The organism is Phenylobacterium sp. (assembly GCF_004799515.1).
In the GTDB taxonomy this organism is placed as follows: Bacteria; Pseudomonadota; Alphaproteobacteria; order Caulobacterales; family Caulobacteraceae; genus Phenylobacterium.
In genome coordinates, this window is sequence record NZ_SSMX01000017.1 from 1 (window position 1) to 53,744 (window position 53,744).

General features: G+C 68.7%; 48 protein-coding genes, 3 tRNA genes and 1 pseudogene. 18 read left to right on the forward strand and 34 right to left on the reverse strand.

Features of this window, described 5'->3' with window-relative positions; translation table 11 throughout:
• Nucleotides 1-1,063: HAMP domain-containing protein (locus tag E8A49_RS06925; RefSeq protein ID WP_293378107.1), on the reverse strand; the 1,063-nt coding region annotated here is incomplete at its 3' end.
• A 299-nt stretch (nucleotides 1,064-1,362) separates the two neighbouring features.
• Here E8A49_RS06925 and E8A49_RS06930 point away from each other — a divergent pair.
• Entirely contained in the window at nucleotides 1,363-1,908 is a 546-nt protein-coding gene (locus tag E8A49_RS06930) for a DUF4142 domain-containing protein (protein ID WP_293378110.1), read from the forward strand.
• Between the two features lie 13 nt (nucleotides 1,909-1,921).
• Here the strand turns inward: E8A49_RS06930 and E8A49_RS06935 are convergent, their stop codons facing one another.
• From E8A49_RS06935 to E8A49_RS06980, 10 genes are all read right to left on the reverse strand, one after another.
• Complete coding sequence (locus E8A49_RS06935) at nucleotides 1,922-3,373, reverse strand: glutamate synthase subunit beta (protein ID WP_293378113.1); 1,452 nt, start codon at nucleotides 3,371-3,373, stop codon at nucleotides 1,922-1,924.
• A 26-nt stretch (nucleotides 3,374-3,399) separates the two neighbouring features.
• On the reverse strand, nucleotides 3,400-8,082 hold the full coding sequence (gene gltB, locus E8A49_RS06940) for a glutamate synthase large subunit (protein ID WP_293378116.1): 4,683 nt from the start codon (nucleotides 8,080-8,082) through the stop codon (nucleotides 3,400-3,402).
• 167 nt (nucleotides 8,083-8,249) lie between these two features.
• Nucleotides 8,250-9,779, reverse strand: a complete 1,530-nt coding sequence (locus E8A49_RS06945; RefSeq protein WP_293378118.1) for a hypothetical protein — start codon at nucleotides 9,777-9,779, stop codon at nucleotides 8,250-8,252.
• A 3-nt stretch (nucleotides 9,780-9,782) separates the two neighbouring features.
• Nucleotides 9,783-11,222, reverse strand: coding sequence for an MBOAT family protein (locus E8A49_RS06950; RefSeq protein ID WP_293378121.1), 1,440 nt, complete (start codon nucleotides 11,220-11,222; stop codon nucleotides 9,783-9,785).
• 32 nt (nucleotides 11,223-11,254) lie between these two features.
• Complete coding sequence (locus tag E8A49_RS06955; protein WP_293378123.1) at nucleotides 11,255-11,965, reverse strand: hypothetical protein; 711 nt, start codon at nucleotides 11,963-11,965, stop codon at nucleotides 11,255-11,257.
• A gap of 169 nt (nucleotides 11,966-12,134) precedes the next feature.
• Nucleotides 12,135-12,211: transfer RNA gene (locus tag E8A49_RS06960), tRNA-His, on the reverse strand.
• 53 nt (nucleotides 12,212-12,264) lie between these two features.
• A complete protein-coding gene (locus E8A49_RS06965; protein WP_293378126.1) occupies nucleotides 12,265-13,113 on the reverse strand; it encodes a LytTR family DNA-binding domain-containing protein in 849 nt (282 codons plus the stop codon).
• A 113-nt stretch (nucleotides 13,114-13,226) separates the two neighbouring features.
• Nucleotides 13,227-13,952: an energy transducer TonB gene (locus E8A49_RS06970; protein ID WP_293378129.1), complete on the reverse strand. Its 726-nt coding sequence runs from the start codon at nucleotides 13,950-13,952 to the stop codon at nucleotides 13,227-13,229.
• A gap of 11 nt (nucleotides 13,953-13,963) precedes the next feature.
• Nucleotides 13,964-14,401: a biopolymer transporter ExbD gene (locus E8A49_RS06975; RefSeq protein WP_293378132.1), complete on the reverse strand. Its 438-nt coding sequence runs from the start codon at nucleotides 14,399-14,401 to the stop codon at nucleotides 13,964-13,966.
• Nucleotides 14,402-14,406: 5 nt separating this feature from the next.
• Complete coding sequence (locus tag E8A49_RS06980) at nucleotides 14,407-15,306, reverse strand: MotA/TolQ/ExbB proton channel family protein (RefSeq protein ID WP_293378135.1); 900 nt, start codon at nucleotides 15,304-15,306, stop codon at nucleotides 14,407-14,409.
• A gap of 982 nt (nucleotides 15,307-16,288) precedes the next feature.
• Between E8A49_RS06980 and E8A49_RS06985 the strand changes: the two genes are divergently transcribed.
• A complete protein-coding gene (locus tag E8A49_RS06985; protein ID WP_293378138.1) occupies nucleotides 16,289-16,678 on the forward strand; it encodes a DUF2442 domain-containing protein in 390 nt (129 codons plus the stop codon).
• Nucleotides 16,679-17,261: 583 nt separating this feature from the next.
• Here E8A49_RS06985 and E8A49_RS06990 read toward each other — a convergent pair.
• From E8A49_RS06990 to murA, 11 genes are all read right to left on the reverse strand, one after another.
• A tRNA-Phe gene (locus tag E8A49_RS06990) sits at nucleotides 17,262-17,337 on the reverse strand.
• 66 nt (nucleotides 17,338-17,403) lie between these two features.
• Nucleotides 17,404-17,574, reverse strand: coding sequence for a DNA gyrase inhibitor YacG (yacG, locus tag E8A49_RS06995; protein WP_293378141.1), 171 nt, complete (start codon nucleotides 17,572-17,574; stop codon nucleotides 17,404-17,406).
• A complete protein-coding gene (locus E8A49_RS07000) occupies nucleotides 17,571-18,611 on the reverse strand; it encodes a ribonuclease E/G (protein ID WP_293378144.1) in 1,041 nt (346 codons plus the stop codon). Before E8A49_RS07000 ends, yacG begins: the two co-directional genes overlap by 4 nt.
• Entirely contained in the window at nucleotides 18,608-19,195 is a 588-nt protein-coding gene (locus tag E8A49_RS07005; RefSeq protein ID WP_293378147.1) for a Maf family nucleotide pyrophosphatase, read from the reverse strand. Before E8A49_RS07005 ends, E8A49_RS07000 begins: the two co-directional genes overlap by 4 nt.
• Before the next feature lie 14 nt (nucleotides 19,196-19,209).
• The gene (gene infA, locus E8A49_RS07010; protein WP_111458197.1) at nucleotides 19,210-19,428 is read right to left on the reverse strand and encodes a translation initiation factor IF-1; all 219 of its coding nucleotides are present in this window, start codon (nucleotides 19,426-19,428) and stop codon (nucleotides 19,210-19,212) included.
• Between the two features lie 115 nt (nucleotides 19,429-19,543).
• On the reverse strand, nucleotides 19,544-20,029 hold the full coding sequence (locus E8A49_RS07015; RefSeq protein ID WP_293378150.1) for a low molecular weight phosphatase family protein: 486 nt from the start codon (nucleotides 20,027-20,029) through the stop codon (nucleotides 19,544-19,546).
• 6 nt (nucleotides 20,030-20,035) lie between these two features.
• Complete coding sequence (locus E8A49_RS07020; protein WP_293378153.1) at nucleotides 20,036-20,515, reverse strand: UPF0262 family protein; 480 nt, start codon at nucleotides 20,513-20,515, stop codon at nucleotides 20,036-20,038.
• A gap of 75 nt (nucleotides 20,516-20,590) precedes the next feature.
• The gene (locus E8A49_RS07025) at nucleotides 20,591-21,616 is read right to left on the reverse strand and encodes a fatty acid desaturase (protein ID WP_293378156.1); all 1,026 of its coding nucleotides are present in this window, start codon (nucleotides 21,614-21,616) and stop codon (nucleotides 20,591-20,593) included.
• The gene (gene hisD, locus E8A49_RS07030; protein WP_293378159.1) at nucleotides 21,613-22,896 is read right to left on the reverse strand and encodes a histidinol dehydrogenase; all 1,284 of its coding nucleotides are present in this window, start codon (nucleotides 22,894-22,896) and stop codon (nucleotides 21,613-21,615) included. Before hisD ends, E8A49_RS07025 begins: the two co-directional genes overlap by 4 nt.
• Before the next feature lie 50 nt (nucleotides 22,897-22,946).
• Complete coding sequence (locus E8A49_RS07035) at nucleotides 22,947-23,372, reverse strand: DUF2948 family protein (RefSeq protein ID WP_293378162.1); 426 nt, start codon at nucleotides 23,370-23,372, stop codon at nucleotides 22,947-22,949.
• 4 nt (nucleotides 23,373-23,376) lie between these two features.
• Nucleotides 23,377-24,669 (reverse strand): UDP-N-acetylglucosamine 1-carboxyvinyltransferase, encoded by a 1,293-nt coding sequence (gene murA, locus E8A49_RS07040; RefSeq protein ID WP_293378165.1) that lies wholly within the window; start codon nucleotides 24,667-24,669, stop codon nucleotides 23,377-23,379.
• Between the two features lie 349 nt (nucleotides 24,670-25,018).
• On the opposite strand from murA, the gene E8A49_RS07045 reads away from it, so the two are divergent.
• Nucleotides 25,019-25,093, forward strand: a tRNA-Thr gene (locus tag E8A49_RS07045).
• Nucleotides 25,094-25,331: 238 nt separating this feature from the next.
• On the opposite strand, the gene E8A49_RS07050 is transcribed toward E8A49_RS07045, so the two are convergent.
• Both E8A49_RS07050 and E8A49_RS07055 read right to left on the reverse strand, forming a co-directional pair.
• Nucleotides 25,332-26,132 carry a phosphatase PAP2 family protein gene (locus E8A49_RS07050; protein ID WP_293378168.1) on the reverse strand — a complete coding sequence of 267 codons (801 nt, stop codon included), beginning with the start codon at nucleotides 26,130-26,132 and terminating at the stop codon, nucleotides 25,332-25,334.
• A gap of 67 nt (nucleotides 26,133-26,199) precedes the next feature.
• Nucleotides 26,200-27,960, reverse strand: a complete 1,761-nt coding sequence (locus E8A49_RS07055; protein WP_293378171.1) for an ATP-binding protein — start codon at nucleotides 27,958-27,960, stop codon at nucleotides 26,200-26,202.
• 232 nt (nucleotides 27,961-28,192) lie between these two features.
• Between E8A49_RS07055 and E8A49_RS07060 the strand changes: the two genes are divergently transcribed.
• From E8A49_RS07060 to E8A49_RS07070, 3 genes are all read left to right on the forward strand, one after another.
• A complete protein-coding gene (locus E8A49_RS07060; protein WP_293378174.1) occupies nucleotides 28,193-29,713 on the forward strand; it encodes a carboxylesterase family protein in 1,521 nt (506 codons plus the stop codon).
• A gap of 345 nt (nucleotides 29,714-30,058) precedes the next feature.
• Nucleotides 30,059-31,015 carry a PEPxxWA-CTERM sorting domain-containing protein gene (locus E8A49_RS07065; RefSeq protein WP_293378177.1) on the forward strand — a complete coding sequence of 319 codons (957 nt, stop codon included), beginning with the start codon at nucleotides 30,059-30,061 and terminating at the stop codon, nucleotides 31,013-31,015.
• Nucleotides 31,016-31,205: 190 nt separating this feature from the next.
• The gene (locus E8A49_RS07070) at nucleotides 31,206-31,946 is read left to right on the forward strand and encodes a PEPxxWA-CTERM sorting domain-containing protein (protein WP_293378179.1); all 741 of its coding nucleotides are present in this window, start codon (nucleotides 31,206-31,208) and stop codon (nucleotides 31,944-31,946) included.
• 12 nt (nucleotides 31,947-31,958) lie between these two features.
• Here E8A49_RS07070 and E8A49_RS07075 read toward each other — a convergent pair whose 3' ends face one another.
• From E8A49_RS07075 to E8A49_RS07085, 3 genes are all read right to left on the reverse strand, one after another.
• Nucleotides 31,959-32,147 carry a hypothetical protein gene (locus E8A49_RS07075; RefSeq protein WP_293378182.1) on the reverse strand — a complete coding sequence of 63 codons (189 nt, stop codon included), beginning with the start codon at nucleotides 32,145-32,147 and terminating at the stop codon, nucleotides 31,959-31,961.
• 139 nt (nucleotides 32,148-32,286) lie between these two features.
• A complete protein-coding gene (locus E8A49_RS07080; RefSeq protein WP_293378184.1) occupies nucleotides 32,287-33,888 on the reverse strand; it encodes an inorganic phosphate transporter in 1,602 nt (533 codons plus the stop codon).
• Nucleotides 33,889-34,030: 142 nt separating this feature from the next.
• Entirely contained in the window at nucleotides 34,031-34,642 is a 612-nt protein-coding gene (locus E8A49_RS07085; RefSeq protein WP_293378187.1) for a TetR/AcrR family transcriptional regulator, read from the reverse strand.
• 37 nt (nucleotides 34,643-34,679) lie between these two features.
• Here E8A49_RS07085 and E8A49_RS07090 point away from each other — a divergent pair, with 37 nt between their 5' ends.
• From E8A49_RS07090 to E8A49_RS07100, 3 genes are all read left to right on the forward strand, one after another.
• A complete protein-coding gene (locus E8A49_RS07090) occupies nucleotides 34,680-36,638 on the forward strand; it encodes a serine hydrolase (protein ID WP_293378190.1) in 1,959 nt (652 codons plus the stop codon).
• A gap of 214 nt (nucleotides 36,639-36,852) precedes the next feature.
• Nucleotides 36,853-37,119, forward strand: a complete 267-nt coding sequence (locus E8A49_RS07095; protein WP_293378193.1) for a hypothetical protein — start codon at nucleotides 36,853-36,855, stop codon at nucleotides 37,117-37,119.
• 112 nt (nucleotides 37,120-37,231) lie between these two features.
• On the forward strand, nucleotides 37,232-37,786 hold the full coding sequence (locus tag E8A49_RS07100) for an SOS response-associated peptidase family protein (protein ID WP_293378196.1): 555 nt from the start codon (nucleotides 37,232-37,234) through the stop codon (nucleotides 37,784-37,786).
• A gap of 13 nt (nucleotides 37,787-37,799) precedes the next feature.
• Here E8A49_RS07100 and E8A49_RS07105 read toward each other — a convergent pair whose 3' ends face one another.
• The 3 genes from E8A49_RS07105 to E8A49_RS07115 all read right to left on the reverse strand — a co-directional run bounded on the left by E8A49_RS07105 (nucleotide 37,800) and on the right by E8A49_RS07115 (nucleotide 39,558).
• Entirely contained in the window at nucleotides 37,800-38,006 is a 207-nt protein-coding gene (locus E8A49_RS07105; RefSeq protein WP_293378241.1) for a DUF3126 family protein, read from the reverse strand.
• 77 nt (nucleotides 38,007-38,083) lie between these two features.
• Nucleotides 38,084-38,914 carry a serine O-acetyltransferase gene (cysE, locus tag E8A49_RS07110; protein ID WP_293378199.1) on the reverse strand — a complete coding sequence of 277 codons (831 nt, stop codon included), beginning with the start codon at nucleotides 38,912-38,914 and terminating at the stop codon, nucleotides 38,084-38,086.
• A 29-nt stretch (nucleotides 38,915-38,943) separates the two neighbouring features.
• Nucleotides 38,944-39,558: an NUDIX hydrolase gene (locus tag E8A49_RS07115; protein ID WP_293378202.1), complete on the reverse strand. Its 615-nt coding sequence runs from the start codon at nucleotides 39,556-39,558 to the stop codon at nucleotides 38,944-38,946.
• 82 nt (nucleotides 39,559-39,640) lie between these two features.
• Here E8A49_RS07115 and E8A49_RS07120 point away from each other — a divergent pair, with 82 nt between their 5' ends.
• The gene (locus E8A49_RS07120) at nucleotides 39,641-40,258 is read left to right on the forward strand and encodes a nitroreductase (RefSeq protein ID WP_293378205.1); all 618 of its coding nucleotides are present in this window, start codon (nucleotides 39,641-39,643) and stop codon (nucleotides 40,256-40,258) included.
• Nucleotides 40,259-40,562: 304 nt separating this feature from the next.
• Here E8A49_RS07120 and queF read toward each other — a convergent pair whose 3' ends face one another.
• Nucleotides 40,563-41,018: a preQ(1) synthase gene (gene queF / locus E8A49_RS07125; protein WP_293378208.1), complete on the reverse strand. Its 456-nt coding sequence runs from the start codon at nucleotides 41,016-41,018 to the stop codon at nucleotides 40,563-40,565.
• A gap of 111 nt (nucleotides 41,019-41,129) precedes the next feature.
• Here queF and E8A49_RS07130 point away from each other — a divergent pair, with 111 nt between their 5' ends.
• From E8A49_RS07130 to E8A49_RS07140, 3 genes are all read left to right on the forward strand, one after another.
• Nucleotides 41,130-41,927, forward strand: a complete 798-nt coding sequence (locus E8A49_RS07130) for an SDR family NAD(P)-dependent oxidoreductase (protein ID WP_293378211.1) — start codon at nucleotides 41,130-41,132, stop codon at nucleotides 41,925-41,927.
• 216 nt (nucleotides 41,928-42,143) lie between these two features.
• Nucleotides 42,144-43,328 (forward strand): outer membrane beta-barrel protein, encoded by a 1,185-nt coding sequence (locus E8A49_RS07135; RefSeq protein WP_293378214.1) that lies wholly within the window; start codon nucleotides 42,144-42,146, stop codon nucleotides 43,326-43,328.
• A 314-nt stretch (nucleotides 43,329-43,642) separates the two neighbouring features.
• Nucleotides 43,643-45,562, forward strand: coding sequence for a nucleoside-diphosphate sugar epimerase/dehydratase (locus tag E8A49_RS07140; protein WP_293378217.1), 1,920 nt, complete (start codon nucleotides 43,643-43,645; stop codon nucleotides 45,560-45,562).
• Nucleotides 45,563-45,664: 102 nt separating this feature from the next.
• On the opposite strand, the gene E8A49_RS07145 is transcribed toward E8A49_RS07140, so the two are convergent.
• Both E8A49_RS07145 and E8A49_RS07150 read right to left on the reverse strand, forming a co-directional pair.
• Complete coding sequence (locus E8A49_RS07145) at nucleotides 45,665-47,509, reverse strand: phosphoenolpyruvate carboxykinase (GTP) (protein ID WP_293378220.1); 1,845 nt, start codon at nucleotides 47,507-47,509, stop codon at nucleotides 45,665-45,667.
• Nucleotides 47,510-47,681: 172 nt separating this feature from the next.
• Nucleotides 47,682-49,817, reverse strand: a complete 2,136-nt coding sequence (locus tag E8A49_RS07150; RefSeq protein ID WP_293378223.1) for a S9 family peptidase — start codon at nucleotides 49,815-49,817, stop codon at nucleotides 47,682-47,684.
• 147 nt (nucleotides 49,818-49,964) lie between these two features.
• On the opposite strand from E8A49_RS07150, the gene E8A49_RS07155 reads away from it, so the two are divergent.
• On the forward strand, nucleotides 49,965-50,975 hold the full coding sequence (locus E8A49_RS07155; RefSeq protein WP_293378226.1) for an NAD-dependent epimerase: 1,011 nt from the start codon (nucleotides 49,965-49,967) through the stop codon (nucleotides 50,973-50,975).
• Here the strand turns inward: E8A49_RS07155 and E8A49_RS07160 are convergent.
• Entirely contained in the window at nucleotides 50,972-51,973 is a 1,002-nt protein-coding gene (locus E8A49_RS07160) for an alpha/beta hydrolase (protein WP_293378229.1), read from the reverse strand. The genes E8A49_RS07155 and E8A49_RS07160 overlap by 4 nt on opposite strands.
• A gap of 192 nt (nucleotides 51,974-52,165) precedes the next feature.
• On the opposite strand from E8A49_RS07160, the gene E8A49_RS07165 reads away from it, so the two are divergent.
• From E8A49_RS07165 to E8A49_RS07180, 4 genes and pseudogenes are all read left to right on the forward strand, one after another.
• Entirely contained in the window at nucleotides 52,166-52,768 is a 603-nt protein-coding gene (locus E8A49_RS07165) for a lytic transglycosylase domain-containing protein (protein ID WP_293378232.1), read from the forward strand.
• 2 nt (nucleotides 52,769-52,770) lie between these two features.
• The gene (locus tag E8A49_RS07170; protein WP_293378235.1) at nucleotides 52,771-53,085 is read left to right on the forward strand and encodes a TrbC/VirB2 family protein; all 315 of its coding nucleotides are present in this window, start codon (nucleotides 52,771-52,773) and stop codon (nucleotides 53,083-53,085) included.
• Nucleotides 53,086-53,089: 4 nt separating this feature from the next.
• Complete coding sequence (locus E8A49_RS07175) at nucleotides 53,090-53,374, forward strand: type IV secretion system protein VirB3 (RefSeq protein WP_293378238.1); 285 nt, start codon at nucleotides 53,090-53,092, stop codon at nucleotides 53,372-53,374.
• Nucleotides 53,371-53,744, forward strand: a pseudogene (locus E8A49_RS07180) (VirB4 family type IV secretion/conjugal transfer ATPase); the annotation flags it as partial. The gene E8A49_RS07175 and the pseudogene E8A49_RS07180, both read left to right, overlap by 4 nt.

The following is a 53,744-nucleotide window of genomic DNA, read 5'->3' on the forward strand; positions in this document are numbered from 1 at the left end:
CTTCCGAGGCGAAGGCGTTCAGCTGGTCCACCATGATGTTGATGGTGTTCTTCAGCTCCAGGATTTCGCCGCGCACCTCCACGGTGATCTTCTTGGAGAGGTCGCCGCGGGCCACGGCGGTGGTCACGTCGGCGATGTTCCGCACCTGGCCGGTGAGGTTGTTGGCCATCAGGTTCACGTTGTCGGTCAGGTCCTTCCAGGCGCCGGTCACGCCCTTCACCTGGGCCTGGCCGCCGAGCTTGCCCTCGGTGCCCACCTCACGCGCCACGCGCGTCACTTCCGAGGCGAAGGCGTTCAGCTGGTCCACCATGGTGTTGATGGTGTCCTTCAGCTCCAGCACCTCGCCCTTCACGTCCACGGTGATCTTGCGCGAGAGGTCGCCGTTGGCCACGGCGGTGGTCACCTCGGCGATGTTCCGCACCTGGCCAGTGAGGTTGTTGGCCATCAGGTTCACGTTGTCGGTGAGGTCCTTCCAGGCGCCGGTCACGCCCTTCACCTGGGCCTGGCCGCCCAGCTTGCCCTCGGTGCCGACCTCACGCGCCACGCGGGTCACTTCCGAGGAGAAGGAGCCGAGCTGGCCCACCATGGTGTTCACCACCTTGCCGATCCGCAGGAACTCCCCGCGCAGCGGCCGCTCCTCGTTCTCCAGGTCCATGGTCTGCGCCAGGTCGCCCTTGGCCACGGCGCCGATCACCCGGGCCATTTCGGCGGTGGGGTGCACCATGTCGGCGATGAGGGTGTTGACCGCGTCGACGCTGGCGGCCCAGGAGCCCTGGGCGGACGGCAGGCGGGCGCGTTGGTTGATCTTGCCCTGGCGGCCCACGGTCTCGCCGAGCCGCTCGAATTCCTTGGTCATGCGGTCGTTCAGCTCGACCACGTCGTTGAAGGCCTCAGCGATCTCCCCGGCCATGCCGCGCCCGCGCGGGAGACGCACCGAGAAGTCGCCCCGCCGGAACGCCCGGAGCGCCGCCAGCAGTTCAGCGGCCTCGACATGGCCGTCATCGGCCTTGGCGGCGCGGCTGCGCACAGCGGTCTTCTTGGCGACGGTGGCGGATGCGGTCATGGGTTCCCCCGGGAGCGAGCGTTGGCCTGGCGCCGGGGCTATGCGAGCCGCCGACCTCAACGCTCCCTCTGCGTCAGGCCAGGAACCAGGCACACACCCCGCCGTTCCGTCGAACGGATAAAACCGGCGTGGAGTTCCCTTAGCGGGAAGATTTCGGGGGGATTGCCCTGAGGCTTCCGAAAGATAGCGCAATTCGTCTGGCACGGCAGCCCCCTTCTAAGGGGCGCGGGGCTGACGGAACCGCGGTCGCTTGCGGGTGTTGAGCGGCATTATCCGGTCTTTGCTCGAAAGATGTCCCTATGCGCCCGATCTGGATTTCCGCCGCCGCCCTGGCCGCCGCCCTTGGTTTTGCCTGTGCCGCTTACGCTGGGCCCGGCTATGACGACCACGCCGTCGAGGCCAACGCCATCGCCTCGATGACCGCCGCGGACTATCTCGCCGCCGCCGGCCGCGACGACGTCTACGAGATTCGCGCCGCCCAGCTGGCCCAGACCCACGCCAACTCACCGGAGGTGCGCTCGGCTGCGAGCCGCCTGCTTGCCGGACAGAAGACTGAAGAGGCCGCGATGAAGCGGGACCTGGAGCTGGCCGGGATGGGCGACATCCCGCCGCCGCCGCTGGACGACCGGCGCATCGTCATGCTGGGCGAACTGCAGGCCGCGTCCGGCCCCGACTTCGACCGCATCTTCATCGAGCAGCAGCGCTCGGCCGGTGAAGAGGCTCTGGCGCTGCACCGGGGCTACGCCCGCCACGGCCAGGATGGCGTGCTGAAGAGCGCGGCCCATCACGCCGAGCTGATGGCCGCCAAGCGCCTGTCGCTGCTGGACGACCTGCCGGGCGCCTGAGCGCGCCCAGGCCTCAGCGCGGCAGCTTCGACATCCCCATCAGGGCCTCGTCGACGGCGCGCGCGCACTGGCGGCCCTCGCGGATCGCCCAGACCACCAAGGACTGGCCGCGCCGCATGTCGCCACAGGCGAAGATGTTGCGGACCGAGGTCTGGTAGCCGGTGGTGTCGGCCGCCACGTTGCTGCGCGCGTCCAGCTCGACGCCGGCGTTCTCCAACAGGCCGGAGTGACGCGGGCCGGTGAAGCCCATGGCCAGGAGGACGAGGTCGGCCTTCAGAGTGAATTCCGAGGCCTCGACCTCACGCATCTGCAGGCGGCCGTCGTCGCCGACCACCCACTCCAGGCGCACGCACTCCAGCGCGACAATACGGCCGTCCTCGCCGATGGCGCGCTTGGTGGCCACGGCGAAGTCGCGCTCGCAGCCTTCCTCCTGGCTGGAGGAGGTGCGCAGCTTCAGCGGCCAGTCGGGCCAGGTCAGCGCCTTGTTCTCCCGCTCCGGCGGCAAGGGCATGATCTCCAGCTGGGTCACCGAAGCCGCGCCCTGGCGGTTGGAGGTGCCGATGCAGTCGCTTCCGGTGTCGCCGCCGCCAATCACCACCACATGCTTACCCGCCGCCGAGAGGGTCCCGTGCGGCGCGGCCACGGCCTCGCTGTCGCCGGCGTTGCGCCGGTTCTGCTGGGTCAGGAACTCCATGGCGTAGTGGACGCCGCTGTGCTCACGGCCCGGGATCTCCAGGTCGCGGCCGGCCTCAGCGCCGCCGGCCATCACCAGCACGTCGTAGTCGTCCAGCAGGCGCTGCACCGAGACGGTGACGCCGACCTCGAAGTTGGTCCGGAAGATCACGCCCTCGGCTTCCATCTGCCGGATGCGCCGGTCGATGAGGAACTTCTCCATCTTGAAGTCGGGGATGCCGTAGCGCAGCAGGCCGCCGATCCGGTCGGACTTCTCGAACACCGTCGGCGCGTGGCCGGCGCGGGCGAGCTGCTGAGCGCAGGCCAGGCCGGCGGGGCCGGAGCCCACGATGGCGATCCGCTTGCCCGTGCCGCGCGGCGACATCTGCGGGACGATCCAGCCTTCCTCCCAGCCGCGGTCGACGATCTGGCATTCGATCGTCTTGATGGTCACCGGCGTGTCCGGGATGTTCAGCGTGCAGGACGCTTCGCAGGGCGCGGGGCAGACGCGGCCGGTGAACTCCGGGAAGTTGTTGGTCGACTGCAGGTTATCCAGCGCCGCCTTCCACTGGTCGCGGTAGACCAGGTTATTGAAGTCGGGGATCTGATTGTTGACCGGGCAGCCCTGGTGGCAGAACGGGATGCCGCAATCCATGCAGCGTGACGCCTGCCGCGAGACCTCGGTCAGCGGCAACGGCTGGACGAATTCCTTCCAGGTTTTCAGGCGCTCAGCGACCTTGTCGTAGCTGCGGTCGAGGCGCTCGATCTCGAGGAAGCCGGTGGGCTTGCCCATCGGTGGGGACTCCGGAACTTGAAGGGCTATTCCGCGGCGACGGCGGCGGCCGTCTCGCGGGCGGAGGCAAGCTCCTGGAGGGCGCGCCGGTAGTCGGCCGGCATCACCTTGACGAAGGAACCCAGGGCGCGGTCCCAGTTGGCCAGGATCTCGGCGGCGCGGGCGCTGCCGGTGTGCTCGCGGTGGCGCTCGATCAGGATGCGCAGGCGCTCGGCGTCGAAGCGCAGCATGTCGCCCATGCCGTTATCCTCGACCGAGGGGGCTTTGGGCTGCGGCCGGCGCGGCTCGTCGGCGCTGTTGGCGGCGACCGGCGCGGCGGGCGCGATCTTCTCCAACTCGACCATGGCCGGGTTGCACAGGGTCTCAAAGCGTCCGGCCGGGTCGTAGACATAGGCCACGCCGCCGCTCATCCCCGCTGCGAAGTTGCGGCCGGTGTCGCCCAGGACCACGACGACGCCGCCGGTCATGTACTCGCAGCCGTGGTCGCCCAGGCCCTCGACCACCGCCACGGCGCCGGAGTTGCGCACCGCGAAGCGTTCGCCGGCCACGCCCTCGAAGTAGGCCTCGCCGGCAATGGCGCCGTAGAGGACGGTATTGCCCACGATGATGTTGCGGGTGGGCTCGCGCCGGGCTTCCGGCGGTTGGCGCACCACCACCCGGCCGCCGGACAGGCCCTTGCCGACGTAGTCGTTGGCGTCGCCGATCAGCTCCAGCGACACCCCGCGCGCGGCGAAGGCGCCAAAGCTCTGCCCGGCGTTGCCCTTGAAGGTGAGCGAGATCGTCCCGTCGGGCAGGCCAGCGTGGCCATAGCGCCGGGCCACCTCACCCGAGAGCATGGCGCCCACCGTGCGGTTGACGTTGCGCACCGTATGCTCGGCCCGGACGGCCCTGCCCTCTTCCAGCGCCGCCTTGGCCTGCTCGATCAGGGTGTTGTCGAGCGCCTTGCCGAGTCCGTGGTCCTGGCGGTCCTGATTCCAGAGGCCCTTGGCGGCCTCGGCGGGGACGGCGTGCAGGATGCGGCTGATGTCGACGCCCTGCGCCTTCCAGTGTTCCAGGGCCGGGTTGAGATCCAGGCGGTCGACGCGGCCGATCATCTCGTTGACCGTGGCGAAGCCCATCTGCGCCATGATCTCGCGCAGCTCCTCGGCCACGAAGAAGAAGTAGTTGATCACGTGCTCGGGCTGGCCGGTGAAGCGCGCGCGCAGCACCGGATCCTGCGTCGCCACGCCCACCGGGCAGGTGTTGAGGTGGCACTTGCGCATCATGATGCAACCCGCCGCGATCAGCGGCGCGGTGGCGAAGCCGAATTCGTCGGCGCCGAGCAGCGCGCCGATGGCCACGTCGCGGCCGGTGCGCAGGCCGCCGTCGACCTGCACGGCGATGCGGGTGCGAAGGCCATTGAGCAGCAGGGTCTGCTGGGTCTCGGCCAGGCCGATCTCCCAGGGCGAGCCCGCGTGGGTCAGCGAGGTGAGCGGCGAGGCGCCGGTGCCGCCCTCGAAGCCGGAGATTGTCACATGGTCGGCGCGCGCCTTGGCGACGCCGGCGGCGACGGTGCCCACGCCAACCTCGGAGACCAGTTTCACCGAAATCCTGGCGCGTTGGTTGACGTTCTTAAGGTCGTGGATGAGCTGCGCCAGGTCTTCGATCGAATAGATGTCGTGGTGCGGCGGCGGGCTGATCAGGCCGACGCCCGGGGTCGAGTGGCGGACCTTGGCGATGTTCTTGTCGACCTTGTGCCCGGGCAGCTGGCCGCCCTCGCCGGGCTTGGCGCCCTGGGCCATCTTGATCTGGATGTCGTCGGCGTTGACCAGGTACTCGGCAGTCACCCCGAAGCGGCCCGAGGCCACCTGCTTGATGGCCGAGCGCATGGAATCGCCGTTCGGCAGGGTCACGAACCGGTCGCTCTCCTCGCCGCCCTCGCCGGTGTTTGACCGCGCGCCGATGCGGTTCATGGCGATGGCGAGCGTGGTGTGCGCCTCGCGGCTGATCGAGCCGAAGCTCATGGCGCCGGTGGCGAAGCGCTTGACGATCTCGCTGGCCGGCTCAACCGCCTCAATGGGAATCGGGCCGCCCTCAGCGGGCTTCAGCCGCATCAGGCCGCGCAGGGTGAGCAGGCGCTCCGACTGCTCGTTGATGCTGCGCGCAAAGGTCCGGTAGGCGTCCGGCAGGTTGCCGCGCACGGCGTGCTGCAGATTGCCGATGGTCTCCGGCGTCCAGGCGTGCGCCTCGCCGCGCAGGCGCCAGGCGTACTGGCCGCCCACGTCGAGCATGGTCTGGTAGATCGGGTTGTCGCCATAGGCGTCGCGGTGGCGGCGCACCGCCTCGCCGGCGATCTCCGCCATGCCCACGCCCTCGATGGTCGAGGCGGTGCCGGTGAAGTATTTTTCGATCACGGCCGACGACAGGCCGACCGCGTCGAAGATCTGCGCCCCACAATAGGACTGGTAGGTGGAGATCCCCATCTTGGACATCACCTTCAGCACGCCCTTGCCGATGGCCTTGATGTAGTTCTTGCGGACCTCATAGGCCGATTGGGTCAACCCGTTCTGGGTGCGCAGCGCCTCCAGGGTCTGGAAGGCCAGGTAGGGGTTCACCGCCTCCGCGCCATAACCGGCCAGCACGCAGAAATGGTGCACCTCGCGCGCCTCGCCGGTCTCGATGACGAGGCCGGTCTGCATGCGCAGGCCCTGGCGGATCAGGTGGTGGTGCACGGCCGCTGTGGCCAGCGCCGCGGGGATCGGCGCCCGGTCCGGCCCAACCGCGCGGTCGGACAGGATCAGGATGTTCATGTCCGCCAGCACCGCATCGGTGGCCTCGCGGCACAGGCGCTCCAGCGCCGGCTCCAGGCCGTTGGCGCCCTCGCCCGCCGGCCAGGTGGTGTCGAGGGTGGCGGTGCGGAAGGCGCCGTCCAGGAGCTCGTTGATCGCGCGGATCTTGGCCAGGTCCTCGTCGGTGAGGATCGGCTGGGCGACCTCCAGACGCTTGTGGGTGCCCGCCTGGCGGCCCAGCAGGTTCGGCCGCGGCCCGATCATCGAGACCAGGCTCATCACCAACTCCTCGCGGATCGGGTCGATCGGCGGGTTGGTGACCTGGGCGAAGTTCTGCTTGAAGTACTCGTAGAGCAGCTTCGGCCGGCGCGAGAGCACGGCGATGGGCGTGTCCGACCCCATGGAGCCGATCGGATCCTCGCCGGACCTGGCCATGGGCTCGAGGAAGAACTGCAGGTCTTCCTGGGTGTAGCCAAAGGCCTGCTGGCGATCGAGCAGGGTGGCCGGATCGTTGGAAAGCGCCGGCGCCTGCGGCTCGGCGGCGAGCCCCAGCTCCTCGAGCTTGAACTGGGTGTCGGCCAGCCACTCCTCGTAGGGCGCGGCCTCGGACAGGGAGCGCTTGATCTCCTCGTCCTCGATGATGCGGCCTTCTTCCATGTCGATGAGCAGCATCTTGCCGGGCTGCAGACGCCACTTGCGCACGATCCGCTCTTCCGGGACGTCGAGCACCCCGACCTCGGAGGCCATGATCACATGGTCCTGGTCGGTGATGATGAAGCGGGCGGGGCGCAGGCCGTTGCGGTCGAGGGTCGCGCCGATCTGGCGGCCATCGGTGAAGGCCACGGCGGCGGGGCCGTCCCAGGGCTCCATCAGGGCGGCGTGGTACTCGTAGAAAGCGCGCCGCTTGGCGTCCATCAGCGGGTTGCCGGCCCAGGCCTCGGGCATCAGCATCATCACCGCCTGGGCCAGCGGATAGCCGCCGGCCACCAGCAGCTCCAGGGCGTTGTCCAGCGAGGCGGTGTCCGACTGCCCGTGCGGGATCAGCGGCCACATCTTGTTGAGGTCGGGCCCGAGGACGTCGCTTTCCAGCGTCCGCCGGCGCGCGTTCATCCAGTTCACGTTGCCGCGCACCGTGTTGATCTCGCCGTTGTGGGCGATGAACCGGTAGGGGTGCGCCAGGCGCCAGGACGGGAAGGTGTTGGTCGAGAACCGCTGGTGGACCAGGGCCAGCGCCGACTCCGTCAGGGGATCGGCGAGGTCCTTGTAGAAGGTCCCCACCTGGTTCGCGAGCAGCAGGCCCTTGTAGACCACCGTGCGCGTCGACATCGACGGGATGTAGAGCTGCGCGACGCCCGGCAGGTTGTGCTTGCGGGCCAGCTCGGTCAGCGGGTTCTGGGTCTGCTTGCGGACCGCCAGGAGCTTGCGCTCGTGGGCGTCCTGGTCCTTGACGTTCGGTCCACGGCCGATGATCGCCTGACGGATCACCGGCATCTGCGCCAGCACCGCCTCGCCGAGGCCCGTCGTATCGATCGGCACGTCGCGCCAGCCGATCAACGGCTGCTTCTCTACGGTCAGGAAGTGGCCGAGCTGGGCCATGGCGACAGTGCGCGCCGCCTCGTCCTGCGGCAGGAAGCACATGGCCACGGCGTATTCGCCGGCCGGCGGCAGGTGCAGCTCTTCCTTGCCCGCCCAGTCGCGCAGGAGGGCGTCGGGGATCTGGATGAGGCAGCCGGCGCCGTCGCCGACCAAGGGGTCAGCGCCCACGGCCCCGCGGTGGTCGAGATTGACCAGGATCTGCAGGCCCGCGTCGACCACTTCGTGCGATTTGCGGCCTTTGATGTTGGCCACGAAGCCCACGCCGCACGAGTCATGCTCGTTCGCCGGATCGTACAGTCCCTGCTTACCGGGGAACCCCATCTCGTCCTCTTCCAACCCAGCCACGGACCGCAGCCGTCTACGCACGCCAAAACGCGGCCGAACCTCGCAATCGTGAGAGGCTGGCCGTGATCGGGGGCATTTACCCGGCAAGATCGGCCCTTGTCGATGGGCGGAAAGCTGGGGCTGGGGAAGAATTTTCTAATGCCCGCTTGCGGGCGCCTGTCCGCCGGTCAGGGCGCGACGACCGCCTGGCGAGCAGCGCAGGCGATCCAGCCGGGGCCGGAACGGCGGTAGACACCGATGGTATAAAGGCCGCGCGGCAGGCCGTCGGCGGCGAAGGTCGCGGCAAAACCGCTGGCCTCAGCGGACGGAAGCCGGAAGTGCGCCGCGACGTCTGGCCGCGGGCGGTCCATGGCCAGGTCGCCGGCGAAGGCGCCGCCCGCGCCCTTGAGTACGACCAGGCCAAGGGGCGAGGTGACGCGCGGCGCCAGCTCCGTCATCCAGCCGGAGGCGGTGAAGTCCGCGACGCCGCCCGCGACCTTGCCGAAGGCGGCGGTCTCGACGTTGCAGACACCGGTCGCCTTAGCCCCGGCGATAATCGCCGCCGTCGGCGCATCGACAACCCGCAGGGCCGGCGCCGTCGCGGGGCCCTGCAACAAGGCGTCCGGCAGGCCGGGCTCAGTCACCTCCAGCACGACCGCCTGCGGCCGGAAGCGCGCCATGAGGTCCGGCCGCCAGAAGCCGTCCTGCACATGGGCCAGGACGATCCGGCTGAAGTGCGGCAGCAGGAGCGGCAGCATCTCGTTGGAGAAGGAATCCCGGAGCAGCAGCAGGATCGGCTTCCCGGCCACGCCGGTGTCGATCACCTGCGGCGCCGTCCAGTCGGTGCGTGGGCCGAGGTAGCTGATCGGCTTGCCCGCCACGGCGGCCGCATAGTCGAAGTGCGGGGCGTCCAGGCTGACCAGGCTGGAAACGCCCAGCATGGCGGCCAGGTCACGCGGGCCGCGGGCGCCGGATGGCTGCATGGGGATGGCGGAAAGCGGGCGCGGCCCGTCCGTCAGGCCGAGCGCATGTAGGCGGTCCATCAGCGCCGCATAGCCGGCGTAGGCGCCGTAGCCGGTCCAGTGGGTGTCGTGGCGGCTGAACACTGGCTGGCCGGCATCGGCGGCCGCCTTCACCGGCGCGTAGAGGTAGAGGAGATCGCCCGCGCCACCCGCCTGCGCAATCCGCGCCAGGGCCGCGGCAGGGCGATCCGGATTGGGGCCGCGGTACCAAGCCGGGCCATGCTGCGGATAGACCGTTTCCTTCGACGGCGGGACGACCACGAGATAGGCCGCACCCTGTTGGGCGGCGTACGCGCGGCGCGCGGCGAACGTCGCCAGCCACGCCCGCGCCTCGGCGGCGCTCAACGGCGGATCGCCCCTCGCCTCGCCCAGATGGCTGCCGTTGTCGAAGAACAGCCAGCCGTCGCGTCCGACGATCACCCGGCCAGAGCCGCTGACTCCCGCCGCCATACGGGCGCGGTTGAGCGCGGCGATCAGATAGGGCCGAGCAGGGAAATGATCGGCGACATAGGCGTCGGCGGCCTTGCGCAAGGCGGCCAGGTCTTCGGGCCGGCGTGGCCAGGCCGGCGCTGGAGCCAGCGGCCGGTTTTCCCGGAGCTCCGGCGGGCGGGCCACGAGGGGGGCCAACCAGGCCGCCGCCATCAGGACCAGGATGGTCCCGACCAGAAGGCGCCAATGGAGACGGGAGGCCAGCACCGCTCAGAACCGGAAATAGAGGAAGGGATTGAGGCTCGATCCGGCCAGGACGGCGACGGAGAGCGCGAGACCCGCCGCCAGGAGCGGGACCGGCAGGGCGTGGACGCTGCGGGTCTCCAGCCGGCCCGGCAGGTCGGGGCGCGGCGGCTCGGCGCGCGGCGCCTTGAGCCGACTCATCAAGGCCGGCAACAGGGGCGCGGCCAACAGGGTCCCGGCGGCCAGGGCGGCGAGCGTCTGGGCGTTCAGCAGGATCGCCAGGGCGGGATCGGCGGCGACCGGGGCCGGCCGGGTCATCGCACCCAGGTATCGCACCGCCTGGGGCAGGTCGTCGGCGCGGAAGATCACCCAGCCGATGGCCACCGCCAGCACCGCGTAGAGATGGCGCAGCGGCCTCGGCGCACGGTCCAGCAGCCGGCCGAGCCCGACCCGCTCCAGCATCAGGAACGCGCCGTGGTAGAGGCCCCAGATCACGAATTTCCAGGCCGCGCCGTGCCACAGGCCGGTCAGGAGGAAGACGATCAGCAGGTTGAGCACGGTGCGGGCGCGGCCGCGCCGGTTGCCGCCCAGCGGGATGTAGACGTAGTCGCGGAACCAGGACGACAGGCTCATGTGCCAGCGCCGCCAGAACTCGGTGATCGACTGGGCCCAATAGGGGTAGTCGAAGTTGTTCGGGAAGGTGAAGCCGAGCAGGAAGGCCAGGCCGATGGCCATGTTCGAATAGCCGCAGAAGTCGAAATAGATCTGCAGCGTGTAGGCCCAGGCGCCGAGCCACGCCGTGGCGGCGTCCAGATGCGCCGGGCTGAGGCCGAAGGCGTGATCGGCGAGCGGCGCCAGCGTGTTGGCGATCAGCGCCTTCTGGCAGAGACCCACGATGAAGTACTGCACGCCCAGGCCGATATGGCCCGTCCGCCGGCGGTCGGCGTGCATCTCGTCGCGGATGTCGGCGTAGCGGACGATAGGCCCGGCGATCAGGTGCGGGAACATCAGGATGTAGGCGGCGAAGCGGATTAGGCCGCGCTCCGCCCTCACCGCGCCGCGGTGCACGTCGACGGCGTAGCTGACCAGCTGGAAGGTGAAGAAGGAGATGCCCAGCGGCAGGTGTCGCGGCGCCTCCGGCAGGGGCGTGTGCGGCAGCAGCTGGTTCAGGTTGTGCGCCAGGAAGGCCGAATATTTAAAGAAGCCCAGGACCGCGAAGTCCGTGACCGCAAGGGCCGCGAGGATGGCCAGCCGGCCTCGCTGCTCGGCGGTGGCGTCCAACCACCGCACGCCGGCGTAGTTGAGGCCGATGAGCCCCAGCAGCAGGACGAGGTAGCCGCCCTCGCCCCAGGCGTAGAAGGCCGCGCTGCCCGCCAGCAGCACGCCGGCCCGCCAGCCCGACAGGTAGTAGCCGAGCAGGAACAGCGGCAGGAAGTCGAAGATGAAGATGACCGAGCTGAAGACCACGCGGCTCTAGGGTCCCAGCCCGTCCTGGGTGATCAGGACTTGGCGGCAGGCGGCGGCGCGGTCTTGGCGGCGGGCGCGGCGGCTTTGGGCGCGGTGGTCGGATCGGGGTTCTCGCCGATGGCGATCTGGCGGATCACGAAGATGCCGCCCGGCTTGTCCTCGAGATCCAGCCGGATCTGGTCGATGCTCGACTGCATCCAGTCCGGCGCGCCGTTCGCCTGATGGGCCATGTCGTAGACCAGGGTCGTGGTCTCGCCCACCTTAGGGTTAGCGCCGGAAAGCGGCTTTCCGAAGTAGGCGGTCGCCTCATGATGGGCTGGGGTCGAGTAGTAGAGCGCCCCGTCCCAGACGGCCCCCTGCGCGACGCGGGTCAGCCGTACTAGCACCAGATTGTACTGGCCGCCCGGGATGCTGAGCCCCTTGGGTGAGCGCAGGGTCGGGTCGGCGATCGTCACCGCCGCGCCCTGTCCCGGCGCCGGCAGGATGGTGCTGCCCACCGTGGTGAAGCCATCCGTGGACCCGTCGAAGGTCCAGAGCTTGGTGGTCTTCACCGGCTTGCCATTTAGCTCAAAGCCGCCGGAGGTCGCGTTCCAGCGGGCGGGGCCCGCCCGTTCCACACCAATGGGCGTCGGGGCGGCCGCGACGTTGTTGGCCCCCGGCCGATGGCAGGACGCCAGCAGCGTGGCTGTGAGGACGAGCGCAAGCCCAAGTCCGGTCCGACGTCCGGTCCAAGCTGGGCGCATCACCTGTCGGTCTCCATGGCCACGGCCGCCCTGGCGGCCGGAATCGCCCAAAGATGTAGCACGCCGCCGGCTCCCGACCACGCCGTGCGGCGAAAATCGGCGTGAACGGCGCGGTGCGGACAACAACCGGCGGTCTCGGCCTTAGGTATAGGAATTGGGAAGAGTGCGATGGTACCGCCTCCCCGGCTTGAACGGGGGACCTCTAGATCCACAATCTAGCGCTCTAACCAACTGAGCTAAGGCGGCGCATCGCGAGGGGCGGTTCTAGTCGGGCGCCGTCCCGCGATCAAGTCACAGCCTCAGTCGGCGAGCAGCGGACGGCGATAGCGCCGGCTGCCGGCCAGTTCCCCGCCGCCGCGCAGGCGCACCACGAAGTCGCCGGTGGACTTGGATTCCACCGCCGCGACGGCCTCACGCCGCACCAGGCGCGAGCGATGGATGCGCACGAAGCCAGCGCCGCGCAACCTGCGCTCCATGTCGCTCAGCGATGCGCGGTGCAGCAGGCCCGAACCGCTGCGGTGCAGCTCCACATAGTTGCCGGCCGCCTCGACCCAGACGACCTCGGCCAGGGGCACGAAATGGCGCCGCGCCCCGTCACGCACCTCCAGCACGTCCGCCGTCCCGCTCGCCGGCGAGGCGGCCGGTCGTTTCATCACCTCCCGCACAAGCACATAGGCGCCGGCGATCGCCACATAGACGAAGACGTCCTTGCGCGCCTCGTAGGGCCAGTCGCCCAGCGGCGAGAGTGGATCGTAGTGGTCGCCGGCCAAACGATAAGCCGCCCAGCGCAAAACGCCGGCGCCGAGCACGTGGATCAGGGAGACGCCCGTTGCGGCCAGGATATGGATGAGCGCCTTGCGCACCCAGGGGCCCCGCGTCGGCCAGGCGCGCCGGGTGATGGCCTGGATCGCGGGGACCATGACCAGGAAGATCAGGCCGCTGCTGGTTTCCGAGACCATCGGCCGCCAGAAGGCGATCCGGCCGCCGCCCCGGTGGTGCTCATAGATGATGTTCAGGACGTTGCAGTAGAGAAAGACCGCCATGAAGGCGGCGGTGATGACGAAGAACTGGGCATCCAGGCGGCGATTGGGCGGAACAACGTCGGAGGTCGCGGGCTCCAGATCACCCTCCTCGCCTGACTTCGTCACCTGGGATTCCATGGCCGGAGAATGGTTCGCCCGCCGCTTCCTGTGAAGGCGCAAGAAAAGGCCCCGGAAGCTTTCGCCGCCGGGGCCTCGTCTTTCGTCGCAGAGAGTCCAGATCAGCCTTTCGGCACCACGAAGCTGATCGGGATGTTGATCTGCCCACCGTCCACCGGCGCCCCGTCCTTGGTCTGGGGACGCATCTTGAACAGCTTGCTGATCTTGACCGCGGCGCTGCCGAAGTCCTGATCCGCGGGCTCTTCCGACTGCACCTGGCAGTTATCCAGGGTGCCGCGGGCGTTGACCGTGCAGTGGAGCAGGACCTTGCCCCCCACGTTCATCCGCAGCGCGCGGTCGGGATAGTACTTCGCGAAGTCCTCTCCGGAGGGCTTGTGCACCCAGTCCGGTTGCGTGATCACCGACGGACGCGGCGGCTCAGGCGGCGGCGGGGCCGGCGGCTTCGGCTCCTCGATCCGCTTCTCCACCGGGGGAACCGGCAGTGGCGGGATCGTGGGGACGTCGGGCACGGCGACCGGCGGCCTGGGCTGCAGCTTGGGCGGCGGCGGCGGAGGCGTGTTCGGCGGAGGCGGAGGCGGAGGCGGAGGCGGCGGCGGAGGCGGCACGGGCTTGATCATGGCCACGTCCGTCACATCGTCCGAGTACTCCTTGAAGTTCGGCTCGAACTTGCTCTTCCAGAGATAGAGGGCAAGCAGGGCGTGAACCAGGATCGCCACCAAAACCGCGATCCACAGACCCTTGCGGGTTTTCGGACGCGGATCGTCAAACGGATTGTGGCTACCCCGCAGCGGGGCGGTGTCGATGCCTTGCGGTGAAGTGTCAGCCATTCGTCACCGCCTCACTTGTTATTGTCTTCGCCGACCAGGGCCACGCTGTAGAAGCCGTTGTCCTGCAGCATGTTCATGACGCCCATGAAGTCGCCGTACGTCACATCCTTGTCGCCTCGGATGAAGATCCGCTCGTGGGTCGTGTCTCGGTGCGTACCCAGTTGCTTACGCAGATCGTCACCCAGGGTGGCGAGGTCAGTCGGGAAGTCTTGAACGAAGATCCGGCCGTTGGACTGGATCGAGATATAGATCGGCTTGGGGGGGTTGGTCCCCGGTTTGGCAACCGCCGGAGGAAGCTCCACCTTCACCGTGACGGCCGCCAGAGGGGCCGCCACCATGAAGATGATCAGCAGGACCAGCATGACGTCCACGAAAGGCGTGACGTTGATGCTGCTGTTCGCTTCTTCTTCGTACTTGCCGCCCCCAGAGCCTGAAAGCTTGGCTCCCATCTGGCTTAGGCTCCTTTGTCGAGCTGCCGGGAGATCGCGTTCATCAGCTCAGCCACAAAGCCTTCCGTACGGGCGCCGTAGGCGGAGATCCGCGTCTGGAAGTAGTTGTAGAAGATAACCGACGGAATGGCGGCGAACAGGCCCAGACCCGTGGCCAGCAGAGCCTCGGCGATGCCGGGCGCCACAACCGCAAGGTTGGTGGTGTTGGTGTTCGCGATCCCGATGAACGAGTCCATGATCCCGTACACGGTGCCGAACAGGCCGATGAACGGACCGTTGGAACCGACCGAGGCCAAGAACTGCATGCCGCTGGAGAGGCGGCGGGTCAGCGAGGCCTGGACGGCCGACACCGCGTGTTCGGCGCGGTTGAGGGTCGTTTCGCGGTGTTCGCCGGCGACGTGCAGACCAGCCTGACGGCTGAGTTCCACCTCTTGGGCGGCCGCGGCGGCCATGTCGGCCAGCGGGTTGCCGTCGAACTCTTCAGAGACCGCGATGCGGCCCATGTCGTTGATCGACTTCGCGCCGCGGAAAGCTTCGAGGAAGTTGTCCGAGGTGCGGTTGAGGGAGCGGAATTCCACCAGCTTCATGATCAGCATGGCCCAGGAGAACACCGAGGCCAGGAAGAGACCGGTCATCACGACCTTCACGACGGGCTTGGCGTCCATGAACATGGTGCCGATGCCCATCTTACCCGCGTGCTTCATTTGCGGGGGCAGGCTGGCGTCCGCCGAAGAGGCGTCGCCAGCCGGAGCGGCGGCGGGCGCGGCGGCCGCGTCCGCAGGAGCTGCGGCGGCGGGCGCCGCAGCAGCGGGGGCGGCGTTCTGGGCGAACGCCGGAGCGCTCGCCAACAGCGCAACAGCGCCGATGAGAGCGATGAAAGGGGTCTTCAGTTTGTTGTCGAACATCTGTCGCCAGTTCCTGGTTGGTCTAGCACGATTGGCCGGAGGGTCGTCGCGCGAGAGCGTCTCCACCCTAGTTGAAACAATCCCGACACCGTGGACCGATTTCTCGGTCCGTGACGTCGGGCCGCTGTCGCTGCGCCGCGACCCGCAACGCGTGCTCCCAACACGAATGAAGGGGCAACGTTTCGAAGGCGCGAGGCGATCTCTTCTGCCCCGGGGGGCGTCTGAGGTCTTACCGCTATCTTAGACTTGCGGCTCGGGTCCTTTGGCAACCCCTTAATGAGGCGTCAAGGGGGCACACGATAACGGGGTCTTGCGAAAGTTCGATGGCGCCCTAGGACGTACTGCGGTGCACAAATCTTCATCGAAGAGGCGGCCGCCGCTTTTCTACCCTTACGGGAAATTAATGTTGCACTGCGGCATGTATTTCACGCCTGTAATCTGCACAGATTGCAAGCGAATTGGGCGGGAAGGCGGCTGAGGAACAGTCGCCAGCGGTTTCATCCGCCGGGCGACGGACCGCCCGCCTCTGCCGCCGGTGAGGCCGGAGACGCCAGCTGAACCCTGTTCAGGAAGGATGGTGCCTGGGGGCGGATTCGAACCACCGACACGCGGATTTTCAATCGCCAGCTTCCACTTGCGAAATCAAGGCTTGCTCGCCGGATCAATGGAAAACCGCGCCCGACATCACCGACGGGTCACTTCTGATTGGAAAACGCACCTCCACCGCAGTAGCGACGGGTGAATTGGGCATCTCGGATCGGCACGAGCATCGCTGGCTCTGGTTCACCCCGGAAACGGCTGATTGCGTTCGGCTGGATCCCCATGCCTATCCGTCAACGACCTTTGGCCGACACACTATTCCCTTACCCGAATGGGTTTGCCGAGCACCGAACGGCGGCCTTCACGTTCGCGGAGGGCTTGGACGGATCGACATCGACGTCTCCCAACCTAGCCGACTGCTGCAAGACTTGGGATGAGATCCATGGCTGAGTTCAAACTGGTTGATGAGACGGCCTTCAAGGCTGCGGGCGTCCGTGGCCGGTTCGCTCACGCGACGCCTCGCGCAGTAAAAGCCCGATTTGATCGCCGCTCAGAGCGGGTCGTGGTGGGGCTGGATACGGGAATCGAATTCGCTTTCGACCCTCGGCTTGCCCCAGGGCTGGCGGAAGCGGCCGCCGAGGACCTTGTTGGTGTCACGGTCGAGGGTGTCGGCAGCACCCTGCACTTCCCGCGAATGGATGCGGATTTCACAGTGTCGCGTCTGCTCGAAGGCTTTCTCGGCCCTATGGATTGGACCCGGCGTGAAGCCCGCGCCCTCGCCTCCCGCGAGAACGGAAAGCGCGGCGGTCGCCCAAAGCGAAGCGCGGGCTAGCGTCGGAGGTGACGATCCTCCAGTCCGACGACTAGGCCGGTCGAATGTCTGCGATGCGCCAGATGCGGAAGTTGGGTTCGCGCCGGAGTTCGGACCTTCGGCGGCAGATTGCGCGTCATGCGAAGTCGGCGAGAAGTAGCAGGGGAGCGGACGAACGAGCCTGCGGTTCGAGGCGGGCATGAATGCCCGGGAACCCGCCATTTCAGAAGCGACCGAAGAAAATCCTCCATACAGGCGCGTAACATCACTAGCGCTGCCCGTTGAGACATCAGTCTCCTGCACCGACCGCCGCCCTTGGCGAGGCGGACCATCCGCTTGTCTCGTAAAGCGCATCCGCTGATCCACAGCGGAACCGATTCTTTCGCAATTTCCAGATGTTGGCGATTCTGCGAGCGTCCCCCCTGCCCCTTACCGAACGCCGACTCTAGGTAGATTTACGCCCCGGCCGTTTTCCATTCCGGAAATCGGAACATCTCATTGAAATTTCGAGACATTTATTCGATTCACTAGACTCAAAGGCTAGCACAAAAGCCCCCCTCGCGGCCCCCAAAATTCTCGTAACTATTTGATTTTCTGCGGGGAATGGTGCCTGGGGGCGGATTCGAACCACCGACACGCGGATTTTCAATCCGCTGCTCTACCAACTGAGCTACCCAGGCGAAGCCGCTATCGCGGGGAGCCGCGTCTATAGAAGAGGCGCCTGCGGAAGTCCAGCGAGGGCCTTATCAGTCCTCATCGGACGGTTCGGCCGGCTCGTCGGGCTCTTCTGCGGCCGGCGCCACATAGCCGCCGCTAAGCCATCGATGCAGGTCCAGGTCGCCGCAGCGCGGCGAACAGAACGGCCGGTGTTGCGGCGCAGCAGGCCGCCCGCAGACCGGGCATTTCGCCGCACTCACCGCGTTGTCCTCACGTCCCAGCGCTCCCGCGGTCGTCCGGCTTCGGCGGCGATGGTGAAACGGGCGCCGATCCGTTCGGCGAGCAGGGCGCCCAGCGGTGTGGCGGCCTCGGCCACAGACGGGGCGCAGGTTGCGGTCAAGCGCGCGCCGGGCTGTGCGGCGGCCTCCGCCTCCAGCCGGCGGATGAGGCGCTGGGCGAGCGTGCGGTCGGACAAGGCGCCGTCCTCCAGCAGGAGCCGCTCGGCGAGCGGCTGGACGCGTCTGGGCAGCGACAGCTCCATGGTCCCGAAGCGGCCGACCGGCCCGATCGCCACACCAGGATTGTCCGGCGCGAAGGCGGCGCGGGCGGCGGCCATCAGGGCGTTCCCGTCATGGCCACGCCCGACGAGATCGAAGACGACGATGCCGCCCAGCCCCTTGAGCCGTAGCAAGCGCGCCGCGGTGGCCAGGGCCGCGAGGTTGGCTTGGCGGGTCACGCGCTTGGCGTCGCCGCCCTTGCGGTCCGAAAGGTCGACGTCCACCGCCGTCAGGGCGCGCGTGGGTTCGATGGCGATCAGGCCGCCGCCCGGAAGGGGATGCAGGATCTCCAGGGCTTCGGCCTCAGCCTCGTCGGCGACCTGGCGCGCCGGCCCGCCCTGCGTCAGCGCCGCGCCATGCGAGAGCGCCGCGAGGTCGGCGAGCAGGTCAGGCGCGGACAACAGACGCGGTTCGCCCTCGGCCGGCCCCAGAACTCGGGCCACCGCCAGCTTTCCCCGCCGCGGCTCACCCCGGATCTCGATCTCAAGCGCCTGGCCGCGGACCGGGCGAGCGTCGGGCTTGAAGGGCAGGATCGCCTCCGCTCCGCCGCCCAGCTCCAGGAAGGCCGTAGAGAGCGCCGGCTCCAGGCTGGCGACCCGCGCCACCAAGCGCGCGCCCAGCAGAAGCCGCGGCTCGTCGTCATGGCGGCGGATCAGCAGCCGCTCGGGCCGCCCGTCGAGGGTCACGACGCCGCGCGTCTCCCCAATCCCGCGGTCCAGCCAGGCGCGCCGTTCGTTCATGGCCGACGATATCCCAGGCCGGTCAGCAGACTCGCCGCTTCATAAAGCGGCAGGCCGACGACGCCGGAATAGGAGCCCTGCAAGGCCGTTACGAAGGCGCCGGCGCGGCCCTGGATCGCATAGCCTCCCGCCTTGCCCTCGCCCTCCCCGGCCGCGAGATAGGCGGCGATGTCGGCATCGGTGAGCCGTTTGAAATGGACGCGGCTCTCGACTAACCGTCTCGCCCGCCGCCCGCCCGGCGCGATCGCGCAGAGGCCGGTCAGCACCCGGTGCGCGCGGCCGGACAGCAGCCGCAGGCAAGCTTCCACCTCGCAGGCCGCCTCGGCTTTGGGCAACACGCGACGGCCTAAGGCCACCACCGTGTCGGCGGCGAGCACATGGACGTCGGCGTGGCGCGCGTGGACGCTCGCAGCCTTATCGGCGGCTAGACGCCCGGCGAGCTGGCGTGGCGTCTCATCTTTCAAGGGAGATTCGTCGACCTCGGCGGCGTCGACCAGATCCGGCTCAAGGCCGATCTGGCGCAGGAGGTCGAGCCGCCTCGGGCTTGCGGAGGCCAGCACCAGGCGCTGCGGCGATTGCGGCACTTAGCCGGACGCGTCTAGCGGACGCGGAACGTGATGCGGCCCTTGGTGAGGTCGTAGGGCGTCATCTCCACAAGCACCTTATCGCCGGCCGACACCCGGATGCGGTTCTTGCGCATCTTACCGGCCGTGTGGGCGATGATCTCGTGGTCGTTCTCAAGCTTCACGCGGAACGTCGCGTTGGGCAGGACTTCGCTCACCGTGCCCGGGAATTCCAATAATTCTTCTTTCGCCATGCAGGCTCCAAACCGAGGATAAAATGACGGCCCGCGCCTTAAACCAGGTCGCGAGCCGTATCTAGCGGCTGGAACTATAGCGCACGGTTCGGGGAGAGGTCGATGGGCGAGGCGTTCAGGCCGCGCCAAAGCGTGTGGCGATGCGCCGGGCCAGGGTGTCGCGAACCTCGCGATAGGCCTCCAGGCGCGCCTCGCGCGATCCGTCCGCCAACGTTGGATCGTGGGTTGGCCAGTACTCGATCTCCGCTGCCCGCCCGCGCGCCAACTCGACCGCGCGGTGTTGGGCCTCCGGCGTCAGCGAGATCACGAGGTCGAACGAGGAGTCCTCCAGCTCGGTGAAGGTCTTGGGGCGATGGCGCCCGACATCGCAGCCGATTTCGGCCAGCACCGCCTGGGCAAAAGGATCGACGCCCGCCTCCACGTCCTCGTCTCGGACATCGTCGTGGACCAGGGCCGGCCGCCTGAGGCCGCAGCTGTCCACATAGATCCGGGTGCCGACTAGGCGCTTCAGCAGCGCCTCGGCCATGGGCGAACGCACCTGGTTGAGGTTGCAGGCGAACAGCACGGCCCCGATCAGCGGCGGCGGGGCGTCTGCCGACATCGGCCCCTAGCCTCGCCAGTGCAGAGCGCAGATCAGCGTGAACAGCCGCCGCGCCGTGTCGAGATCGGTGTCGACCTTGCCCGAAAGCCGCGTCTGCAACAGCTGCGAGGCTTCGTTGTGCAGGCCGCGCCGGCCCATATCCAGGGCCTCGATCTGCGCCGGCGTGGAGTTGCGGATCGCCTGATAGTAGCTCTCGCAGATCAGGAAGTAGTCCTTGATCAGCCCGCGGAATGGCGAGAGCGACAGGATGTGCCGCCGCTCGTAGTCCGGCCCGCGCACATCGAGCACGAGGCGATTTTCCACCAGCCCCATCCTGAGATCGTAGGGGCCGCCTTCGGCGCCCTCTGGATGGAATCGATTCTCCTCCAGCAGGTCGAAGATCGCGATCTGCCGTTCCTGCTCCTGGTCGCGCGACACCGCCGCGAGCGACTCCTCGTCGAGCTCGACGCTCTGCAAGCGGTGGATCTGGCGGTCGTCGTCGGCCATGGCGTCCCGGGGGCGTGCCCCAGCTTTATGGCATTCCGCCCCCCGCCGTCATCCCGCACCTGCGAACAGGCGCGCTCAGACCGCCTGGCGCGCTTCCCGGAAGGAGACCAGCCGCCCAGTCGCCTCGTCCCAAAGGGTCAGGCGCGCGCAACGGAAGCTCTCCCAGAAACCCAGCCGTCCCATGGCGTCGAGTTCGGGGTGGTCCCGCAGCACCTTGTCCAGCTTGTAGAAGGGGATGCGGCTCGACAGATGATGCACGTGGTGGATGCCGATGTTGCCGGTGAACCAGCGCAACGGTTGCGGCAGGTCATAGTGCGAACTGCCGGCCAAGGCCGCCTCGTCACGGTTCCATTGGCCGGTCCGCGCCCAGGCCGCGCCCTCATACTGGTGCTGCACATAGAAGAGCCAGACGCCCATGGTCGCCGCCAACACCATCGTCACGACATTGACGATCAGCACGGGCGCCACACCGAAGATCCAGACCAGGGCGCTTACGCCCACCAGCGCGGCCAGGCTGTTGCCGATCACGCTGGCCCAAGGCCGCCAGCCCTGACGCATCATGCCGATCGGCAGCCGCTGGCTGATGAGGAACACATAGATCGGGCCCAGGCCGAACATCACCAGCGGATGGCGATAGAGCCGATAGCCAAACCGGCGCAGGGGCGGGAGCGCGCGATACTCCGCGACGGTCAGGGTCTCGATCTCACCCAGGCCGCTGCGGCGGTCCAGGTTGCCTGAGGTCGCGTGATGCAGGGCGTGGGTCTGGCGCCAGTAGTGATAGGGCGTCAGGGTGAAGACGCCGGCGATCCGGCCGACCCACTCGTTGGCCTGCCGCTGGCGGAAGAATGCGCCATGGCCGCAGTCGTGCTGGATCATGAAGAGGCGAATCAGGAAGCCGGACGCCGGAATCGTCAGCAACAACGCCGCCCACCAGAGCCCATGCGCATGCAGCGCCCAGGCGACAACCCAAATCGCCAGCAATGGGGCGACGGTGACCACGATCTCGAAGATGCTGCGGCCGGTCACCGGCTCGCGATAGGGCGCGAGGATCTTGAACCAGGCGCTCGCCGCGGTTTTGGGGGCGTCCGGCTCGGCGCTCATCCCTGCCCCATCCGAATCGCCGCCGAACGGGCGTGCGCCGGCAGCCCCTCCGCTTCCGCCAAGGCCACCGTCGCCGGCGCCAGGCGCGCAAACGCCGCTTCGTCGCATCTTACGATCGAGGTCCTTTTGAGGAAGTCATAGAGCGAGAGCCCTGACGAGAACCGCGCCGCCCGACTGGTGGGCAACACGTGGTTGGAGCCCGCTACATAGTCCCCAATAGCTTCCGGCGCATGACGGCCCAGGAAGATCGCGCCAGCATGCCGCACCCGGTCGGCCAGCCGCTCGGGGTCGTCCACCGCGAATTCAACGTGTTCCGGCGCGATCCGATCCACCAGGCGCGGCGCGTCGTGCAACGGCGCGATGATCACCGCGCCATGGTCGCGCCAGGAGGCGGCGGCGTCCTTTCCGGTCGAAAGCGTGGTCAGCTGATCGGCGACGGCGGCCTCGACCCGGCTGGCGAACACCTCGTCGTCGGTGATCAGGATGGATTGGGCCGCCGGGTCGTGCTCGGCTTGGGACAGGAGGTCGGCGGCGATCCAGTCGGGGCGATTCGCGCCGTCCGCGACGACCACGATCTCCGAGGGCCCCGCGAGCGCATCGATGCCGACCGCGCCATAGACCCGCCGCTTGGCGGCGGTCACGAAGGCGTTGCCGGGCCCCACGATCTTGTCCACAGGCCGGATCGGCCCCGCGCCATAGGCCAGGGCCGCCACGGCCTGAGCCCCTCCAACCCGCCAAATCTCTTGCACGCCCGCCGCCTTCGCCGCGGCCAGCACCGCCGGCTGCAACCGGCCCGGCGGGGTGACCATGGCGATGCGTTCGACGCCGGCCACCGCGGCGGGCACCGCGTTCATCAGCACGGTCGAAGGATAGGCGGCCCGCCCGCCCGGCACATAGATTCCGACGGCCTCCAGCGGCGTCCAGCGCCAGCCCAACTCCACGCCGGCCTCGTCGGTGAAGCGCAGATCCGCCGGCCGCTGGCGGGCGTGATAGCTGCGGATGCGTTCGGCGGCGAAGGCTATGGCCTCGCGGACCGGTTCGGGGCACGCCCGGGCGCCCGCCTCGATCTCCGCCTCGCTGACCCGCAGCGAGTTTTCGTCCAGGTCCAGGCCGTCAAAATCCCTCGCGAAGCGCAGCAAGGCGGCGAGCCCGTCCGCCCGCACCGCGGCGATCACATCGCGGACGACGGCGTCGACATCTTCCGGCGTTTCGCGGCGTTCATCGACGAAGGCGGAAAATGCGGTCTCGAAATCGGGATCGGTAAGGCGGAAGCGGCGCATGCGCGGCTTCTTTAGCCGCGCGGGCCCGCGAGCGCCATGGCCCCGCGCGGCTAGTCCTGATGCGCTGGCGTGCGCGGCGTGGGCCAGCGCTGGGACACATCCGCCAGCACGGCGTCTACGCATTCCACCACAGCCCGCAGGTCGCCGCCGCCCGCGCAGCTGATGGTGATCGTGCCGCCCGGCGCCTCACCCGGTTCGAACGTCACCGCCAGGACGTCCAGCACCGCGTCTCGCGCGCCTTTGCGGATCTTGCGGGTCTGCACCTGCAGGACGCCGCCGAACTGCACGCCCGAACGCACCCGCTCATGGCCGCCCGCCTCCCAGCAGAAGCGGTTGAAGGCCACCGTCAGCAGCCGCGCCTTTGGCTCGTAGGAGATGTCGCCCACCTTGGCGACGGCGTCCTGCATGGCCGCTGAGATGATCGCTAGATCGTCGGCGTCCTGGGCCAGCAGACGGAGCGGCGCGGTCTTGGCCATCGGCTCAATCCTCGCCGCCCTCGCCGTCGCCCTTGATGCGGCGGATATTGGCGCCGCAGGCGCCGAGCTTTTCCTCGAGGCGTTCGAAGCCCCGATCCAGATGATAGACGCGGTTGACCATGGTCTCGCCATGGGCCGCGAGGCCCGCGATCACCAGGCTCACTGAGGCCCGCAGATCCGTGGCCATCACCTGGGCGCCTTCCAGCGAGGCCACGCCACGCACCCGGGCCTCGCCGCCCTGCACGCTGATATCGGCGCCCAGCCGCGACAGTTCCGGCGCGTGCATGAAGCGGTTCTCGAAGATGTTCTCCTTGATGACGCTTTCGCCGTCGGCCAGCGTCATCAGCGCCATGAACTGGGCCTGGAGGTCGGTGGCGAAGCCGGGATAGACGCCCGTCTCTACTTCGACGGCCTTCAACAGCGCGCCGTTGCGCCGGACCGTCAGGCCATCGTTGTGCGGCGTCACCTCCACGCCGGCCTCGACCATCTTGTCGATTAGCGCCTGGATGAAGTCGCTGCGGGTGCGGGTCAGCCGCACTTCCCCGCCGGCCATGGCCGCGGCCACCGCATAGGTGCCGGTCTCGATCCGATCGGGCATCACCGCGTAGGTCGCCCCATGCAGCCGGCCGACGCCCTGGATTCGGATGGCGGAGGTCCCTGCCCCGCTCACCTTGGCGCCCATTGCGTTCAGGCAATTGGCCAGGTCGATCATCTCCGGCTCACAGGCCGCGTTGGTGATCGTCGTCTCGCCGTCCGCCAGCACCGCCGCCAGCATGGCGTGCTCCGTGGCGCCGACCGAGACGAAGGGGAAGTCGATGTGCGCGCCGCTCAGGCCACGCGGGGCCTGGGCGTAAACATAGCCTTCATGCAGATCGATCCGCGCGCCAAGCGTCTCCAACACCTTCAGATGCAGGTCGACCGGCCGCGCGCCGATGGTGCAGCCGCCGGGCAGCGAGACCTTCGCCTGCCCCGTGCGGGCCACCAATGGCCCCAGCACGTTGAACGAGGCCCGCATCTGCCGGACTAGGTCGTAGGGGGCGATGGCGCTGACGATCTCGCGCGTACGCAACAGGGTCTCGGGGCCATCCTCCCCCTCGGATTCCACGACCTCTGTCCCCAGGCGCTGCAGCAACTTGCCCAGGAAGCGGGTGTCCGCCAGCCTCGGCATGTTGGTTAGCCTCAGGGTGTCTTCTGTCAAAAGGCTCGCAGCCATCAGCTTGATGGCGGAGTTCTTGGCGCCGCTGATCGGGATTTCCCCCTGCAGCCGCGCGCCGCCGGTAATGGCGATGCGGTCCAATCCCAATCCTTCGAAACGGCCGCGCTTTCGGGAGTCGCGGGGGCAGCCTTCAAGATTGTTATCTAGCGTGCGGCTTCCCCGCCGCAAAGGCCCTCACGTCTCTTCAGGCTGTTCCGAATCGTCCTTGCCCGGCGCTTGTGGCTTCGCGCCCGTCTTGCGCCGCCGCAGGTTGGCGCGCAACGCTTGGGCGAGCTTGGCCTCGCGATCGCTGACGGGGTCCTTCGGCGGGCTCGGTGGTGACGTCATATCGAAGGGGTGCGGCGCTCGGTCTCCCCGGTCAAGCCTGCCCCGCGCGGATTGGGGCTTCACGCGCCCGTCGGCTTTGGCTATAGCCCCCGCCTCGCCTTTCGCCGCCGTAGCTCAGTGGTAGAGCGCATCCTTGGTAAGGCTGAGGTCCCGGGTTCGAGTCCCGGCGGCGGCACCATATTTTCAATGAGTTAGCGAAATTAATCCCCCTCGGGGGACCCGATTTAGGCGCGACGGAAGCAGGGCGGAAGCAAGATTCGGGGTGAATTCGCGCGCGAAATCGTGAATTCGCGCGACCTGCCTGAGGGTGATCGGCAGGATTCTGTAGGTGGCCAAGCCTTTCGAGGGAGCGCCCTGTCAAATTTGAGCAAGCCTGCGGGCGATAAAAGCGGAGCTAGCCGTAAAAGGCATCGCTGCTAGGCCTTTGCCATCTCCGCCAGAACCGGCTGATGCGCCACGCGCCGCCGTAGCGCCCGGTTGGCGGCGAAGACCGCCAGGGCCCAGACCGCGCCCAGGCACCAGCCGGCCAGGACGTCGGAGGGCCAGTGGACGCCGAGATAGACCCGGCTCGACCCGATCAGCACTACCAGGGCGCCGGCCGCGGCCATGATGTAGGCCCGGCCCGAGGCGCGGCGGTGGCTCTCCGCCAGCATGGCCGCCAGCGTCAGGTAAACCGCCGCGGAGATCATCGCATGCCCACTGGGGAAGCTCGCGTTGCTCACCTTCGCTAGGTGCGGCACCAGCTCCGGCCGCGGCCGCTTCAGCACCTCTTTCATCGCCGCGTTGAGGACCGAGGCGCCGAGGACCGAGGCCGCCAGCCAGGCCGCCTCGGCGCGGCGCCGCGCCAGGACCAGATAGCCCACGGTCGCCCCGCCCAGCAGCCATTGTAGGGTGAAGCCGCCCAGCGCCGACAGGTCGATCGCCGACTGGGTCATCCAAGCCGGCCCGATCGGCGTCCCGAGCTCGCCCGGCCGGCGCAGCGCCAGCAGGATCCGCTCGTCGAGCCGAAAGGCGTGGCCGTGCTCGATCTCGTCGGCCAACAGGCCCACGAAGCCGAGCGCGCTCAGGCCCGCCAGCAACAGGACCGGCCACAGCCAGCGCGCCGCCCGCGTGGTCAGCGGCGGCGCGTGGCGTTCTGCCTCGCTCTCCAGCCGTCCCAGGTCGCGGGCCGCCGCACCCAGTTGGCCCTTCGCTTTCGTCTTCGCCGTCCCGGCCAAGCCTCACCTCGCCCATGCGCCAAGCGGCGCCGTGGTCCGTGAACGCGCACAGGCGGCGAACGCTGCCTCAGGCCCGCGCCGCCTCGCCAGCTTGGGCGGCGTCGGCCGGCCCGTCCAGCTCGGCCAGCCGCAGGGCCGCATAGAGGCTGGCCGCCTCGATCGGCTTGGCCACGTGGCCGTCCATTCCCGCCGCCGCATAGTCGGCCACCTGGTGGCTCATGGCGTTTGCGGTCAGGGCCACGATGGACGTGTAGGTGCGCCCGGTCCTGGCCTCGGCCGCGCGGATCGCCCGCGTGGCGGTGGGGCCGTCCATCACCGGCATCTGCACGTCCATCAGGATCAGATCCCAGGGCTCCCGCGTCCAGGCCTCCACGGCCGCGCGGCCGTCGGACACCAGCACGGGCTGGACGCCCACCTGGGCCAGCAGAGTCTTGAGCACCAGTTGGTTGACCGCATTATCCTCCGCCGCCAGCACCCGCAGCGGCCGGACCGGCGCGTCTGTGGCTTCGGCCGCCGCCGCCCGCGCCACGGCGTCGCCGACCCGCGGCAACGGCAGCAGCACCGTGAAGGTCGACCCGTGGCCGGGCTCGCTCTCGGCGCCGATAGAGCCGCCCATCAGCTCGGCCAGCTCGCGGCAGATCGACAGTCCCAGGCCCGCGCCGCCATAGCGCCGGGTGGTCGAGGCGTCAGCCTGCTCGAACTTGGCGAACAGCCGCGACAGGGCCTCGGCCGAGATGCCGACGCCCTGATCGGCCACGCTCAACCGCACCGCGCCGCCCGCGTCGCGCGCCACGCGCACCGCGATGCGGCCGTTCTCCGTGAACTTCAGCGCATTGGAGATCAGGTTGTGCAGGATCTGGCGCACCCGTGTCGGGTCGCCGCGATAGATCCCGGCCGCGCCCTCGCCCATCTCCAGCACCACCGCCACGCCCTTGGCCTCGGCCAACGGGGCGAAGGTCTGGCGCGCGCCGGCGGCCAACTCGCCCAGGTCGAAGTCCATCGCCTCCAACTCCAGTTTGCCAGCCTCGACGCGGCTCAGGTCCAAGATGTCGTTCAGGATCGCCAGCAGGCCCTCGCCGGAGGTGCGGATCACCTCGACCTGTTCGCGCACCTGGCCGGGCAGTCGGCGCTCGGCGGCGATCGCCTGGGCCATGCCCAGCACGCCATTCAGCGGCGTGCGGATCTCGTGGCTCATGGTGGCCAGGAAGGCGCTCTTGGCCCGGCTCGCGGTCTCGGCCTCGTCACGGGCGGCGACGAGGCCGGCGTTGGCGCGCTTCAGCTGGCGCGCCTCGTGGAAGTTGACCGCGATGCTGATCACCGCGTGGCCGACCACCGCCAGCATGGTGACCTCGACCAGCGCCTGGTCGACGCCGTGGTAGTGCGGGATCAGCAGAGGCGCCAAGGCCGGCGCGGCCAGCGCCGGCAAGGCTGGGATCAGCGCCCCCATCGAGCGGCCATGGTGGGTGTCGAGATAGAGCAGGTGGCCGGCGAAGAAGGCCGCGCCCACCAGCTGGCTGGCCGCATGCGGCTGGTCCCACAGGATCGCGCCCGCCGCGCTCCAGGCCAGGGTCGCCGCCGCGTAGATCAGCATACAGAGGATAGCTTCGAGCCGGCTGAGCTTCAGGCCCCGGGCCATGGGACGGGTAATCTCGCGCAGCGGCCACTCCAGCAGGAGGACCACCATCACCCAGACGCCGGCCACTCGCCAGCCCGCGCCCAGGCCCATCACCGCCCAGATAACGCCGGCCATGAGCAGTCGAACGATGGAGAAGTGGAAGCTCCTCGCACCGGCCGCCGCAAACCGCTCGTCGAACCAGTCGTCCAGCATTCGGGCCCCAAAATCGGCGGAAACCATGGCCCGCGCTCGGCCAAGACGAGGTTAATGCTGCGCCCGAAACCTTCCGACGTCTCGCCGACGCAATCCGGCTGAACGAAATGCGGCGCAATCTAACCGCGCCTTGACCGCGCCGCCGCGCCCGGCTCAAGCTTGGCAAAACAGCCCTCGCCACCCGCGGGCGGCGGGCCATCGGCAAGTACGCGGGACATGGGGAGAACAACGCATGGCGCTTCGTCAGGCCTTCGCCGCCGCCGCGGCAGTCATTGCGCTGGTCGCGGTCGCGGCTCCGGCTGCCGCCTCCGACACTGTCAAGGTGGCGCAAGGGGCCCTGCACGGCGCCACTGTCGGCGACGTCACCAGCTTCAAGAACATCCCCTTCGCCGCGCCGCCCGTGGGCGACCTGCGCTGGCGTCCGCCGCAGCCCGCCAAACCCTGGAGCGGTGTGCGCGAGGCGGTCGACTACGGCCCGATGTGCATGCAGATGCGCCAGGTCACCGGCCAGGTGAACCAGTCCGAGGACTGCCTGCAGCTCAACGTCTGGACGCCGGCCGGCTTCAAGCCCGGCGCCAAGCTGCCGGTGATGGTCTGGATCCACGGCGGCTCGTTCACCGGCGGCTCGGGAACCATGCCGCTCTACGACGGGACCCAGTTCGCCAAGCGCGGCGTGGTGCTGGTCACCGTCAACTACCGCCTGGGCCGCCTGGGCTTCTTCGCCCATCCGGCGCTCACCGCCGAACAGCCCGGCCAGCCCCTCGCCAACTACGGTATGATGGACAACCTGGCGGCCCTGAGGTGGGTGCAGGCCAATATCGCGGCTTTTGGCGGCGACCCCAAGAACGTCACCGCCTTCGGCGAAAGCGCCGGCGGCATCCTGATCAACGACCTGATGGCCTCGCCCAAGGCGCAAGGCCTGTTCGCCAAGGCGATCTCCGAGAGCGGCTTCGGACGCATCCCCGGTCAGCCCATGGCCCAGGCCGAGACGGCGGGCGTGACCTACGCTCAGGGCCTCGGCGTCACCGCGACCGGGCCTGAGGCCATGAAGGCCCTGCGCGCGCTCAGCGCCGCCGACCTCTCCAAGCCGGCCGGCGCGGTCACGCCCATCCTCGATGGGGAGATCCTGCCGGAAGGCCCGGCCAAGGCCTTCGCCGCCGGCCGCGAGCTGAAGGTGCCTTACATCGCCGGCGGCAACAGCTGGGAGGCCAGCCTCTTCCCTGACCGCAAGCCGCTCGACACCGCCGGGCCGCTCAAGGACAAGCTGATCGCGGCCTACGGCGGCGGCGCCAATATGCAGAACGTCCAGTGGGACCTAGGCACCGAGGCCATGGTCATCGAGCCTGACCGCCTCCTCGCCCGCCTGCACGTCAAGAACGGCCAGAAGGCCTGGGTCTACTACGACAGCTACATCCCAGCCTCTCAACGCGGGACGCTGCACGGCCTGGGTCATGGCGCGGAGCTGGCCTACGTCTTTGGCACTCTGCCCGACCGCGACCGCGTCCAGGGCTCGCGCACCATTCCCGCCGCCACGCCGGCAGACCGCAAGATCAGCACAGCCATGACCGACTATTGGGCGGCCTTCGCCAAGACCGGCGATCCGGGCTCCGCCGGCGGCCCGGTCTGGCCGAGGTACGACGCCACGGACACCGTACTCGAGTTCGGCGCCGACGGCGTCGCCCCGCGGCCGGCCTTCCACAAGACCAGCCTCGATCTCGTCGAACAGGTCTCTCAGGCCGACGCCGGCCGCTGAGCGTCGCTAGCCGCGCCGCGCCACTAGCGAGGGGCGGCGCCGGCGTCTCTCAAAAAGCGCGAAGGGTCTCTAAAGCTCAAACCGCCATTGCGGTTCCCATCCAGTCGCGCTTGCGTCGCATTAAACAAATAATCGCCGCAATTCAGTTACGGACGAAACCGTGGTCAATAATCTTGAATAGTCGAGCTGGTGGAACTCGATTCTAGATAGCGAGTTTTCGCGACACTGCTGGGGATGCGGTGTTCGAATGAGAGCTGTGCTGTGTCGGATCGCATCCTTGGCCGTCGCCATGACGCCTCAAATTTCGCCCAATCCCGCCGAGAAGCCGGCCGTCTGACGGCCTGGATGTGCGGCGCGGCCGCGGTGGCGGCGCTCGCAAGTTACGCCGCCCCGGCCTCGGCCGCGACCGCCGCCAAGGCTTCGTCCGCAGCGGCCGCCGTCGCCCCCGCGGCGGTCCTCTCGGCCTCGTCCGCCGTCTGCCAAAGCGACCTCGAGATCAGCCTTCCCGCCTGGCTCTCCCATCGGCGCCGCCTCGAGGCCTCGCCCTATGCCGGACTGGCGATGACGGATGTCGCCACCCTGGCGGACTTCGCTGGCGGCCGCGGTTCGTCAGCGGCCAGATCACCGAACATCGGCCAATCGGCCAGCTTGACCTTTGCTCTGATCCTGAATGCGCCCTGCTCCAGCAAAGGCGCGTCACAATCCATCATCGACGCCGACGACGGGGCGGCCTGGCAGGTCCAGCCTCAGACGGCGACCAGCCTAACGGATGCGCACGACGACGCCGGATCCTTGCGGGTCGCCGCACCGGTCCAGGCTCAGCTGTCGCCAGCGGTCTTCACGCCCGCGGAGGCCCTGGCCTTTCCCGCCACTGCGGAAGCGCCGGTGAGCAGCCCGCTTCCGACCGACGTCTCCACAATCGGCGCGCGGCCCGCCACCGCGGCTTCGACCCTTGGCGGCGGTCAGCAAACGGCCAGCCTTGCGGCCACGGCTTTCGCGGCCGCCCCGGCGTCGGCCGGCTGGCCCGGCGCCGCCCTAGGCGCCAGCTCCAGCGGCCTCTCTGCGCCTCCGGCGGCGACGGGCGCGGCCGTTTCCGACGCGCCAAGTCCCGCCGAGCCGATCCTTGCGCCGCCGACGCCTCCGGCTGAAGCAGCGTCGGTGGCCGCTCCGCTTCCAGAGCCGTCGACCTGGGTCCTGATGCTGTTCGGCATCGGCGCGGCCGGCGCCATGCTGCGCCGTCAGGCGCGCCCCGCGCTCGCGCCGATCCGGGTGGACGCCAGACCGTCCGCGCGGCGTCGTTAATCCCGTTCGCCTGACCTGCCCGACGGCCGGCGCCTCGTGGTCGGCCGTCCTGCGCCCGGCAAGCCCCGCCGGCCGGTCGAAGACGAATAGCCCGACGGGGTCCGGATCGCGCGAGACGGGAATTCCGTTGCGGACGGCGCGCATGGAATGCCAAGCGTAGCCGGGTCGGGGTCTGTTCGGGGGGAATCAGATGCGTCGCTTCTTGGCGTCGGCCGCAGTCGCGGCGGCGTTCGGCTGGATCAGCTCACCGGCGGTCGCCGACGTCCTCTATCAAACCGTGCCCAATCTGTCGGCAGAGCCGGCCAGCAACGGCCTTTGCAGCAACTGCGACAGCCGGTTCCAAGCCTTCCAGGGCTTCACGCTCCCGACCGCTTCGGTGGTGACCTCGGTCTCGGTGGCGCTGAGCACCGTCTCAGATTTCCCAACCGGATTCTCGCTACAGATCTACGACACCGGCCCGATGGCCGCGACGGCGGGGTCGCTGATCTACGAGAAGTCGTTCAGCACGCCCGAGGTCGGTGTCTACCCCGGCGAGTTGCCCGGGACGCCGGACCCGACACCCTATCAGACGGCCATCTTCACCTTCGCCCTGCCCTCGCTGCTTCTGCAGGGCGGTCAGGACTACACAATCTCCTTCTACGGCAACGACTTTGTCCTGCCGATCTTCCGAAGCGACTCCGGGCCGGTCTATCAGGATGACGGCCCCTTATTCCCACCGAGCGTCCGCCACGAGGTGGTTCTCACTCTCCCGAACAACACCCAGGTGACCGATGTGTCCCTCGGCTTCGAGCTCGATGGCGCCGCAGCGCCGCCGCCGGGGGTTCCCGAGCCGTCCGCCTGGAGCCTGATGCTATGTGGGCTGGGCGCCGTGGGCGGCCTGCTTCGCCGGCGGCGCGCCACCCCGGCACAGGTCTTGGCGCTACAAGCCTAGGCGCCGACCTCGCTAGAGTAGGGCGTCGTTAACCAGCACCCGCCGGCTGTGCCGGGTCGGCGGCAAGGGCTGCGTCCGGTCGCGCAACAGCCGTATCGCCGCGCCCAACGACCCGATGCCGAAGATCGCCACCAGCCACAGCCAGGACTCAAGCGCCCCGACTCCGGCCGAGACCAGGGTCAGGACGAAATAGGTCGCCAAGGCTTCTCTCCACGACGCATCGGGGGCAGACATTGGCCCGCCCCCTTATGACGTCTATCCCGCCACACGCTGGCGGATGCAGGAAGTGGCGCCGAGCTGCACCGACGCGCAGCCCGGCGGTCAGTCTTAAGTCCTGACCTCAGATCAGGTGGCGCAGGATGAAGTAGAGCGAACCGGCGATCGCCATGGCGGCCGGCAGGGTCAGCACCCAGGCCATGGCGATGGAACGGATCGTCGACCACTGCAGGCCCGATCCGTTCGCCGCCATGGCACCGGCGACCCCGCTCGAGAGGATATGCGTCGTCGAGACCGGCAGGCCGTAGAGCTCGGCCATCGAGATCGTCGCCGCCGCCACCAGCTCGGCCGAGGCGCCCTGGGCGTAGGTCAGGTGCTCCTTGCCGATCTTCTCGCCGACCGTCACCACGATCCGCTTCCAGCCCACCATGGTGCCGAGGCCGAGCGCGATGGCCACCGAGATCTTCACCCAGGTTGGTATGAACCGGGTGCCGGATTCCAGACCCTTCTGGAAGGCCTTCATCGTCACGCCTTCGTCGCCGGCGAACTTGACGGTCTTCGACTTGGTCAGCACACGCAGGGCGTCGCCCGCCAGGTACATGTCGTTGCGCAGGTTCGGCGTCTCGGCGGCCGGGACCTTGCGGATGGCGCCGAAGTCGCGGACCTGCTGCTCGATATCGCCTGAGACCGTCGACAGGGCGGCATAGACCGCCGGCTGATCGAGCTTCTTGGTCTTCAGAGCGTCGCCGATCGTGGCCCGCGCTTGCGGCAGCGGCATGACCGGCTGGCCTTGGGCGTGGGCGGCGAACACCGCCTCGGCCTTGTGGGCGGTGGCGACGAAGGCCGGCGCCGTGGAGTCCGGCATGGTGCGGTTCAGCGCATAGGCGGTGGGCGCGGCGCCGATCAGGATCAGCATGATCAGGCCCATGCCCTTCTGCCCATCGTTGCCGCCGTGCGCGAAGGAGACGCTGGTGCAGGTCAGGATCAGCAGGCCACGGATCCACCAGGGCGGTGGGCTGTCGTCCTTGGGGGCCTCATAGAGCGTCCGGTTCTTGATCAGCGCCTTCATGGCCAGCAACAGCAGCGCCGAGGCGACGAAGCCCACGAAGGGGCTGAACAGCAGCGCCTGGATCACCTTGGTGGCCTGCGACCAGTCCACCCCGGAGGTCGCCTGGCCGGCCGGAGCCATCAGCTGGTTGGCCAGGCCGACGCCCATGATCGAGCCCACCAGGGCGTGCGACGAGGAGTTGGGGATGCCCAGCGCCCAGGTGCCCAGGTTCCAGATGATCGCCGCGATCAAGAGGGCGAAGATCATCGCGTAACCGGCTGTCGAACCGACCTGCAGGATGAGCTCCACCGGCAGGAGGGTGATGATGCTGTAGGCCACCGCCCCGGTGGAGACCAGCACGCCCAGGAAGTTGAAGGCGCCGGACCAGACCACCGCGACCAGCGGCGGCAGGGAGTGGGTGTAGATCACCGTCGCCACCGCGTTGGCGGTGTCGTGGAAGCCGTTGACGAACTCGAATCCGAGGGCGATCAGCAGCGCCAGCGCCAGGGTGGCGAAGACCCCGATCGCCAGCGGCTCGCCCGCCACCGAGGTGTCATGCATGACGCTCATGGCCGCATAGCCGAGCCCGGCGGCCAGCACGAGCAGGAATACGATCGCGCCTAGCGGATTGGGCCTGTTGTCGAGTTTCGGCTTGGCCGCGGCTGGGCCGCCGGGCATGGATCCTTGCGGATCAAGACTGATTGCGGCCTCAGACATAATAATGGTCCCCTCCATCCAGGCGGCAACCATGTCGTTGGCGTTCAACGGTTTCGTGACAGACTCGGCGATCGGAGGCCGGAAACCTCAGGCTGCCGCTGCGTCAATCTCGCCGCCGCCGCCGGTCGGCGCCGATCGCCAGCGCCTCGAAAGCCTGGGTCACCACCTCCTCGGTGACCTCGTCCGGCGTCCGCTCCCATTGTGACAGGAACCCTAACAGCAGGGCCTGCACGGCGAGGCTCAGCGCTCTGGGCGGCAGGGCGAGGTCGTCGCCGAAGGCCGCCTCGATCAGACCGGCCATCTCGTCGAACTGCGCCGTCTGCTGCGCCGCCTGATCCGCCCGCAGCTCCGGGTCCGTACGGATATAGCCCTGGAGTTCCAGATAGAACGCCGCCTCCCGCTCCGCCTGTGGAAGCTGTGCGAAAAACGCCTTGGCGACAGCGCGGACGGTGCCCTGGCTGTCGCCGGGGATGATCTGCGGCTGAAGGTGCAGGCGGCGCCGATCGACCGCCGCCCACATCAGCTCGCCCTTGCTGCGATAGTTGGAATAGATCGCGCCCTTGGTCACCCCGGCGCGCGCGGCCACCTCATCCAGGCTCACCGCCGCCAGGCCGCGCTCGGCGATGATCGCGGCGGTCGCCTCCACCAGGACTGCGCGCGTGCGCTGGCGCTTGGGACTGAGCTGCGGCTTGACCACATTCACAGAATATACCACGGTATAAAATACTCCAGTATCTTCTGCGAGGCGCCCGATGGCCAACCTAGCCGCCCGACTGGCCCGCCTCGCCGCGACCTTCCTTCTGCTTTTGCCATGCGTCGCCCTCGCCCAGCCCACGGCGACCGCCCCGGCGCGCCTGGCGCCGATCCAATCCATGCCGCCGGCGGAGCTCGAAGCCCTCGTCGACGCCGCTGTCCGCCAGGCCATGGACCGCGACCACATCGCCGGCGTCACCGTCGCCGTGGTCCAGGACGGCAAGGTCATCTTGAAGAAGGGCTATGGCTACGCCGACGTCGCGGCGCTCAAACCCGTCGATCCGGACCGCACTCTGTTTCGCGTCGGCTCCATCACCAAGACCTTCACCTGGCTGATGACTCTCAACGCCATCGAACATGGGCGCATGCGGCTCGACGCGCCAGTGAACGACTACCTGCCGCCAAAGGTCCGCGTCCCTGACCATCCCGGCTACCGCCAAGTCGAACTGCGTGACCTCATGACCCACACGCCGGGGTTCGAGGATTTCGTCCTGAAGGCCTTCTTCCTGCGCGACCCCGCACGGCTGCAATCCCTTGACGACGGGCTGGCGACCCAGCGGCCGGCCCGCGTGTTCCCGCCGGGCGAGGTCATGGCCTATTCCAACTATGGCGCGGCGCTCACCGGCGACGCCGTGGCGCACGCCGAGGGCCAGGCCTGGGCGGACCTTCTGGAGACCGAGATCCTGCGGCCCGCCGGCATGGACCGGACCACCGGCCGGGAAATCTATCCGCCGCGGCCCGGCCTGCCCGCGCCGATGCCCCCCGCGCTGCAGCCGGACATGTCGCGCCCCTATCATTGGGCCGGCCTCGGTTTCGCCGCCGATCCCTTCGAACTGGTCGGCCGCTTCGCGCCGGCCGGCGCGATCTCCAGCACCGCCGGCGACATGGCCCGCTACATGACCTTGCTGCTGGCCGGCGGCGTGATTGACGGACACACCATCTACGGCCCCGGAACGGCCCAGGCGATCCGGATGCCCATGCGGACCTATCCCGGCGACGAGTCCGCCATCGACGGCGGCTTCTTCCAGAACACCCTCGGCGATGGCCTCCTCACCTATGGCCACAACGGCGCGACCATCGACTTTCATTCGGACCTGGTGCTGGTCCCGGCCCTGCGCCTGGGCGTCTTCGTCGCGGGCAACACCGAAAGCGCCGAGGTTCTGACTCAGTCCCTTCCCGGCCTCATCGTCCGCCGCTTCTACCAGGCGCAGCACCCGCCCCTGCCGCCACAACCCAGCCTCCTCAGCGAAGCCGCGACCTATCAGGGCGAGTACAGCCCGGCTCGACGGCCTTTCCACGGTCTGCAGGCCTTCGCCCTGGCCTTCCGCGGATCGTCCGTCTCCGTCGCCGCCCCGGGCTACCTGGTCCTCGACGGCGAGCGTTTCGTTCTCGCGGGCCCGCCCGGGCTTTTCCAGGACGTCGACAACCCGCACATCAAGCTGCGGGCGGTTATCGACCACGGCCGCGCCACAAAGCTTGTATTGGACGGCGGCGAGCTTTGGGGACGCGATGTGCTGCACGAGAACCGTACTCTCGGACTGGCCGCGTTGGTCAGCGCGCTTGTCGCGATCGGCGTGTTGTTCGGCCTGCTGAGCCCCGCCCGCTGGCGGTCGCAGCAGACCACGGTCCAGCGGATAGCCGGCGCCTTGCGCGCGCCCATCGCGGTCTTGCTGCTGCTGGCGCCCGTCCTCTTTATCCTCAAGCTGCAGGCCGCCTTGAACGATCAGAACAGCGTCGTCTACGGTTGGCCTCAGCCCTCGGTCCTGCTGGCGTCCATTAGCGGCCTGATCGCCGCCGTCCTCAGCGCAACCGTCGCGGCTCTGACCCCCTTCACCTGGCTGGGTTCCGGCGGCTGGGGGCTCTGGCGCAAGATCCGCTTCACGGCCACGGTCCTGGTCTTCGCGGGCTTCAGCGCCCTTCTGGCCCTGCTGGGGGCGCTCCAGCCCTGGAATCCCTAGACGATCTCCGGTAGCGTCGGGGTCGCCGTCCCCCTTCTTTCCAGGCCCCGGGCGCGCCCGCCCCGTAAGCAGGTGCTCAACGCAACTTCGCCTGCGCGGGCAACCTCCGTCGCCCTTTGACGTTCACCATAAATCGCGGCCGACGCGAAACCTACAACTTGACCTTGCGTCCTTGCGGCGGCCAGCTGCACGCGGAATGAGGGAATCATTCGGAATGATAGCGCTATGGTCGTGGCTCGGTTGGGCCGAGACGCCGCATTCGCTGTCCGCGTCCGCCGCCGCGCGGCGGCTCCTCGCCGACATCCTCGCCTGGGGCGGGGAAATCCACGTCGGTGACGATCGCCTCTCCGGCCGCGAACTCGCCTTCACCGAAACCGACGACCTCGGACTGATCCGCGCCATGGACGGCGGCTGGGGATACGAGAAGGAGGGCTGGTTCGCCCTCACCCGCCGCGGACGCCAAATGGCGAACGCGCTCTAAAAGCCTCCCCCGCGCATCGACGCGCGCTATCTGCCCCGCCTTACAGGGTGGCAGCCGGCTGGGCGGTCCGCCGCGACGGCCCTCCGGGTTCCCCGGGTCGTAGTCCTGAGCGATGTGCAATGAATTCCGCAATCGCCAGCCCCTCGACACCTTGGTCGAAGAATTTTCCAAGCTGACCCTGCCGATCCACTGGGCCGGCGGCGCGCCGAACCCCGAGCCGCGCGACTCCATCCGGCCCGCCGATCCCGCGCCCATCCTGGTCGGCGCGCCGGGCGGGGTCGAGCTGAAACAACTGCGCTGGGGTTTCCCGAATCCACACAAAGGTGGGCCGATCATCAACTTCCGCTCCGATGGCCGCCGCTTCCCGGCCGGCCGCTGCCTGGTCCCAGCCGACGGCTTCTACGAGTTCACGGGCTCGAGACCGCCAAAGTCCAAATGGCTGTTCACCGCCGCCGACGCCGAGCTGTTCTGCATCGCCGGCCTTGTGCGCGATGACAGGCTCACCCTGCTGACCATGCCTCCTGGCCCGGACATCGCGGACTTCCACGACCGGCAGATCGTCATCCTGCCGCGCGGCCAGTGGGCGCAGTGGCTCGACACGAGCCAGCCGCAGCCCGTCTTCCAGCCCTTGCCGGCCGGCAGCCTGAATGTCGTGCGGATCCGCTAGCGGCGCGCGCGCTCTACGGCAGGTCTTCCGCCAGGATCGCCATCTCGAACATGAACGAGCCGTCGCCGTCCTCGTCCTCGAAGACCACGCCCACGAACTCCTCGCCGATATAGACCTCGGCGGAATCCTTCTGCTTCGGGCGCGGCGTCAGGGTGATGCGGGCGTTGGCGAAGGTTCCCCGCAGGTGGCCTTCGATCTTCCGGATCATTCTCTCGTCCAGCACGCCAACACTCCTTCGGTCCATGAGGCGGCGCGAACCTAGCCGCTTGTCGCGGTTCGGAAAACCCGCCGCGGACCTTAGATGACGTAGTCGTAGACGGTTTCCGCCAGCGTGTGGTCCATGCTCTTGGCGGGTTCGTCGCAGGTAGGGCAGTTGACCAGCCGCGCCGGCACGCCCGCCGCGGTGCAGCCCGCCGGCACCGGCTTCAGCACCACAGAGCCCGAGGCGATCTTGGCGTAGTCGCCGATCGTGATGTTGCCCAGCACCTTGGCGCCCGCGCCCAGCAGCACGCCCTTGCCGATCTTCGGATGCCGGTCGCCGCGCTCGGCCCCCGTGCCGCCGAGCGTTACGCCCTGCAGCATGGAGACGTCGTCGCCGATCACCGCAGTCTCGCCGATGACGATGCCGGTGCCGTGGTCGACGAACACCCCGCGCCCGATGCGGGTCGCCGGATGGATGTCCACCTGGAAGAGTTCGCTCATCCGGCTCTGCAGATAGAGCGCCAGGGTCTCTCGGCCTTCGCCCCACAGCCAGTGGGCCACCCGCTGGGTCTGCAGGGCGGCGAAACCCTTGAAGAACAGGAACGGCTGGACATAGCCCTTGCAGGCCGGGTCGCGCTCGAACACGGCGCGCAGGTCGGCCTCGGCGATCTCCACCAGGCCCGGGTCGCTCTCATAGGCGTCTTCCGCGATCTCGCGGATGCTCATGGCGCGCAGCTCCTGGTCGCCCAGCTTGCGGGCGAGCTGGTAGGACAGCGCCCCGCCCAGCGTCTTGTGGTTCAGGATCACCGCCGCGAGCAGGCTGGCGAGCGCCGACTCCTTCTGCGCCGCAGCCTCGGCTTCATTGCGCAGGGCCGCCCAGACCGGCGGACTGGCCAGGTCGACGACTTCCAGGCGTTGCTGGCTCATCTGGTCCTCCCGCCGCATCGGGCGTCTCCTCATCCTAGCATGGGGCGCGCCAACGCGCCCGGCAAAGACCCCTCGACAGCCATATGGTGGCCGCGGAGCAACATCGCCACCGTCAGCATATCGGGCAGATGCCCGGCCATCGCCGCATCCAGCGCCTCGCGGAACGGCACGCGGGCCAGCGCGATGGCCTCGGTCTCGTCCGCCGCGTGGCCGCTGACAGCCGCGCTCAGGCCGGTCGCCAGGTAGCCGATCATCCGCTCGTCGGTGACCGAGTTGGAGAGCTGGGTGCGCAGGATTTCGCGCCAGTCGGCGGCGGCCAGGCCGGTTTCCTCGGCCAGCTCGCGTTTCGCGCCCTCCAGCGGGTCCTCGTCCAGCGGCGCGCCGCCCTCCGGCAACTCCCAACTGTAGTCGCCCAAAGGAAAGCGGTGCTGGCCTACCAGGGTGACCGTTCCGTCGTCATGGATCGGCAGGATCGCCACCGCCAGGTTCTTGAAACGCACTAGGCCATAGGGCGACGGCCGTCCGGTGGGCGCGATCGCCGTCTGCTCGGTCACCCGAATCCAGCCGCTCTCGAAGGCCAGGCGCTCGGTCCCCGGTGTCCAGGGTTGGCCATGCGGGCGCAGCCAGGCAGGTTTGTCGGTCATGGCTCGGCCCTCGCCTTGCGGTGCGCGCTGACGCCCCCATAAAGGAGACGCCCGTCGCAGTCCTTACCCAAGAGGCGCCTTCTTGACCGTCGTCCTGCCGCCCGCCCCGGAATTCGGCGCGCCTGTCCCGCAGGCGTCCGCACCCGAGGTGCTGCGCTTCCTCGCCACCCGCCGTTCGCCGTCGGCCATCACCCTGGCGGAGCCGGCGCCCGATGCGGACGAGCTCGACATGCTGCTGCGCCTGGCCACGCGGGCGCCCGACCACGGCAAGCTCGCGCCCTGGCGCTTCGTCGTTCTGCGGGACGAGGCCAAGGCCGCCTTCGCCGCCCGGCTGGAGGCGCTCGCCCTGACCCGCAACGACGCGCAGGCCGCGGCCAAGCTCGGCAAGCTGAAGGTCCCGCCGCTCTGCGTGGCGGTGATTTCCTCGCCCAAGCCCGCCGCGATTCCTGAGTGGGAGCAGCGCCTCTCGGCCGGCGCGGTGTGCACCACCCTGCTCTTGGCGACCCTGGCCCTGGGCTATGGCGCCAACTGGATCACCGACTGGTACGCCTACGACGAAGAGGCGACCGCCATCCTAGGCCTCTCCGGTGAGGAGAAGGTGGCCGGCTTCCTGCTGATGGGCTCCATGCGCGAGCCGCCGCTGGAGCGGGAGCGCCCGGACCTGGCGCCCCTGGTCAGCCGCTGGGGCGACGGCGGCTAGCGCCCAGAAACACAACGGCCGGACGGCGCGGGGCGCCGTCCGGCCAGAAGTGACACGCCCGAGGAGAGTTTGGGCGCGTTTTTATAAGATGGATCAAGGGGTTTGGGAAGCCCGAACCGGGGCGTCCTAGAGCAGGCGCGGCTTTTCCCCTCAGAGGAGAAATGCTCGCCCGAAGTCGTCATATCGGCGAGATCAAACGCCGGCCAAAATCTCTACCGTCACCACAAGCAACCGCAACCGTCTCTACAAGTAATGGTTGCCGTGTAGTCGCCCAGAGTCCCAGCGGGACTTCTGATCCTGGCCCTCAGCCGCGGCCGCGATAAGGCGCCACGCCCTGGTCGGGCAGCCACAGGCCTTCCGGCGCCGGGCCGCTTTGCCAGAAGACATCTATCGGGATGCCGCCGCGCGGGAACCAATAGCCGCCGATCCGCAGCCAGCGCGGCTCCGCCGTCGCGACAATCCGCCGCCCTATGGCCACGGTGCAGTCCTCGTGGAACGCGCCGTGGCTGCGGAACGAGGCAAGATAGAGCTTCAGCGACTTCGATTCGATCAGCCAGTCGCCCGGGGCGTAGTCGATCACCAGGTGGGCGAAGTCCGGCTGCCCAGTTACCGGGCAAAGCGAGGTAAACTCCGGCGCCGTGAAGCGGGCCAGGTAGAGCGTGTCGGCCTGCGGGTTGGGCACGCGCTCCAGCACGGCTGCGTCGGGGCTGGCGAAGCCTCGCACCTCGCGGCCCAGCTGGGTCAGGTGGGTGTCGTCCATGCCGGCGGCTTTAGACCCCGGCTCGCCACCCCGCAACCGAGACAGGCCCGCCGCCAGCGGCTATCAGGATCGGCAAAACGCCAGATGAGCAAACACCAGGGAGACGCAGCGATGGCCGGGGCTTGTGAGGACTTCGTGGTGGTGGTGACCGGCGCATCGACCGGCCTGGGCCGCGCGATCGCCGTCGAGACCGCCCGTCAGGGAGCCAAGGCCGTGGTGGTCAACTACGCCCGCAGCGCCGAGGAAGCGCAGGACACCGCCCGCCTCGTCGAGGCCGAAGGCGCCAAGGCCGTGCTGGTCCAAGGGGACGTGGCCGACGATGCGGATTGCCGGAAGATCGCCGCGGCCGCCGAGGCCTTCGGCCGCGTGGACGCCCTGTTCAACAACGCCGGCACGACCCGCTTCGCCAGCCACGCCGACCTGGACGCGGTGTCAGCCCAGGACTTCCTCGAGCTCTACGCGGTGAACGTCGTGGGCGCCTACCAGATGGTGCGCGCCTGCCGCGCGCTGCTGGAAGCCGCGCCGCAGCCCGGCGCGGTGGTCAACACCGCCTCCATCGCCGGCGTCACCGGCATCGGCTCGTCGGTGCCCTACGCGGCCTCCAAGGGCGCGCTGACCACCATGACGCTGTCGTTGGCCCGCGCCCTCGCGCCGAAGATCCGGGTCAACGCGGTCTGCCCGGGCTTCATCGACACGCCCTGGTTCGGCAAGGGCCTGGGCGAGGCCGCCGCCGACCGCATCCGCGCCAACGCCGCGGCCAGCACGCCCTTGAAGGCGGCGTCCACACCGGACGACATCGCCGCCTCGACCGTCTTCCTGGCCTCGCGCGCCTCACGCCATGTCACCGGCGAGACCCTGCTGGTCGATGCGGGCACACACCTCGGCTACGCCGCCCAGGTGGCCCGCTGAGGATCGCCTGAGCTCGGCCTATATGCGTCCTTGATGGCCTCGGGCGCCCAAAAGAGCGGCGCCCATATCCCGTTGCGCTCAAACATCGATCAGCGTTGGGAAGCTCCGCCGTGCCGGGTCTGCGAACATTGATCCGAGGGGACGGCCCGCGAGGATGTCCGCGCACGGTCGGATCCGGTGAACCCGGACGGTAAGGCCGAGACAAGGGGATAAGACATGATCAACCGACTAGCCGCCCTGACCGGTGTGGCGACCCTGGCCCTCGGGGCCGCCGGAGCCGCCTACGCCGACGACACCCCGCCGGCCGCCGCAGCGGCTGCGGCGCCGGCCGGACCGACCGCGCTTTCGTCGCCGTCCATGTCCGCCTCGCTGTCCTCCAACGCCGACCCGCTCAACATGGACTGGGGCCCGCTGGGCAAGATTTATGTCAGCGGCCAGCTCAGCGGCTTCGGCTCGGTGGAGACGGCCCATGGCGGCACCGATCAGCGCAAGGCGGACATCTCCAACGCCCAGATCGAGATCCAGAAGACCGACGGCATCTTCCAGTTCTACGTCCAGGCGGGCGTCTACGACATCCCGTCGCTGGGCACGCCGATCCTGGCCTCGCCGCGCTACACCGAGAGCACCTTCCGATACGTGCCGGTGGCCTATGTGAAGATCGCGCCCAACGCCGACTTCAACATCGAGCTGGGCGAGCTGCCGACCCTGATCGGAGCGGAATACACCTTCAGCTTCCAGAACCTGAACATCAACCGAGGCCTGCTGTGGAACCAGGAGCCGGCGATCAGCCGCGGCGTGCAGGTGAACTACACCCATGGGCCGCTGGCGATCTCCGGCTCGCTGAACGACGGCTACTTCTCCAATCATTACAGCACGCTGTCGGGCCTGGTGACCTATACGGCCACCATGAAGGACACCTTCGCGGTGGCGGGCTCGGGCAACCTGGACAAGACCGACCGTTCCAGCTTCGTCACCCCGATCGCCCAGAACAACGGCTCGGTCTGGAACGTCATGTACACCCACACGGACGGGCCGTGGATGATCAACCCGTACCTTCAGTACACCACGACGCCCAAGGAGGTGTCTTTCGGCCTGCCGAGCTCGGGGTCCACCTTCGGCGCGGCGGTGCTGGGCAAATACGCGTTCAACTCCATGTTCAACCTGGCCGGGCGGGTGGAGTACATCTCCTCCTCGGGCTCGAGCGTGAACCTGCTCTACGGTCCCAAGAGCGACGCCTGGTCCTTCACCATCACGCCCACCGTCCAGTTCAAGACCTACTTCGTTCGCGCCGAGCTGGCCTATGTGAACGTCGACAAGGGGACCAAGGGCTTCGAGTTCGGCGTCTTCGGCAACAAGGACGAGCAGTCCCGCGCCATGATCGAAACCGGGGTGCTGTTCTGAGCCTCTGAGGTCTGACCGGGTCGCGGCCCCTCCTCTCAAGGCCGCCACCTCGACCGTCGCTGCGCGTCCTTTGGGGGCGACGCCGCGGGGGCGGTCCTGGCAAGCCGCCGTCCTCCCAGGAGGGCGGCGGCTTTTCCATTGCGCAACAGAGTGCGCCTTTCTATGGTCCCGGCCCTTCGCGGCTGTGCATAGAATGTGCGCACCCTGCAACATGACGCCCGGGAATTCCGGAACCGGTGGGTTTCGGTGGACGATCATCCCCTCGTGTCTATGTTGACGATTCGCAGAGTTACGGAGTGCGGCGCATGGAGCGGATGGCCTTTCGAGCCCAGACGATCGTCGCCGATGTGGTCCTGGCCGCCGTAGCCTTCGTCCTCGCCTGGTCCGTCGCCTACTCGGCCGCCCCGTCGCTGGACGTGGTCACCAGCCTGCCCTCGCTCAACCTGGTGCAGCTGACGGTGCTCTACACCGTCCTGGCGGGCAGCTTCACCATGCTGTTCCGCCGGGAGCTTTCGCCCTGGCGCTACACCTCCATTCCGGACGCCCTGGTGCTGGCGCGGATCGCCGTGCTCACCGTCAGCGTCTTCCTGATCTGGGTCTTCATCATCGACCGGGGTCGCGGCCTCTTCCGTTCAACCTTGTTCCTCGCGCCTCTGTTCCAGATGGCCGGCTCCATGGGCGTGCGCATCCTGCGCCGCGCCCTGCACGAGCATGCGCTGGAGTCCTTCTCGCCGCTCAAGGCCGACCGGATGACCCAGTCGCCGTCGCTGCTGCTGATCGGCCCGCCCGCCCAGGCCGACACCTATCTGCGCGACATGGCCCGCAGCCACGACCGCTCCTACACGCCAGTGGGCATCGTCGGCACCGACGCGCGTGACGTGGGCCAGCAGGTGCGCGGCGTTTGCATCATCGAGAGCCTGGAGAACCTCGACGAGGCCCTGGCCGACCTGCGCCGCTGGAACCGCTATCCGCGCGCTATCCTGTTCCTGGAAGAGCCGGGCCGCCTGAAGGGGCTGACGGCCAACCAGCTCGGCCGGCTGAAGACCGACGGCATCCGTCTCCTGCGCCTGCCCTCCATCGTCGAGCTGGCGCAGCACGACGGCGTCACCCTGCTCCCGATCCGTGAGATCAACATCGAGGAGCTCCTGACTCGCGAGCCGATCCAGCTCGACCGCCAGGCGGTGGGCGACCTGATCCGCGGCCGGCGCGTGCTGGTCACCGGCGCGGGCGGCTCCATCGGCTCGGAGCTCTGCCGCCAGGTCGCGGCCTTCCAGTGCTCGCGCCTGACCCTGGTCGACTATTCCGAAGCCGCCCTCTTCCAGATCGAGCGGGAGATGGCCGAGGACTTCCCGCAAGCGCCGGTCAAGGCCGTGCTCTGCGACGTCCGCAATGCCCGGCGCCTGAACGCCGTCTTCAAGGACGAGGCGCCGGACCTGGTCTTCCACGCCGCGGCGCTGAAGCACGTGCCACTGGTGGAGAGCCACCCTTGCGAGGGCGTGCTGACCAATATCATCGGCACCTGGAATGTCGCCGAGGCCTCAAAAGCCTGCCGCGCCGCCCAGATGGTGCTGATCTCCACCGACAAGGCGGTCGACCCCACCAACGTCATGGGCGCCACCAAGCGGCTTGCCGAGACCCTGATTCAGTCGGAGCAGTCGATCGGCGCCGGCACGCGCTTCTCGGTGGTGCGGTTCGGCAATGTGCTGGGCTCGGCCGGCTCTGTGGTGCCGATCTTCACCTCGCAGATCGAGCGTGGCGGCCCGGTGACGGTGACCGATCCGGACATGGAACGGTTCTTCATGACCATTCCGGAGGCCGCCCAGCTGGTGCTGCACGCCACGGCCACCAGCGCCGACGGCCCGGGCCGCGAGGCCCGGCTGTTCGTGCTGGAGATGGGCGCGCCCGTGCGGATCATGGACCTGGCCCGCCAGATGATCGCGCTCTCCGGCCACCGGGACATCGAGATCAAGATCACCGGCCTGCGTCCCGGCGAGAAGCTGACCGAGGCCCTGCTCGACGACATGGAGCGCTCCCTGCCCTGCGCGCCCAGCGTCATGGAGGTGGTGTCGGACTCGGCCCTACGCCTGACGACCGACCACATCCGCCATCTCGAGACCCTGGCCACGGCTGGCGAGGACGGCGAACTGCGCCGCGCCCTCTTCGACCTGATCGCCCAGATCCGCAGCGAACGCGTGGCCGGCGCCCCGAACCTGCGGGTGGTGGCGAACGCCTGAGGCGGCTCCGCCGCCCAGCCAGCTACCATTCCGGACACGAAAAAGGGGCCGCGGCGATCCCGCGGCCCTTGGCTTTTGCTTCAGTCTCGACGGTCGGCGGCGCTATTCCGCCGCCACCATCGCCGGGGTCTTTAGGCGGGCGGTCAGCGCATCCAGTTCGGCCCAGAGCGCGGCCGGCAGATGGTCGCCGAAGCGCTCGTAGAAGGCCGGCACCAGGGCCGCCTCCTGCCGCCAGATCTCCTCGTCCACCGTCAGCAGGAGGTCGAGCTGGGCCTGCGTCAGGCCCAGGCCCGTGACGTCCAGGCTGCCCGGCGCCGGCAGGCGGCCGATGGCGGTGTCCACCGCCTCGGCGCGGCCTTCCAGCCGCTCGACGATCCACTTCAGCACGCGGGCGTTCTCGCCATAGCCCGGCCAGACGAACTTGCCGCGCTCGTCCTTGCGGAACCAGTTCACGAAATAGATGCGCGGCAGCTTGGCCGGGTCCTTGGCCTTGGCGCCCATCTCCAGCCAGTGGCCGAAGTAGTCGCCCATGTTGTAGCCGCAGAACGGCAGCATGGCGAAGGGGTCGCGCCGCAGCTCACCGATGGCGTTCTCCGCCGCCGCCGTGCCTTCGGAGGCCACGTTGGAGGCCATGAACACGCCATGCGCCCAGTCGCGCGCCTCGTTGACCAGCGGCACGGCGCTGGCGCGGCGGCCGCCGAACAGGATGGCCGAGATCGGCACGCCGGCCGGGTCTTCCCATTCCGGGGCGATCACCGGGGTCTGCGAGGCCGGCACCGTGAAGCGGGCGTTCGGGTGGGCGGCGGGCTCCAGGCTCTCCGGCGTCCAGTCGCGGCCGCGCCAGTCGATCAGGTGCGCCGGCGTCTCGTCCGTCAGGCCTTCCCACCAGACGTCGCCGTCGTCGGTCAGGGCCACATTGGTGAAGATGCAGTTGGCGTGCAGGGCGGCCACGGCGTTGGCGTTGGTGCTTTCGCCGGTGCCCGGCGCCACGCCGAAGAAGCCGGCTTCCGGGTTCACCGCATAGAGCCGGCCGTCCTCGCCGAAGCGCATCCAGCAGATGTCGTCGCCGATGGTCTCGGCCTTCCAGCCCGCCAGCGTCGGCTGCAGCATCGCCATGTTGGTCTTGCCGCAGGCGCTCGGGAAGGCGGCGGTGATGTAGCGCACCTCGCCCTGCGGCGAGGTCAGCTTCAGCACCAGCATGTGCTCGGCGAACCAGCCCTCGTCGCGGGCCATCACCGAGGCGATGCGCAGCGCGAAACACTTCTTGCCCAAGAGCGCGTTGCCGCCGTAACCCGAGCCGTAGGACCAGATCTCCCGGGTGTTGGGGAAATGGACGATGTATTTGATTTCGTTGCAGGGCCAGGCGACGTCCTTGGTCCCATCGACCAGCGGCATGCCCACCGAATGCACCGCGGGAACAAAAAAGCCGTCCTCGCCGAGTTCGTCGAGGGCGGCCTGGCCCATGCGGGTCATGATCTTCATCGATACGGCGACGTAAGCCGAATCGCTGATCTCCACGCCGATGGCGCTGATCTTGGAGCCGAGCGGGCCCATGCAGAATGGGATCACGTACATCGTGCGCCCGCGCATGCAACCCTTGAACAGGTCTTTCAGGTCGGCCCGCATCTCGTCGGGGTCCAGCCAGTTGTTGGTCGGGCCGGCTTCCTCAGGCGTGTCGGAGCAGATGAAGGTGCGGCTCTCGACCCGGGCGACGTCGCGCGGATCGGAGGCGGCATAGAAGGAATTCTGGCGCTTGGCCGGATTCAGCCGCTTCAGGGTGCCGGCCGCGACGAGCTCGTCGGTGAGCTCCGTCCACTCGCCCTCGGAGCCGTCGCACCAGCGGACCCGGTCCGGCTCGGTCAGCGCAGCGATCTCACGAACCCACTCGATCAGCTTCGCGTGTTTCGTCGGCGCGGGCTCAAGTCCCGGGACGCTGGTTCGGCTCATACTAAAGCTCCTGGCCCCTAGAACCGCGCGGAATCAACGCCCTGGCGCGGCCAAAATTGAACAATCTCTTAAACGCAGAAAGCCGGCCTGCATACTACGGGCCAGCGATTCCGGACCACAGCCCTAACGCCTTGTCTGCGGATTGGATCGGCGCCGGACGCGCCGGCGGCGATCACTTTATGGCGCCCGGCTCCGGCGGCGGCGGCCCGTCCTTGAGGTAGTAGGCCAGCCAAGTCGCCACCTCGCCGTAGAAATGGCGGCTGTCCTCGGGCTTCAGGATCCAGTGCCAGGCGTCCGGCCAGACCAGGAGGCGGCTCGGCACCTTCATCCGCTGCAGGGTCGACCAGTTCTCCAGCGTGTTCCCGATCGGCACACGGAAATCGCGTTCGCCGATGGAGAGCAGCATCGGGGTCTTCCAGTTCTTGGCGTAGGTGATCGGGCTTTGGTCGCGCCAGACCGGGTTGCCCTCCCAGGGCGGACCGCCGTTGGTGACCTCGCGGCCATAGATGCCGTCGCTCATGCCCCACTGGCTTTCCAGATCCACCTCGCCGGCGTGGCTGACCAGGCATTTATAGCGGGTGGTGGTGGCCTCCAGCCAGTTGACCAGGTGGCCGCCATAGCTGGCGCCCAGCGCGCACATCTTGCTTCCGTCGATGTAGGCGTAGCGCTTCAGCGCCTCGTTCACCGCCTGGTCGATCTCCAGGCCCGGCGTCTTCAGGGGATCGAGCTTGATCGCCTGGGCGAACTTCTCGCCATAGCCCGTCGACCCCGTGTAGTCGCTCATCAGCATCACATAGCCGGGCGCGGTCAGCAGGTGGGCGTCCCAGCGCAGGCTGATCTGGTCAGAGTTCATGCTGGCCGCCCCGCCATGGATGAACACCAACAGCGGGTACTTCTTCGACGGATCGAAGCTCGGCGGCAGGAAGATCATGTTGTGGATCTTGCGCCCGCCCGCGCTGACGAAATCGAAGTGGATCGGCGGCGCCCAGTCGATGTTGGCGGCCTCGGCCGTGTCGACGTTGGTCAGGTTCGCGTGCGTTTTCGCCGCCGGATCGATGCGCACGATCTCCTGCGGGCTGACCGAGCTCGAATAGTTGGCGATCAGAACCGGCTTGGCGGCCTTCTGCGGAATGGTCAGCGCGCCATAGCCGCCATAGGCCGGCGCCATCACCAGGGCCGGTTTCCCGCCGGCGGTGGGCACGCTGTAGAGGTTGGTCTTCCCGGCCTCGGGAACCAGGATATAGGCGGTCTTGCCGTCGGGCGTGATCTGGAACCGCTCCGGCTCGCGGTCGAAGTCCTTGGCGACCTGGCCGATCTCGCCGCCGGCCGGCCACGCCACCTTGGAGAAGCGGGCCAGGTTGTAGACCTCGCCTTCGACGCGCGGATTGTAGTTGAAATAGAGGGTCTTGCCGTCGGCGCTAAAGGTGGGCTCGCGGAAGCCGCCCTTTTCCGGCGCGATCGGCGTCGCCTCGCCGCCGCCGTCGGCCGGCAAACGATAGAGCTGGTAGTTCACCTCGCTGTAGGCTGCGTTCCAGCGTTCCACGGTGGCGGAGAACACCACCTCCTTGCCGTCCGGGCTCCAGACCGGCGACAGCGAGATGCTGGTCTCGCCCTCGGGGCCCGAGAAGCCGGAGGTATGCGCCAGCTTGGTCGGCGACAGGATGTCCCTGGGCGTCGCGCCCGGCTCCAGGCCCACGACCTCGATGGCCGGCTGGCGCTCGTCCAGCCACTCGTTCCAATAGCGGATCGGGAAGTGCTCGTAGGTGCGGACGTTGTATTTACGGGCCTTGTGCGCGGCGATCGCCTTCTTGTTGGCCTCGTCGTCGAGCGCATTCGGATAGACCATGGTCTCGAACAGGATGGCCTGGCCATCGGGCCGCCACTTGGGGTTGGCCGCCGCCGTCGACAGGCTCGTCACCCGCCGGGCCTCACCGCCGGCGGCGATGTCCAGCACATAGACCTGGTCGACCTCGTCGCCCTCGCGCTTGGTGGTGAAGGCGAGCTTCGTTGAATCCGGCGACCAGACCACACCGTTCTCGCCCGCCTTGGTGTTGGTCAGCCGCCGTGGCGCGGCCCCGCCGGCCGCCGGGACCAGCCACAGGTCGCTCACCGTCTTGTCGTTCTCGTACGACGGCTCGACGATGGAGAAGACCACCCACTTGCCGTCCGGGCTGACCACGGGCGCGCCGACCCGCTTCATCATCCACAGGGCCTCATGCGTCAGGGGCGTCTTGGCCAGGACCGCCTGGGCCGGGACGAAGGCCGAGGCGGCCACGGCGGCGGCCGCCAGAAGGGTGGAAATCTTCATATCGCCCCCGCGAAACTCGAGAATGGCCTAGTCTTAAGACCCCTGGCGGCAGAGTCGAGCCGCCGGACTGGGCTTTGCAGGCGTGTTTGAACTTGACCCCGCGCGGTGGCGCGGCGGGTCGATCCGAGGCAGGAGTTGACGGCGAAAATGGCGATCCTGGTCACCGGCTCCGCCGGCTTCATCGGCTTTCACCTGTCGCGCCGCCTGCTGGAGCGAGGCGACGAGGTGGTCGGCCTGGACAGCCTGAACGCCTACTACGACCCGGCGCTGAAGGCCGCGCGCCTGGCGATCCTTGAAAGCCACCGCGGCTATCGCCACGCCAAGCTCGACTTGGCCGATGCCGACGGCGTCGCGGCCCTGTTCGCCGAGACCCGGCCCTCGGCGGTGGTCAACCTCGCCGCCCAGGCCGGCGTCCGCTACAGCCTGGAGAGCCCGCGCACCTATGTGGACTCCAACGTCGTGGGCTTCCTGAACATTCTGGAAGGCTGCCGAGCGACCCAGCCAGAGCACCTGGTCTTCGCCTCGACCAGCTCGGTCTACGGCGCGAACGGCAACCTGCCGTTCAACGTCCACAACGGCGCCAACCACCCGATCACCCTCTATGCCGCCACCAAGCTCGCCAACGAGGGCATGGCGCACAGCTACGCCCACCTGTTCGGCATCCCCTCGACGGGCTTCCGCTTCTTCACGGTCTACGGCCCCTGGGGCCGGCCCGACATGGCGCTCTTCAAGTTCACCGAGGCGATCCTCGCGGGGCGTCCCATCGACGTCTACGGCCAGGGCAGGATGCAACGCGACTTCACCTATGTCGCCGACATCGTCGACGGCCTGATCGCCGCCATCGACCGCCCCGCGCAGATCAATACCACCTGGGACCCGCAGCATCCCGACCCGGCCACCAGCGGCGTCGCGCCCTGGCGGGTGCTGAATCTGGGGAACAGCCAGCGCGTCGAACTCATGCGCTACATCCAGGTCCTGGAGGAAAAGCTCGGCATGAAGGCGGAGCTCAAGCTCCTGCCCATGCAGCCCGGCGACGTGGCCCGCACCGAGGCCGACGTCGCCGAGACCAAGGCGGCGCTCGGCTACGCCCCTTCGACGCCCATCGAGGTCGGCATCGGCGCCTTCGTCGATTGGTACCGCGACTACTACGGCCGCTAACGGGCGTGCGGCGGCGCGGGCTTGCGCGCGGCCTGCACCAGCTGCAGCGCCGCGTCGGCCACCACCTCGGGCCGCTCGATCATGATCAGGTGCGAGGACTTCACGAACCGCTGCTCGCTGGGATGGAAGCCTGAGGCGAGTTGCCGGTGGAACTCCTGCCAGGCGCGGCCGCCGGGATCGGTCGCCACGCCCGCGTCGCCGTCGCCCTTGGCCGCGGTCAACACGATGGCGGGGATGTCCTGCAGCAGGTCCCCGACCCGGTCGACCTCGTCGGAGGTGCTGGTGAACAGGGTGTCCAGCTCGGAGAGCCGGGTCTGCCAGGTCAGAGGCCGCAGCGCGGCCTGGCGCGCGGGAGCGTCGAGAATTGGCGGCGCGCAAGAGGCGACGGCGGGATCGTCGACGGTCTTCGGCGGCCCGCTGACCGCATCCAGGCACCGCTGCGCCTGGGCGCGCGTGCCCGCCAGGCTGCCCGCGTTCGGCCCGAACAGCAGCTCGAAGCGCTGGGTCTGATGGCTGACCGAGCTGTCGACGAACACCAGGCCCACCACGTCCTTGGGCCGGCGCGCCGCGAACAGCCGCGCGTAGAGCCCGCCCGCCGAATGCCCCACCACCACGAAGGGGCCGGAGATGTTGGCCGCCTGCAGGCCGTAGTCCAGGTCGCGGGCGATCGCCGCCCCGTCGCGCGGCATCGGCCCCGGATCGCTGAAGCCGTAGCCCGCCCGGTCATAGGCGCAGACCCGGGTCACCGGCGCGATCCGCGGGACGACCTTGCCCCAGGCGTTCGAGCCGGCGTTGTAGCCGGACTCCAGCAGGACGGTGGGCGCGCCACGGCCCGCGCAGCGGAAGTTCAGCTTACGGTGGTCGGGCAGGCTCACCAACTGGCCCGGCCGGGCGTAGGGATCGCCCACCGGCGGGGCGCCCCTCGCGGCGAACACACCCAGCGTCGCCAGCAGCGCAACCGCCGCCGCCAACCCTGCCATCAGGCTCCCGCGCGCCATCCGTCCCATCCTGTTCACCACTACCCCAACCGGCGGCCGGCGCCAGGGCCGGCGTCGGCTTTGCTGGAGACCAAACGCCGCGAAATCGTAGAAGGGGCTGGGCGAAGGTCCTTGAATGTCTCAGAAGAGTCGGAGGAACTTCCGAAGGGCGACGATGCGCGCCGCCGGGACGATGCGGGGGAAGCACGCACGATGAGACGCCTCGCCAGCCTGCCGATCCTCAGGATCGCCGCCGCCCTGGCCTCGGCGGCGCTGGCCTCGCCGGCGGCCGCCCAGGTGCTGGCCATCGGCGACGACGGCGCGGTGGCGACCTATTCCGGGCCAGCGGTCTATTCCAGCGAAGGCGTCCGGTCGCTGTCGCCGCAACCGACCGCTGCGGCGGCGCGCGCCACGCCGCAGGCGGTCAGCCAGGCGATCCAGGACGCCTCGGCGCGGCACGCCTTGAGCCTGCCGCTGGTCGAGGCCGTGGCCTGGCAGGAATCCCATTTCAACCAGGCCGCTGTCTCGCCGAAGGGTGCGATGGGCGTCATGCAGCTGATGCCGGGCACGGCCCGGACGCTGGGTGTCGACGCCCTGGACCTGAAGGGCAATATCGAGGGCGGCGTGGCCTATCTTTCCCAGATGCTGCAGAGGTTCGGCGGCGACCTGCCCCGCGCGCTCGCCGCCTACAACGCCGGCCCCGAGGCCGTGGAGCGCTTCGGCGGCGTGCCGCCCTATGCGGAGACGAAGGCCTATGTCGGCGCCATCCTGGACCGGCTGGGCGCCGTCACCGCGCCCGCCGTCCGCACGGAGTGACCATGAGACGAGCCGCCGCCCTTTCCTTGTCCGCGACCGCCGCGCTCGCCCTGGCCGGCCAGGCGCACGCCCAGGCGGGCGGCGACCCGGCCGGATCCTCGCCGCTGATCGCCGCCCTGGACTGGGTGCAGGGCACCCTGCTGGGCAACCTGGCGACCACCGCGGCGGTGATCGCCGTGGCGGCAGTGGGCTTCCTGATGCTGACGGGGCGCATGGACTGGCGGCGCGGCCTGACTGTGGTGGTCGGCTGCTTCATCATCTTCGGCGCGGTCTCCATCGTGGCGGGCATCCGCTCGCTGGCCGGCGGGCTGCATTAGCGCCATGGCCCGGCTCGACTCCGATCCGGTGTTCGCCGCCCTCACCCGGCCGCAGATGATCGGCGGGGTCACCTACGCCTTCGCGGTGTTCAACCTCATCGTCACCGTCGAGGCCTTCCTGATCACCCGCTCGTTCTGGGCGCTGGGCCTGGCGGGCGTGCTGCACGCCGTGGGCTACCTGGGCTGCCTGCGCGAGCCCAGGTTCTTCGATATCTGGATCACCAGGCTGCGCACCTGCCCGCGGGTGCCCAATTTCGGCTTCTGGCGCGGGAATTCGTACCGCCCATGAGCCCGAGCTTCCTCACCGCCGGCCTGGCGAGGATCGCGCCGCGCGAAGTGGCCGTCGGCGCGCGCCTGCCCTACCTGGGCCACCTCGACGACGTGACCCTGCAGACCCGCGACGGACTGCTCGTGCAGACCCTACACCTCGCCGGCTTTCCCTCAGAGACCGCGCCGGACGACGAGCTCAACTACCGCAAGGCGATCCGCGAGACCGTGCTGCGCGGCGCGGCCAGTTCGCGCTTGGCCATCTACCACCACGTCATCCGCCGCCGGGTGACGCCGGCCTTCCCGGATGCGCCGGAGGAGCCGTTCTGCGCCGCCCTCGACGCCGGCTGGCGCGAGCGGCTGGCCGGGCGCCGGCTCTACGTCAACGACAT

Excerpts from the sequence above, each read along its gene's own strand:
- cysE (WP_293378199.1), bottom strand. The coding sequence starts at position 38,914 with ATGAGCCAGCAACGCCTGGAAGTCGTCGACCTGGCCAGTCCGCCGGTC.
- E8A49_RS07020 (WP_293378153.1), bottom strand. The coding sequence starts at position 20,515 with ATGGCCGACGACGACCGCCAGATCCACCGCTTGCAGAGCGTCGAGCTC.
- E8A49_RS07100 (WP_293378196.1), top strand. The coding sequence starts at position 37,232 with ATGTGCAATGAATTCCGCAATCGCCAGCCCCTCGACACCTTGGTCGAA.
- E8A49_RS07090 (WP_293378190.1), top strand. The coding sequence starts at position 34,680 with ATGGCCAACCTAGCCGCCCGACTGGCCCGCCTCGCCGCGACCTTCCTT.
- E8A49_RS07000 (WP_293378144.1), bottom strand. The coding sequence starts at position 18,611 with ATGAACGAACGGCGCGCCTGGCTGGACCGCGGGATTGGGGAGACGCGC.
- E8A49_RS07135 (WP_293378214.1), top strand. The coding sequence starts at position 42,144 with ATGATCAACCGACTAGCCGCCCTGACCGGTGTGGCGACCCTGGCCCTC.
- E8A49_RS07145 (WP_293378220.1), bottom strand. The coding sequence starts at position 47,509 with ATGAGCCGAACCAGCGTCCCGGGACTTGAGCCCGCGCCGACGAAACAC.
- E8A49_RS07140 (WP_293378217.1), top strand. The coding sequence starts at position 43,643 with ATGGCCTTTCGAGCCCAGACGATCGTCGCCGATGTGGTCCTGGCCGCC.
- E8A49_RS06980 (WP_293378135.1), bottom strand. The coding sequence starts at position 15,306 with ATGTTCGACAACAAACTGAAGACCCCTTTCATCGCTCTCATCGGCGCT.
- E8A49_RS06955 (WP_293378123.1), bottom strand. The coding sequence starts at position 11,965 with ATGCGCCCAGCTTGGACCGGACGTCGGACCGGACTTGGGCTTGCGCTC.
- E8A49_RS07150 (WP_293378223.1), bottom strand. The coding sequence starts at position 49,817 with ATGAAGATTTCCACCCTTCTGGCGGCCGCCGCCGTGGCCGCCTCGGCC.
- E8A49_RS07080 (WP_293378184.1), bottom strand. The coding sequence starts at position 33,888 with ATGCCCGGCGGCCCAGCCGCGGCCAAGCCGAAACTCGACAACAGGCCC.
- E8A49_RS07115 (WP_293378202.1), bottom strand. The coding sequence starts at position 39,558 with ATGACCGACAAACCTGCCTGGCTGCGCCCGCATGGCCAACCCTGGACA.
- E8A49_RS06985 (WP_293378138.1), top strand. The coding sequence starts at position 16,289 with ATGGCTGAGTTCAAACTGGTTGATGAGACGGCCTTCAAGGCTGCGGGC.
- E8A49_RS07015 (WP_293378150.1), bottom strand. The coding sequence starts at position 20,029 with ATGTCGGCAGACGCCCCGCCGCCGCTGATCGGGGCCGTGCTGTTCGCC.
- E8A49_RS07175 (WP_293378238.1), top strand. The coding sequence starts at position 53,090 with ATGGCCCGGCTCGACTCCGATCCGGTGTTCGCCGCCCTCACCCGGCCG.
- E8A49_RS07060 (WP_293378174.1), top strand. The coding sequence starts at position 28,193 with ATGGCGCTTCGTCAGGCCTTCGCCGCCGCCGCGGCAGTCATTGCGCTG.
- E8A49_RS07155 (WP_293378226.1), top strand. The coding sequence starts at position 49,965 with ATGGCGATCCTGGTCACCGGCTCCGCCGGCTTCATCGGCTTTCACCTG.
- E8A49_RS06930 (WP_293378110.1), top strand. The coding sequence starts at position 1,363 with ATGCGCCCGATCTGGATTTCCGCCGCCGCCCTGGCCGCCGCCCTTGGT.
- E8A49_RS07160 (WP_293378229.1), bottom strand. The coding sequence starts at position 51,973 with ATGGCGCGCGGGAGCCTGATGGCAGGGTTGGCGGCGGCGGTTGCGCTG.
- E8A49_RS06970 (WP_293378129.1), bottom strand. The coding sequence starts at position 13,952 with ATGGCTGACACTTCACCGCAAGGCATCGACACCGCCCCGCTGCGGGGT.
- E8A49_RS07065 (WP_293378177.1), top strand. The coding sequence starts at position 30,059 with ATGTGCGGCGCGGCCGCGGTGGCGGCGCTCGCAAGTTACGCCGCCCCG.
- E8A49_RS07165 (WP_293378232.1), top strand. The coding sequence starts at position 52,166 with ATGAGACGCCTCGCCAGCCTGCCGATCCTCAGGATCGCCGCCGCCCTG.
- E8A49_RS07025 (WP_293378156.1), bottom strand. The coding sequence starts at position 21,616 with ATGAGCGCCGAGCCGGACGCCCCCAAAACCGCGGCGAGCGCCTGGTTC.
- infA (WP_111458197.1), bottom strand. The coding sequence starts at position 19,428 with ATGGCGAAAGAAGAATTATTGGAATTCCCGGGCACGGTGAGCGAAGTC.
- E8A49_RS07035 (WP_293378162.1), bottom strand. The coding sequence starts at position 23,372 with ATGGCCAAGACCGCGCCGCTCCGTCTGCTGGCCCAGGACGCCGACGAT.
- E8A49_RS07070 (WP_293378179.1), top strand. The coding sequence starts at position 31,206 with ATGCGTCGCTTCTTGGCGTCGGCCGCAGTCGCGGCGGCGTTCGGCTGG.
- hisD (WP_293378159.1), bottom strand. The coding sequence starts at position 22,896 with ATGCGCCGCTTCCGCCTTACCGATCCCGATTTCGAGACCGCATTTTCC.
- E8A49_RS06935 (WP_293378113.1), bottom strand. The coding sequence starts at position 3,373 with ATGGGCAAGCCCACCGGCTTCCTCGAGATCGAGCGCCTCGACCGCAGC.
- queF (WP_293378208.1), bottom strand. The coding sequence starts at position 41,018 with ATGGACGACACCCACCTGACCCAGCTGGGCCGCGAGGTGCGAGGCTTC.
- E8A49_RS07095 (WP_293378193.1), top strand. The coding sequence starts at position 36,853 with ATGATAGCGCTATGGTCGTGGCTCGGTTGGGCCGAGACGCCGCATTCG.
- E8A49_RS07170 (WP_293378235.1), top strand. The coding sequence starts at position 52,771 with ATGAGACGAGCCGCCGCCCTTTCCTTGTCCGCGACCGCCGCGCTCGCC.
- E8A49_RS06975 (WP_293378132.1), bottom strand. The coding sequence starts at position 14,401 with ATGGGAGCCAAGCTTTCAGGCTCTGGGGGCGGCAAGTACGAAGAAGAA.
- E8A49_RS07130 (WP_293378211.1), top strand. The coding sequence starts at position 41,130 with ATGGCCGGGGCTTGTGAGGACTTCGTGGTGGTGGTGACCGGCGCATCG.
- E8A49_RS07055 (WP_293378171.1), bottom strand. The coding sequence starts at position 27,960 with ATGCTGGACGACTGGTTCGACGAGCGGTTTGCGGCGGCCGGTGCGAGG.